This window comes from Leptospira borgpetersenii serovar Javanica, assembly GCF_003046425.1.
Classification (GTDB): domain Bacteria; phylum Spirochaetota; class Leptospiria; order Leptospirales; family Leptospiraceae; genus Leptospira; species Leptospira borgpetersenii.
The window spans coordinates 115,343-173,013 of record NZ_QAJG01000002.1; the positions used below are offsets into that span (position 1 = coordinate 115,343).

Here is a 57,671-nt window from a genome sequence, read left to right on the forward strand (position 1 = left end):
TTTTGGATTTAAAGCATGAGAACTAATAAAATACCTTCTCAACAGTTCGCCCCATTTATTTTCAAACCTTCAAAATCTGGTTTAATTTCAGCCGCTCTTAAAATCCCTTTCATAAGTCTTCTATACAGTTAATCTTTCAAAAAATTAGAATATTTTAATATACGAAAGCAGGAGTGCGATACAAATTAGAAAGTTTTTCGTTCGTAGTTCCTAAACGAATACTTTCGCCAGATTCGTCCACTTTAACCCAACTTTCTTTTTCATCCGCCACGTAAAATGCATTCAATAATTGTATAGTCGATTTTGCATCCTCATAACTTATAGAAAAATCTTCATTTTTTCGATAAAAGTTAACAATTTCTTGATACAGTTTTCCATGACCTTTTCCATAAACATTTCCTGAAAAATCTTCAGAATTCAAGGAACATGTAGAAGGATCAGGTGTATAAATTTGTAGTTCGTTTACTGCAATACCCCCGATTTGTGCTAAGCCATTTTCACAAACAATAGATAAACTAGCTTCAAAATCGATAGGCCTCGCAGCCGTCGTTACTTCAACGGAACCTAAGGTACCATTGTTAAAAAGCACAGAAGCCACAGCTACATCTTCCACTTCAATACTTGAGCCCATCGTTTTCATCTTGGAACATACTTCATTTACTTCTCCGCCAAAATAACGCATCAAATCTATATGATGAATTCCCTGATTTGTCAAACAGCCACCGTCCATAGAAAAAGTCCCTCGCCAAGCAGCAAGGTCATAGTAATTCTGAGGTCGGCACCAACGAACGCGTACGGAGACAATTCTAATTTTCCCCAATTCTCGGGACAATAATCCTTTTTTAACCCTTTGAACAGCCAAATTGTGGCGATTTTGAAAAACTGGAAAAATACTCAAACCTTTTCGTTTCACTACTTCAAAAACTTTGTCAAAATGAGAAGGTTTCATAAAAGTTGGTTTTTCAACTACTAAATTAACATTATACTTCTCTAATATTTCTAACGCATGTTCATAATGCATTCCCGAGGGTGTAATTAATGCTACTGTATTTACTTCAGGATTTTCCATTAGCATTTTATGATAATTTGTATATGCCTTTGTCTTATATTGATCCCTATAAACATTAGCCTTTCCCTCATCCAAATCACAAACAGCGATTAATTCAGCCCCCTCAGTTTCAAGAATGGATTTACAATGATGACCAGATATCCGACCGCATCCAATAATCGCAACGTTAGCTTTTTTTTGACTTGAATCATTAGCCTTATTCATCTTTCATCCCTTTACAAATTAATTCTATAATTGATTTAAAATTTTCAATTGTAGTGATCGAAAAACGACTGTAACCTCGCAAACAATCTTCTACAAAGTTTTCTCGATAAAGAACACGGTCTTTTAGTGTCTTATGAATTTTTTCAGCATATTCTCCAAATGCTACATGCTGAAAATTACCATTTGTATTGAGCACTTTAAATCCGAGAGATTTCATAGCATCACGAAAGTAACTCTTACCTTCGTTTAGTCTTTTTACGGAGGTGTACATCTCTCCCGAGTAGTCCATCATTCTTTCCATAAAAGCTACACTAATTGTGCTTACTTCATACATTGGCCTAAGTTTATGATAAAACTTGATTATTTCTGGATGTCCAACTGCATAACCAATTCTAAGCCCAGCCAGCCCCCATGCTTTTGCGAAAGTTCTCGCGACGATTAGATTTTTAAATTCTTTAGTAAATTCAACACAAGTATCTTCATGAAAAGGATGATATGCTTCATCTACAAGAATAACTATATTCAGCTTTTTGCAAAACTCGATTAGTTCTCGCAATGTTTTAAGTGAAAGCACTGTTCCAGTAGGACTATCTGGGTTAGGAATAGAAAATAACTTTGGTTTTATACGCTCAATATGTTCTAAAATTTTTTCAAAAGTTAAAACAGGACCCTCCTCTCCCTTTTCATAGAAAAGAGGATAAGCCTTAGCTCCAAACATCTTAGAATAAATAGAATACATGGCAAATGTAGGAGAGGTATGAATAAAACTATCTCCTTCATTCATAAAAGCTTCAAAAGTTAATCGAATCGCACCGTCACTCCCCGGAGTTAAAATAAGAGACTGAGGAGAAGTATTCGTCCACTTTGCCAACTTCCGATATAACTCTCCACATTCAGGATATGTGGACAATGTAAGAGGATTTAATTCTGAAAGTATTGAAGAGGTGATTTTTGCTAGTTGCGGATCTAAATTTTCATTTTTATCAAGCCAAAGTTTATAATTTGGACGCGGAGTTAATAACTGCCAATCCGGTCTTTCTAAACTTGGATCCAATAATGGTTTTCTTAAGTTGAAATTTATATTCATCAGTAATTTATAATATTATCTTTAGATTCAAGAAGTCATTGTACGTAGAATTTCGTCTGGAAGTAAAAATTCACGTTTGAAATGCGTATCTTCTTTTTTAGGTTTCTGAACCGCGAAAACTCCAAAACATAATTGGTCGTAAGGAGTTTTAGCCGTTTGGCTGGGTTTACCGTAATAACCATATGCAAAAATATTACCTGCGCCTAACTTTTCAAAATAAATCAGTAATTGTTTTGAATTTAAAACCACGTACGGGGCGACTTCACCTTCAGAAATACCCGCATAATTGATATACTGATATGATTTTTTGATATCATTCACAGTTGCAGAATTTGTAATTCGAAAACTTGCAATAAAAACTCCGTTTTCTTTTACCATTGACCAAGCTTTCTGCAAAAGTGATTCAAAATTCAACTGCCAATCGATACAACCTAGAGAAAAAACTATATCAAAACTATTCACTTGAACAGAAGGATGATCCAATAAGAGAAAATCTTCTTCCAAGATTAAAGCATCCGGGTAAATTTCTTCAGCAATTAAAGCAGCTTGAGAATTGATTTCGATTCCAATATAATTGTGATGACCAAAATGCTCCCGAAGCGCCAACCCCAATCCAGCACAACCACAACCAATATCCAATATTTTAGGATTTCCTCCTGGCCAAACTTTTTCTATAACCTCTTTTTCGGATTTATAGAATTGCCCCCACTTCACACGGTTCTCTCGAAAGTATCTGCCAATATCTTCATTATTGTATTTAATGCTTTGTTTCACTTAATACATACCTAAATTATTATTTTAATTTTGCTAATATTATTGCTGGGGAACCATCCGCCCTATCAAACAATAATGGGCATACAATTAATCGATCTATCGATGCTCCACTAATACCAGATAATTTCATATCTTCTATGAGTAAAATTGGATCACTTTCCACATTTAAACCATCTTGGTTTTTACAAAGAAAGGCGCGATGAGATTGTTTTCCCATATTTCTGTGAACCCTACTACTCATAGAAATATAATCGAAACCAAAAAACTTCAATCTTCGATTTTTTCTTAACCATAAACCTACATTAGGTTCTATTGCAGGATTTTGAAAACAATAATATTCTAAATTAGATTCTCTATATTTTTCAAATCCGGTTTTTAATATCAAGGCTTCCGTATTTTCGGGAACTTTTTTTAAAGAAGGAAGGAGTTTATCTAAATCAAACACCTCACCTGGATTCGCCAAGTATTCTATCACGTGCGATCTTTCACATACCCAAAAATTTGCAGGATACTCATCTAAAGTCATTCCCTCGTCATTAAAATGAAATGGCGCATCAATGTGAGTTCCTATGTGATTTGAGAAAAAAAGTTGAGATTCGTTTGAGGTATCACCGTTAATTATAGATCGAGTTCTATTAATTTCAAATTTACCTGTATTTGCATAAGAAGGTGTGTTTAAATTCAAAAGATGGTTTAGATAAATGTAATTCATTTTACAAAAGCGCTATTCGATTATTTCAAACTTTCATCAAATTGAATTTTTATTAAGAACCAAATTTTCAAGAAATAATTTCCATTCACTCTTCCATTCAGAAGAAGTTCGCCCATGATTCCATAAAAATTCCTGTCTAACTACCTGAATTTTCTTATCAAACCACCAATTTTCTATTCCAATTTCTAAAATTTCATCTAGCTTACGTGCTGCTAAAAGCGGATTATCAAAGAGAATACCAACATCTCTTAAAAGATTTAGACATTTATTAAAATTGGAACATTCTTTAAAATGTTTCGAATTCCAAAACAAAAGGGTTGGCGCATTCATCACTAAAGATTGTATATAGGTAGTACTCATATGATCAATGATACAAAGTGCGGAAATTTTCATTTTCTTCACAATATCAAAGTTATCAGAACTAAGCAGCTCAATTCCGTCAGGAAGATTATCTTGTAAATAATCACGATTAGACCAACTCATATTAGTTGTTTTAACTTTATATTTATAAGAATTATTTTTTTTAATGTACCTACAAAAGTCTATTAAATTATTAGTATAATCTAATACCATTTCAGGAAGCATAATACTTTGTAAACGTATCGAATATACAAAATAAGTATGCGTAATGATCAATATTTCATCATTTTTCCGACAATGAGTCCCTAGTTTAGAAAGGCTCGGTGAAGACAATGGATAAATACTGCCTTGATAACCAGAATGGTCATACTTCCATCCCCAAGAAATGAATCCGTTAGGAATAGAATATTCTATTTTTCCTAGAGGAAAATTATATATCTGGCCATATCCTCCACCGTGTTGTACTGAATACCAAGTACCGCCATTTTCAAGAGTATCAGCTAGAAGAAATCGATTTGAATTGTATACGTCCATACCTAACCAGATTTTATATGGATTTTTCTTTACAATTTTTAAAACTTTAAACTCTTCTGGAATATATCTAAAAAAATTCTCACTTAAAGTTTCTTCAAATTCTGATTGAACTTCAAAATTCAATACCCTCGTTGAAAATGACTTTATATCGGCATAAATTGTTTCTATCAAGATAGAACTTTCCGATTGTAAGGACGAAGTATTTTTAACTATTGGTAATAACTCCATTTTCTGTTTTTCAGACAAGCCGTATATCAAACCCATTCGAATAGAACTTATCTTGTTATATCTATATTTTAATAATTTAAAATATAAATTCTTTATTACATTTTTAGTTTTTTGTTTATTTTTTTTCCAAAAAGAATCGATGGCTTGCTTTTTCTCGAATGTATTTTTGACATCAAAAGTCAGAACTTCATTTCCAAAATTATTCTTTCTAATAAAATCGGATAACAAATTCAGATTATAATAATGAGAATCCGTCGATAAATCAAAAAAATCATTCTCATTCGAAATAAAAATTTCACTAGGATTTAAGATTTTTATTTGGAATTTAGCATAAGATTGTTTTTTAAGCTCATAGAGCCTTAAATATCGATCATAGTATATATGTATGAAACTATGTATGTATCTTATTAAAATGATTGACCAATAGTTTTCACTTTTATTAATTTTAAATACCTCATTCATAGTTCTACAAATTGAAGGAAGTATTTTATCATAGAGTGAATCTGTATATTTAGAGGCTATCTCAACATCATTCCAACTTTTATAGGGAGAATCTAGAAATTTATATTTTCTGTGTTCTTCAAATTTAATATTTGGATTATTTAAAAAACAGAAATTTGCAAGATAAACTGCATTTTCTCGACAATTTTCATCTGGAAAAAAAGGTTCATACCCCGTCAATACTAAATCTACCATTTTATATTAAGCAAATTAAAGGACGATGTAACTTACATTAGAATCAAAACTATTTCTATGTAAGAAATAATTTTTAACTCCAATGCTATCAAATAACGCAATCGCCTCACCGGGTGCCTTTGCGTCATTAATTTCATCAAATACAATAACCCCACCCTTAGGCATTCTCGATTTAAAACTTTCAAGTGCTATCTTTGTAGGAGTATAGATGTCAAAGTCAATATGCAACAAGGCTACTATCAAATGTTTATTTACATTTACATAATTTGGGATCGTAATTGTAGCATCACCAGCAATAAGCTCCATTTTTGGAATCATTGATAAGGTTCTATTTTCGTTATGGATTCTACAAGAATTTAGTATTTCTTCATGCGATTGTTTTCCTGCAAAGTCCTTCCAATTTTCCGTTTCAAAATAATCGCCTGATCGATCCTCTTCAGCAACGTTTTGAAATCCCTCAAAGGTATCAAATCCAATGATCCTCCGATTATGATTATATGGCTCAAATATTGTGCTGAAATGCAGCCAACTAAAAAATCCTGCGCCAAGATTCACCCCACACTCTACAATGGAACCATGCACATTTAATATTTTCTTAAAAATTTCATACCTATTCAGAAACTTCGCGACATCTCTTCTATTAACAAATCTGGGGAAATTGGAAAGCTTATCTTCTGTCGTTAATTTAGAACTATTATATAAGTCTGCAAGCTTAGATTGAAAAGGTAATTCGTCTAAATTACTCATTACTTTTTTTTCCTGTAAATTTTAACAATTTTTCTCTTTTAAGTTTTTCTTCCGGCCAATTTATTTTTGGCTTTTGTGAAAGAAACTTTCTAATTTTTGGAAGTATTTCTTCATTCAATCGTTTTAATGTAAACGGAGTAAATTCTTCATACTTAGTATTTCCAGAGAACAATGCATTTCCGGTGAGATTGTCATATCTGATTAAAACAGTCCACCGTGCGTTTATTTGATCTTCGAATTTAGGAGAAGAATGAAATACTAACCTATTTAACGCAATCAAGTCCCCATCAACAACCGAAGCTTTTGATATTTCAGGATATTTTTCTCGGTATTTTAGAGGCACGCAGACATTATATAAACCCCATTCTTCTTCTACTTGCTCCTCATGTTTAACTGGGCCTTCTCTATGAGAATTTTTCCAATAGCTTACGGCATTAGTTTCTTCAACTGGATGCAATGGTAACCAATATGTAACACTATTTTCGGAATCTAAAGAATTAATATCTTGATGACAGTCCTGAAAGAAAGATTTTTCCCAAGGTAAATACATTTGAATTTTTAATTCCCTAACGCTAGGTTTATCAATATTTATCCCTAAAGCAAAGTCACGTAGTATATCTAAACTAGCTAATTCATAGAAAGCTGGAATTCTCTGAATATACTGATATAATAAATTTCTCTTTTCCGGATTTTTACTAAGAATATCCCAAATCAAATCTGAAGTAATTTTATGAAACTCATTAGGATTATCTACATAGTCTATTCTCTCTCCTTTAATTTCCTCAATTACGTCTATAATACTATATCTAATTTTTGAAAGAATTGCTTTCGGAATTACTGATTTTATAATTACCAGTCCATCTTCCAAATATGTATATTTTCTATCTTCAAAATTCATAGATTTACCTCAATAGGAAAATAAGATAATTTTCTCTCGCGTAATAACCTGAAGAAACATTTTCTTACGATATGAGCGTCATATAAGGCATCGTGTTTTCTAAATGAAGCCTTATCCCCAACAAAATCCACCCTGTCAATATTATCAGGATCATAACCCGACATATAGAAAATTGTATCCAAATCAAAGTGCTTTCGATGATTTAAAAATTCGGGTAAATATCTCTCATAACTAAAATATTTTGATTCAGGATATAAAGTATGCCAGAGCTGAAATACAAGCAATAAATCGAGAGATTTGCCTGCGGAAATTAGACAAATTGGTTTTCCCTGAGAATACTCGGTAAAAAATTCATTTAAAATAGCTGATGCTTCAGAAGTAGAGATAGCTTTTCGCTCATCAATATGAACCAATACATTATCTTTTACCCAACTTGTAAGTTGATCTCTGTCATAGTCATTGAAAATTAAGTACAACTCTTTTCCTTCCAAAGTGACAAAACCAGCTGAAATCAAAGTCGTTCTAATATGGGAGCTTGTAAATTCACAATCTATAAATACAATTTTCATCTTTATTCCTTTTAGAACTTTTCGGAATAACCTGATGTTTTCCTCATAGAAAAATGCGCTTATAATAGACCCTTAGCCAATCGAGCCATCCAAATCATATCGTAAAATTGATTATCGAAACAGCGAGCTTTGCGCCATGTTCCTTCTATTTCGAAACCTGCAGCCAAAAAAGCTTTTACAGAGGCTGGATTTTCAGAAAAAGCTGCTGCTTGTAATCTTACTAAATTTAAACCATTTGGATTTAAAGCCCAATCCCCTACTTTTTCTAAACATTTTCTAGATATTCCTCTATTCCATATCTTTCTCTCTCCTAATAAAATTCCCACTGTCGCATGAAGATGAAATTTAGAAATAGAAGTTAAAGTTATATTGCCAACATGATTTCCTTGGAAGCGAATAGCTAGTAATAAATCTGTCTCAGATGATTCCATTTTTTGCCAATACTCATTTAAATCTTTTTGATTATATATATGCATTCGAGGACCTTCTAGCCACTTGATAATATTAAAATCCACTAACCAAGAAAGCCACGGCCCATCAAGATCTTTGAGTTGAACACAATCTAACCAAAGATCAGTATCCACATCCAATCGAAATGAAGAAGGAACTCTTTGACGAAATACCATATTAAGAGAACGTTAATATTCTACCTAGTTAACCGCAAAAGGCCATCGAACTTTCAGCATAACCTTAAAAACAACTTATTTATGATTTAAACTTCTTTTCTATTTTTTTAAAATTAAGAAATGATTCAAGATCAATCCGTCTAAACCCGAATTCATCAAAACATCTATTGCTTCCTGTGGAGAATTAACTATTGGAAACCCATGGAGATTAAAAGAGGTATTTAAAAGAGCGCCTCTTCCTGTTAAATGTTGAAATGCTTTTAGGAGAGAATATAATTCCGGATTATCTTGTTCCTTAAGTATTTGTGCCCTAGCAGTTCTATCAGCTGGGTGACATGCAGCGCTCATTGCATCATAACCTTCCTCCGTAGTATCAAAACTAAGAGTCATATGAGGCGATTCTAAACCTTTCGAATTAATAAGATATCGTTTAGCAAAAGTATCCATAATTACTGGCGCAAACGGCATCCAAAAATCCCTACTTTTAATCGCTGAGTTAATTTTTTCTTTTATTTTTAAATGAATTGGATCAGCTAGGATAGAGCGATTTCCTAAAGCCCGTTGACCAAATTCCATTTTCCCAACCGCTCTTGCTAAAATTTTTCCTTCAAAAAGTATTTTTGCAATATGTCGATTTTCCGGGTTTTCAATAATCTCGAACTTCATCTTATCAAGACCGCCTACTGCTCTCTCCTCTTCCTTTAAGGAAGCCGAAGGCCCTAGATATAAGCGTGTTAATGGCTCAACAGTATTTGAATTCCATTGCATAGACAATTCATTAGTCAAATCTTCCGCTAAACAAATACCAGAACTTATAGCCATCGATTCATCACTTGCAGACCCCCCAATAAAAAGACTTTTAACTACAGGTAAATCTGCAATCTTCCCCATCGCCTTAATATTCATCGCAACTCCGCCACTTACCACGATATCATGTATTTTATATTTATTAATTACATTCTTTACCCATTCAACTAGTAATTCTTCTGTCCATTTTTGTAAAGCAAATGCAATATTATCAAATCTAATACCTTCAAAACGCTCTTTGAACCAGAAATAGCTATCTTTAGGTCTTTCTTTCCACTTAAATTCTTCTCCGTCTACATATAATGTACTCCTCAAAATATCCAATGCCTTTTTGGCGTGAGTTTCCTTTCCGTAAGGAGCCAAACCCATTACTTTAAATTCATGTTCGTTTGGCTTCATACCTAGCATCAAAGTCATATAACGATAAATCCTACCGATAGCACATTGATCACTTTCATAAACTCGAGAATATTTACCTTTTTCGTCAAAAATTCCTATAGTTGCGTTTTTTCCGTCTCCCCAACCGTCAACGGTTAAGGCTAAAACCGGTTTATTACGATATTTCGATGCATAGTAAGAGTAAGCGGCATGGCACCTATGATGTTCTATTCTTCTTACTTTCGCTTTATCAATCGATAAAAACTCAGCAAGAATTTGCTCTCTATCAATATCATACTTGTTCTGTCTTTCTTCAAAAGAAAGACTCTCAAGATCCTTAAAATAATTACTAGCTGAACTTATTTGGGCTTTTTTCTTTTCAGGAAAAATTTCCAAAACAGATTTAAGAGTTTTTTCACCGTTCACCAAAAACGGCTTCCACCTTAAATGTTGCTCCTTCAAATAATCATCAATCGTCCATTGACTTTTAAATAACATAATGTCGTCTATAGGACCACTAAAACTGGCTATCGCTGCGCCATCTAATTCCGATGAACTGATCTTCGCAGCCTCCAAGCAATATTTAATCGACTGCGCCGGAAATGAATCGTCATTTTTAAATCGCGTAAATCTTTCTTCGTGAACCGAAGAGACAACTTTACCATCTATAAACAAAGATGCGCTAGAACAAATTCCCCAATAAATTGATAATATTTTCATTGACTCTGCTATATTCTTTTTAGCGGGAATTAATTAGAAAAAGATCCCACAATAACGAATTCTCCTTTAAATTTTTCATAACCTTAAAACTGCTCTAAAACCTATTAGAACTCGTCCGCTATCCATCCGTATAGAATCTTGCAGTTTGATTTTTCGAATAAGAGTCTGTCCCAAAACGTAGGAACAATTGCAGCGATCCGCGAGGATTCCGATAAGATCGAATGGTTTTGGGACACACTCTAAAGTAAAATTAAGTATTAGGCGCACTATCAGTATAAACAAATTTTATAAAAATCGCGAATAACATATCTTCTAAGATTTATTTACAGAAGCACTTACAATAATTGTATCGCACAGACCGAGCGAAGCAAGTTGAGATTCATAAGCCGGGTGAAGTTCTTTATTTTCAAGAAAGGACCAATTTATATGCCCGCCAGGTTTTCCTTTAGAAAGCCAATAAAGATGATTAGACAAGGGATATCTTTGAATTTGCCTAATCCAATTCAACTTCAAATCCAATTGCTTAATAAGTTTTGCCAAGGTATCATTATTAAATAAAAATAAATGTTGGCTCCAATACGTAAATTTAGAGAATGCGTCCGATTGATAAAGCACAAGCAAAGCGTCATTGGAACTAGGCACTTCAATAATCAGTTCTCCATGATCGGAAAGTAGAGAAGCCAACTGTAATATGGTTTTTCTTGGATCTGTTAAATGTTCAATTACATGAAATGCAGTAATGATATCAAACTTTCTATTCGTATTGATTACTTTTTCTAAATTTGTCCATACCTTTAATTCTTTTTCTCTATAATAGTCTTGAAGCCTTAACTCTAACTCAACACCCTCGGAAAGCGAGGTTTCTTTTAGAGTTTTCAAAAGAAACCCACCTGCGCCACAGCCAAAATCTAAAAGCCTCTTATTTATTAACTTTGATTTAAGAAAATTATATCTTCTTTCATCATCCGCGTCAGATTCTCGCAACCAATTTGGCACAGATACAACTTCAGAACCATGCATACCAGAATTTTCATAATGATGTTCAGTGATATGATTTAAACTTGATAAATACACAAGCCCACATTCGTTACACTCCAAAATCTCTAATTTCGGATTGTCTCGAACACGACCATCTCTCTTCGTGCTTGATACAGATTTACATAAATAACATTCCATTAATATAATACAACCTTTGTAAGTAACATCTTCAGTACGATTTATTTTACAATACAGCTTTTAAAACTTACAATAGTTATCAAAAGATTCTAAAAAATCGCTACTTTAGTCATGATATCAAACTATAAAACCTTTCCAAGGGTCTGTTCCAAAACCTCAGAATGCAGAAACTTTCACGAAAGTCCCCACAATAAAATCTATCTGAAAGCTCATAAAATACTAAAGGGCATTTGTGGGAGAATCCCTTCTTGTTTTATTACGAATTTACCAAATAATTATAACTGATTTTTTCTAAGGTTTTGGGACAGACTATACTCTAAGTTTTCTACGATATACTTTTTAAAACACTGCGATTTTTACGGAAATTCCTCTTATAAATATACTTTCTTTGCATCAACCCGACATTTTTGAGCATTTTAAACAAATAGGGTTTTCGTGATACCGACCCTCTTTGTGGATTTTTCGTAAATTCTTTGCCTCTTTACTATTCCATAAATCGACTAGATTTAATTTTGTCATATCTCCCAATTTTAAATAGCTACTAAACATAGCACAACAAGGAGTCACGTCACCATTTCCACGAATATATAATCTTTGCCATGGTTGATTACATCTAAAATTATAGTGATTTATTTTTTCCTTCCCGGCAAGATTTTCAAAATCTCCTTTTACATCCGGTGTCATAAAGTCCTGGATTACTACGAAATCAACTTTATCATTCCAGTATTTAATAAATTTATCTATTTCATTTTCATTCTCCTTCATTCGAACGAAATTTACACCTACAATAGGAAGTTCAGAGTTTAATTCTTTACGAATACGAAGAAAATTATCTATATTCTTCATCACCTGCTCGAACTTCCCTCCAATCCTAATTTTCTTATATGTATCCTCATTGATCGCATCCAAACTAAATCTAATTCTTGTTAAACCAGATTTGATAATCTTTTCAGCAAGTTCCTCAGTTACAAGAGATCCGTTTGTATTTACCATTACATCAAGATAACCAAACTCAATCGCGAGCTTAAACCAATCAGTAATTTCTTTATTTAAAAAAGGTTCATTATCGCCTTGGAAAGATACAGAAGGAGTATTATATTTTTTGCCTTCTAAAAGAATCTTCGTGATGCTTTCGGTAGTCATTTTATCTTTATAACCGAATTTTTCTTTTAATTCTGGTACACCTTGAACACACATAGGGCATCTAAAATTACATTTAAAACTAGTTTCGATATGGAGAAACATCGGAAATTCAGTTTCTAATTCAAAATTATTTACCAGGTCCCATCTTTTTCTATATTCTTCGAACTCAGGTCCCTTTATTCGCGTTAAGGTTTTGATTGCATCGGATTCTTTTTTATAATTTTCCATTTACATTCTCTCGTATAAACCAATAATCTTCGCTGGTGTCATTTTATCTTTCCAATTCTCCCCAAGTGCATTCGTAAGAGGTCTTTCCATTTTGAGGGTCATATTTACCATACGGTCCATTGCCGCACTATCAAGTGATTCACAAACATTTTTTGGTAATTCGATTTTGTGAATTTTTAGCATTTCTCGAAAGCGATCGACCCAAAGACCGTAATATTCCTCTAAAACATTGAACGCGACACAATTCGCAAAACCATGCCTATATCCCAATTCAAGACTAAGTCCGTAAGATAAAGCATGACAAACACCCACTTCAGAATTCACAATGGACACCCCTCCCATATAGGAAGCTGTAAGCAACATATCGTCATCGCCATCTGATAAAAAAACCTTCTCACAAAGCTCTAATGCCTTACTTGCATTACCTTTAGCAAGTTCGTTAATCATTGTTCCTTGCAAACTCTCTACACAATGAATATAACAATCCATACCAGAATAAAATTTTTGGGTGATTGGGACATTTTTTATTAAAGAGCTATCTAATATAATTGCATCGAACATACTATGATCACTATTGATCCCAAACTTACGTTCTTTACCCATCAAAACAGCCGTGCGGCTAGCTTCGGCCCCAGAACCTGCTACAGTTGGAATTCCAATCTTGAAAATCCCGGAATTTGGTACGAGATCCCATCCTTGGTACTGAGAGGCGGAACCTTCATTGCACATCATTACAGATAAAGCCTTAGCCACATCCATAGTACTACCACCGCCGATTCCCACGATTGCCTTCGGTAATTTATGATTTCGTGCTTGCATAAATTTATCTTTTAAATTATCGATTTGCAATGTTGAAGGCTCCTTTACACTCGCAGGAAACCATTCAATTATATCTTCACTTGCACACTTTAGTCGATTAAGTATGGTTCCCTTTTGATGAACATCATCTATTATAAAAATGTAATAATCTTCGTTATTTTTTTTAGGTAATAGCTCATTTATTCGGTCAATTGTATTTATGCCGAACAGCAAACGCGGTACTTGTTTAAAAATCCTAAGAGAGGTCATTTAATTATCCTTATCTATGTAATATAACTTTAAGATTTATTGATTATTTTAAAATTCCGGAACAAAGCATTAGTTAATTGTTCCGTATTTGTTTAATAAAGCTTCCAGTATTACAAAATCAATTTCGTCATCTATTTCAAAATTCTGATGTTTTGAAATAACATGGCGACAAATATGACTGCCAAACCATTGTCCTTCTGAAACCAGTTTTTTTGACAAAATATATACGTTTCCATCGTCATAAAAAAAACCATTATAGTCTTGGCGACGCATGTTATTATGTTTTCCAAACTCTTGGTATTTGCACCAAAATCCAGTAGCAAGATTCGAATAATTTCCTTGCTCATATATATCCATGCATTCATCAATTAAACCTATATCTCTAATTGGTGAGGTAGGTTGTAAAAGAATAAAATTTACGGCCTCCGGAATTTCTCTTGAGATTTGACTGAGCACAGAAATGGTTTTCGTTTCATCAGTTGCTAAATCATCAGGTCTTTTTAAAACCGGACAATCCCATTCCTTTGCTATGGCTGCAATTTCTTCGCTATCAGTTGAAACAATAAGTTTATCAACCCTTTTAGCTCTTTTTGCCGCTTCAATAGACCAAGCAATTAAAGGTTTACCACATAAGTTCTTTATATTTTTTCCTGGCAGTCCCTTACTACCTCCCCTGGCTGGAATTACTGCTAAATTCATACGATTAATTTCGCAATTCGATTAAAGCCTGTTTTATGGATGCGCCCATATAATCAAAATCATTTTCACTCATCCAAATATGAAATGGAAAGGAAACCATATTGTCAAAAAAATCATCACTCGCCGGACAAATAGCGTTAGCATGTCCCATCTTTTTAAATAAATCATATCTGTATAATGGATAGTATTGAACAATGACTTGAATCTTAAATTTTTTACTTAAAATAGAAATTAAATCGTCTCTGTTTTTCCCATTCTTTACAGCTTTGTATTTAGCTACTAAAAGATGATAACTATGAGCTTTAGAATCGTTTTGTTTTTGAAAAGACAACTCTTCAAATTCACTAAATGAATCTATAAATTTCTGCGCTCTTTTTCTCCTTTCTTCCGTTAATAAAGCAATTCGTTTTAATAAAACAGATCCTAAAGCAGCCTGAACTTCCGTTAGACTAAAATTATGAGGCCAAATTCCGTCCAAATCTACATCCACGTTAGACATAGCCGGCTTCCAATAATCAGTTTTATTTAAAAAGGGAGCATGTCCATTGTGCCTTAAGCCAGGAACTTTGCCAGCGAGAGATGTATTCTTTAAAGTAAGAATTCCACCTTCACCCATTGTTGTAATATTTTTTTGACCGTGAAAACTAAAGGCAGCAAAATCTCCAAAAGTACCGCAAGACTTTCCGTTTAATATTGCGCCTAATGATTGTGCACAATCTTCAATTAATAGAATATTTTTAGATTTTGCAAACTTGGCAATTTCAACTATATCTGGAATTATCATCCCATATAGATGCACTACTACAATAGCTTTCGTTTTATTTGTAACTAACTTTTGAATTGATTCAAAAGAGACTAAAAAAGTTTCAGGATCAATATCAGCCCATACTAACTTAGCTCCCGTTCTTCCAAATGGAATAGCGGATGCACAATAAGTATGACCTGGAATAATTATTTCATCGTCTGACTTTAAATCTGCTAAATCCGCAATTAACTCCAAAGCGTGCGTAGCATTGGTTACTCCAAAGCAAGGTTGGCCATCTAGATAGTTTGAAAAATCACTTTCGAATTGTTGCAAATACTTACCTTGGGTCTGAGGATCTGCAGTTTTCATAACTTCTACGACAGTATCAATTTCTTCTTGGGTATAATTGATCGATCTACCTGACCATTTTATTTTAAAATCCACTTTAAAAACCCCTAAAATTATTTCTATAAATGAAACTTTTCCAAACGAGTAAGAGAAATAAGAAAACCTTCTCCGTTATTTTTATGTCCCTGCCAAATTTCAGGTATAAACGATGCTTTCGGAGCTTTTTCCCTAAGTATGTTAGAAAGCATATGAAAATCTATTTCTCCTTCTCCTATTTGGAGCCCTTCGCCATCCACCCCTTTTGCATCTACAATATGTAAGTGTGCAACATATGGAGAAACTTGTTCTAGAAATTTACTAAACGGCCAGTGATAGTGATTGCAGGCTAACTTGGAATGAGAAACATCAAGGCAGATTCGAACAGAATATTGCTCACAAAATTCGACAATTTCTTCCGCAGATAAAAAAAGATTATGATATCTTTGCCCGCCAAAAAGCCAAGGAAAAGGAGGCATTGTTTGTGGAATAATTTCTACTCCCTCCGAATCCAAATCATTGAGAGATCGTACTAGATTTTCATATAATTTTCCACGAACAGTTATATTTAAAGGTTTATCCAAAGAAAAACCTCCGACATTTGTAACAATCAAAGGTCTTTTATTTGAATTCGGAAAAAAATCTTTTAATTTTCTGGTAATATCAATTACTTTCTGAATTTCCTTCACAGACCTTCTTCTATAATCTTCATCTTCTGTGCAAAGGTCCAACAAATGATCATTTTCAAAAAGTTCCGGGCAATGAACGACAAAATCGATATTTAATGGTTTCTTAATATACTCCGAAATATTAACGTTCAAATCTTTATAACTGAAATGAAATTCAACCAAATCCATTTCAACTTTAGATAAGATTTGCTCCAAATCATGATATCGAATTGGTAATCCCCAGGGACGTGAAAATATAAATTTCTTTTTAAACTCAATAATATCATCTACAATATCCGACTTATAAAAGAAATCCCCTTTTTTGAAATTTCTTTTCGCGGATTTTCCGATTAATTTTTCCTTCAAATAAGGAGGTAATCCCTTACCTGGACTTCTAATATCCACCATATCCGAAGTTATGATCTCTCCAAACTTTAAGTCTCTATTAATTAATAAACTTTTACCTAAGGTTTCACGGTTCATTAATTCTCCTTGAGTTATTTGGCGAAAATTTCCGTTACCTAAAGATTCTTCTATTTGTCGAATCCCATCTACCATTTCTCTAAACTCACTTGGCAAAAGACTAACCTTGTGATCATTCCCTTCCATTTCCCTATCCAAAGTGAAATGTTTCTCGATTACTTTAGCGCCCAAAGATACTGCCGCTAAGGCAACCAAATACCCTCTTTCATGCCCCGAATATCCAACCAAACAATTTCCTATCTTCTTTAAATGTTGAAGATATCTGAGATTTATATCCTTAAACGGCGCAGGATAAGTAGAGTTACAATGTAGTAAAATATACTGAGTTCCTAAATCCTGTAAAACTTGAATTGAATCTATAATTTCATCCTCAGTCGACATGCCGGTAGAACAAATTACGGGCTTACCTGATTTTGCAACTAAACGCATCAATTGATGATTTGTAAAATCCGCCGAAGCAATTTTGTATGCTGGGATTCCGTATTTCTCTAATTTAAAAAAACTTTCTTCATCCCAAGGAGTACATAAAGGTATCAAAGATTCTTCGCGACAATAATCAAAAATACGAAACAGTTCGTCGTCAGAAAGCTGAAATTTATTTAATAAATCGAGAGTGTACTGAGAGCCTAAATCTTCTTCCACGTCATTCGCATTTCCAGAATTCCTATATAAAGCGTTTAAATTTCGCATTTGAAACTTAGCGCAATCGGCTCCTGCAAGTTTAGCCTCTCGAACTAATTTTTTTGCCAATTCAAAACTTCCATTATGATTATTACCTATTTCCGCGATCACAAAAGCAGGCGAACTATGACTCAAAGAAATTCCTTCAATTAAGATTTCCTCAGAAGTTTCCTTTGCAATCGCCTCCAAAACTCCGTTTTCATTAATAAGCGGAATGATAGAAATTCTATTATTGAATGTGCTTCGAATTCTTTTAGAACTTTCAGTGATGTATAAATACTTAAAGCTTGTATTAACAATATTTTTCACCTCCTGGTCTAAACTTCGATTCGCTACATCATCATTCAATAGCCATCTACGGAAATCTCCGTCTGTGATAACCCCCATCAATTTGTTTCCTTCCGAAACAGCAAAAATGGTTTTAGACTTATTGGTTTCAATTTTTTTGAGAGCATTTTTGATGCTATCCTCCCAAAAAACAACGTACTGAGAAATATTTTTATCGATGATCATAAAGAAGTGGGATTAATTTACCGTTAACTCTCTTTTTAAGGGAACATTTAATTTTTTCATTAAAGATATAAATTGAGAATTACCTGGATCGTATTCCATTAAATCTTTTACATATTTTAAGCGAGCCGCTTCCCAATCTTCATCGCTCACTTGTGTTATATAATCCATAACTCGTTCAAATTCGGATACGTCCATTTTATTGGTCCAAAAAGGGCCGCTTTCAGGATAATCTGCCGGCCATGCAAATTTCCGAGAAGGGTCAAAAGCGCTTCTTAAAGTGAAAAAAGCCGTTCTATTCCCTCTTGCTATGGATTCGTAAACGAGAGTGGAGTCGATTCCTACAATGACCTGTGCTTGATCTACCACGTTATATCCGCTTAAACTTTTGTTCTGAGTTAAAAAATCAAAATTTCCACTTCCAATTTTTTCTTTGAAAAACTTATATTGGTCTTCGACGTCCTTAGAATTAGAAGCTTTGATTACAAATCGAAAACCGCTCCGATCACAATAAGCGCTTAACTTATTCAATAAAAATTCTTCCGTTAAATAAAATTCATCGTAAGAAATCGATCTACCGTTTACATAAAAAAAAACACCTGAATCATTTTTAGGTCTATATTGAGAAATAAAAAGAATAGACTTATCTTTATTTTGATTTGAAACCGAATGATAGTTATTCAAAAAACTACCGCTTCCAAATATCTTTCCCTTTAGATTCTTAGAATAGATTGCACCGATATTTTTGTTAAACAGAAACATAAAATCAACTAGAGAATCCTTAGAAATTTCCGAACCAAACTGTTCATCCAAATTTGCTCTCAATCCATTTTGTACAAGAACTGTCGTAATAGTCGGACACATTTTTTTTAGACTATAAAACGGCCAATTATTATCGATAAAAGTCATCACAACTTTTGGCCGGACTGAATTTATATAATAAGCGTAATAATGTTTTTTAGAAATTTGAAATGTTAAAAAGCATTTTAAAAGAATATAAAAATTAAAACTTTCCCCCCTTACGTCAAGAATCGAAACATATCGCTCATCAAGATAAAAAAAGAAATTATCCGATCCGCATCTATCAAATATGAGAACCGGCGCTCGTTTTGGTTTCACCCAAATTTTTCGCGCATTCCAAACAAAAAGGAACCTTCTAAGAAACGTTTTCATTTCAATTTTTTTCTTTTTTTATAGCTTAGGATGATTTCAAGAATTTTAAAATCACAGAGAATGTTCAATATCATCTTGCTATATAATAGAATCCATTTCTAAATTGATAAAATTTGACAGACATTTAATCTTTTTCCAAAAAAATCAAATCTTATCAATAAGCTTCAAAACTAGGTTATAAGAATCCTATTATATACTTAGAGCGTGTCCCAAAACCATTCGATCTTATCGGAATCCTCGCGGATTGCTGCAATTGTTCCTACGTTTTGGGACAGACTCTTAATTATAAGAATCTGTCCGTAAATCCACAGAGAGCGTTGTGCTGAGTGTTTGACTTTTTGACAAAGTAAACTGGAGTTTTAGGACAAACTGTAAATAATTTCATTAATTCGATGATGAAACATTTTCTTATTAAAGAAAATTTTGATAACTTCTTACTACTGCACGAGTATCGCTATCCTTCAGATAAAATCATTCGTTAAATAATTCTACCCAGTCTCCTTGAGCACGTTCAAACTCTTCCATTCTCCCAATATCTAACCAATATTCATGAATTGGAAAAATGTTTATTTGTTTAGAAGACTTCAATTCTTTCTCCACGAGACTAGGCATATCTATCATTTGCCCTTTTTTGACCGATTTTACGAAATCAGGATTTAATAGATAGATACCCGCATTGACATTGAAACGTTGTATAGGCTTTTCAATAATTTCAACCACACGATGACCATTGGATTGTATAACACCATAAGGAACTTGATAATCGAATTCTCGAACGCAAATCGTCGCAACCCCGCCTTCTTTTTCATGAAATTCCAATAAGGAAAGATAATTGAGATTAGTCAATAAATCCCCATTCATCATGAACATAGGCTGATCAATTTGATCGTGTGGCAGCAATCCGAGAGCGCCACCTGTGCCTAAAGGTTTTTCTTCATGAATGTATTCGATGCTGACATTCCAACGTTTCCCGTCTTGAAAATGATCCCTGATTACATCCGGCATAAAATGAGTAGAAATAAAAAAGCGATGAAAGCCAGCGGCTACAAACCCCTCTAAAATTAATTCTAATATTGGTTTATTTCCGACTTTCAACATCGGCTTGGGACAATTATTAGTCAATGGATACAATCGAGTTCCAAATCCTCCAGCCATTAGAAAAACAGGATTATCAAATTTAGGTTTTTCTAAAAGACCATGTACCGTTTCTAATCCAGTTACAATGCCGTATTCATTTACAATAGGCAAATGTAAAAGATCATACTTCTCCATTTCCAAGAGCATACGCTCTTTAGGCCAATTTATATGAGCGACCTTAGGTTTAGAAGACATAACTTCACTCACTGAAATTGTAAGCTCTTTATTCTGTAGCAACGCACGTCGAATATCACCGTCAGTAAGTGTACCTAAAAGTTTATTATTTTCATCAACGATTAAGACAATACGAAGCGCTTCTTTGTCTAAGATTTTAATAGCATCCTGTAAAGTTAAATTAGGACTAATGAAAGTATTTCTCCAGTTTTTCATATCAGTTTTATTAAAAATGATTTAAACGTAATAAAACAATAGTCATTAATCTAAAAAGAAATTTCTTTCCTAAGGATTTTATTTTTAATTGTCTTCGATAGGAGTTCTGTTTCAAAACCGAACACTTTAGAGTTTGCGACTTTACTTATATGTTTTAAAAGAAATAAACATTTAGGATTAAAGATCAAAAAATTTCTTCTTAAGAATTCCCTGTATTTCAATCGTTTCCAATACTTTAACAATTTTCTCACTAGCTCCGCCCTCACCGTAAGGATTGATGGTTGTAGAAAGATTTTTTTGAAAGTCAAAAGAATAAAGTTTTTTAAAGGCATTTGTGATCTCTCCCCGATTCGGCTCGCAATCGATGATACTCTTCGCTCTCAATCTGCCTTTTTGTCGATCGCCGATATTGATTGTGCCAATTTTGAAGCTTGGCGCCTCAATTATCCCGCTGGAAGAGTTGCCTATAACCGCATCTACAAATTGCAAGCAAGACAAATAGCGGGTTTGACCAAGAGAAGTAAAATGCCATGCATTTGGGTGGTCACTAGTAAATTCCTCAATAAGCTTAAAAATAATACGACCGTCAGTATCGGCGTTTGGCATTGTAAATATCAAACCAGTCTCTGAACTTAGAGTTTTCAAACTTGAAAGCAACTCGATCATTTGAACTTTCGCAGTAGATGCCTCCAAAGTTACCGGATGAAACGTAATTAGCAAATTATTCTTTTTTAATTTAATATTCAGGGAGGATTCTAATTCTTCCCTTTTTAAAAGATTCGACTTTTTAATTCCGTCGACTCCCATTCCTCCAACCAAAAAAACATTAGAAGAATCTTCGCCCAACTGAATTACTCTATTACGATATTCATTAGCTGCCACAAAGTGTAAGTGCGACATTTTTGTAATAGAATGCCTAATCCCTTCATCAAATGCTCCCTCGGTCGTTTCACCGCCGTGCAGATGAGCTATTGGAATTCGGGAAATCAACGCGGCTGAAACTGCTGAAAGAATTTCAAATCGATCTCCCAATACGAGCACAATGTCCGGATTAAGATCGGCGAAAGCTTCCGCAAAACCGATCAACCCCAAACCCATGGATTTTGATATTCCGATCGGAGTATCGGAACTCAAAAGAATTTCTATTTTTTTATCAATATGGAAACCATCAGTTTCTATTTCTTTGTAAGTTAATCCAAACTCCGGAGACAGATGCATCCCTGTAGCAATAATTTGTAAGGTAAGCTTAGAAGATTTCGAAATTTCTAAAATTAGCCAACGAAGCAAACCATAATCCGCACGAGTACCGGTAATAACACAGATTTTCCTTTTCATAACTCAATCAATTCATCAGCCTGAAAATCTTGTTTAGCTTGTTTTCCAATGATCATATCCCAATAAATAGGAGACAACCCATCACCTGGTCTCTTTGTTACAATATTTGACTCAGTAAAAATTTCACCTTTTGAAATTTTACAAGCAGCAACGATCGATTTCCTGGCTATTGGGATATTCTTTTTTTCACTTTTACTTGGTTTTTTAATTCCATCTCCCATTGATTTTTCAATATTGCGAATTGAAGAAATCATTTTTTTCAATTCATCTGGTTCGAGAGACGCTTTGTGATCCGGTCCTGGTAAATTTCGGTCCAGAGTAAAATGTTTTTCAATAATTGTCGCACCCATAGCAACAGCTGCAATCGCAACTTCTATCCCGGCTGTATGATCGGAGTATCCAACATTTACCTTAAAGGCAGATTGAATTGTAAGCATTGCAGTCAAATTTACGTCTTCATATGGGGTTGGATATTCAGTATTACAATGCAATACTGTAATCTTTTCCCTTGATGTTCCGCTTTCCTCTAAAATGGAAATTGCTTTTTCAATATCAGAAAGATTAGACATTCCAGTTGAAAGAATGATTTTTTGATTAAGGCTTCCTATTTTTTTTAAATAGGGAAGATTAGTTATTTCACCACTTGGGATTTTCCATAATGACATACCAAGTTCGATTAAAAGATCGACACTTTTCAAATCAAAAGCAGTTGAAAGAAATTGAATATTTTTCCTTTTGCAAATTTCAATCAATCGGGAGTGGTCTTGAACAGAAAGCTCCAACTTTTTTAACATTGAAACCTGCGTCCCATCTTCTTGCATATTAGATATCTGATAATCAGCTCTCTTCGCAAACTTCGAAGCTAATTCGGTTGCATTGAATGTCTGAAACTTTACGATATCCGCACCTGCATCAAACGCAATATTGATCAATTCCTCTGCTATACTCATATCTCCATTATGATTTACACCAGCTTCCGCGATAATTAAAGTATTCATAGTGGAATTATCACTTTGATATGATTTTTTCATTATCATCAATATTCTTTAATATTTTCGAGCCCATACCAACGAGACATTTTCTTCCGATATGAACTCCCTCACGAATAATAGTTCCACTCCCTATAAAAGATTCATCGCCTAATCGAACACCTCCATTTAAAATTGAAGCAGTTGCAATATGACAATGATTTCCTATTGAACAATCATGTTCAATAAGTGCTCTAGTGTTAATAATGGAATTAACACCTATATTGGCTCCTGAATTAACGATGGAATGATGCATTAAAACGCTGCCTTCTCCAATTTTTGCGTACTTCGATAGGTATCCTAAAGGTGATAAAATCATAGGCAGATTGAATTTTAGGAATTTGAGTTTATTATAAATTTCTTTACGAATTGCTAAATTTTTGATTTGTCCTACCGCAACAAATGCATTTTCTACGTTCTTCCGAATTTTGGGTAAATCAGAATCTTCACCTATAATTTCATAATCTAGCACACTCTTTCCTATTTCCTCTTTTATCCCAATAAGACCAATAATACGAAATTTATCTTGATATTCAATTACGTCAATACATGCCTTTGAGTGACCTCCAGCGCCAATTAAGACAATATCCTTTTTATTCATTTATTACAATTCCCAGGTCTTGGAATATTAATCAGTATTTTCTAACGATCGGACCAACAAATTTCATTTGAAGACAATTTTGACTTAAGTCTTAAAAACAATGTAAATGCGAGTCATTTTTAGTTTTGAAAAATGTCGATTTAAAACTTTTGACAAATTTCTAAAAATATTGAAACTCTTGCGGGTTATGTCGAATCAGTCGTTTTTAAGGTTTTATAATCCCGCTGTAAATTTTTTGCTTTTTAATTAAAAGTCTACGATCTTTCAACTTCAATTACGAAAAGATAGTTTCTGATTCTTCTAATTAATAATTACTTTAATTTTCATAATTTCAATCAAATCTTACGCTTCAACGTAAAACCTCTTGTACAGCCTTAATTACTGTATTTTGATCGTCTTCCGTCAAATTAGTCGAACAAGGGAGCATCAGTAACTTGTCCCAAATTTTTTCTGTATTTGATAAATCCTCTTTCGAAACGTTTGCATAAGGTAATTGTTTGTTTATAGGTTTCCAAAAAGGGCGAGCATCTATATTCAACTTTCTTAATTTTTCTCTAATTTCCTTTAACGACCCTAATTGACTCGTATCAACAATAATTCCAGAAAACCAAGAAGCGGACTGCCCGTATTTAGGCTCTGGAATCGCGGAAATACCTTTAATGTTTAGTAAATTTTCATTATATACTCTTTGAATTCTTCTTTTAGATGTTACAAATTTTTCTAACCTTTCTAACTGTGCACACCCAACGGCTGCCTGAATATTTGTCAGTCTATAATTAAAACCTACTCTATCATGGTCATAATCAGAACCAATTCTAGCCGTAGTAGTTAAATGCCTTACTAAATTTAACAATCCTTCATCATTTCCACTTACAGCACCTCCACCGCCAGCCGTGACGGTTTTATTACCGTTAAACGAAAAAACGGTTAAGTCAGAACCAACTGCGCCAATCGATTTACCCTTATAATAAGCTCCTAAAGCTGCTGCTCCATCCGCTATTACTGGTAAATCGAATTTTTTAGATATTTGAATTATAGGATCCATATCCGCTGGAATTCCTAAAACATGCACTGGCATAACAGCAGCGACTCTTTTTCCGCTAGGAATATGAATTAATCCTTTATTTGATTTTACCGTTTCTTTTTTAAGCGACGTCTCTAGTTGTTCAGGATTTAAAGTTAGGGAACTTAAGTTAATGTCCATCAACCAAGGTTCGGCACCACAATGTGATATAGAATTTGCACTTCCTATAAAAGTAAATGCGGGAAGTATTACTAAATCATTTTTACTAACTCCAAGAGCCGTAAGCGCAACGTGCAATCCCGTTGTACCTGCAGAGGTTGCTACTGAATATAAACAACCGGAAGCGGATGCGACCATATCTTCAAATCTAGTTACAAAAGGCCCTACCGACGATACAAATGTTGTTTGTATACACTCTTGTAGATAGTTTGATTCATTACCAGAAAGATCGGGTATTGCAAGAGGAATCATGATGCCGAAATTCCTCCAGGGTTAAAGACATTTTGCACATACCAGTGAACTGTTTTTTCTATTCCTTCTATAAGTCCAATCTTGGGAGTGTATCCCGTCGTTGAAATGGTTTTAGACATGTCAGGGCAACGTCGAGAAGGAGAATCGAAAGTTTCATCCCCAGGTATAATATGTAACTTTTTACCAAATAAATTTATTATAATTTCTGCAAGCTCACTTATCTTAATTTCTGTTTCTTGATTGCCTAGATTAAAAACACCATTAACAGAATCTTCGGAATTCATCAATCTTATCAATATTTCAATCGCGTCATCGACGTAGCACATAGCACGACTATGATTCAACGAGGCAACTTGTATATTGCTTCCGTCAACCGATTCATAAATTTTCTTAGATAACTCAGGAATTACATGAGCTAATCCCATTCTTGGACCATATATATTATGAGGACGAACTAAAGTATAAGGTAAACCAGAATGAATACATAATGCTTCTCCATATATTTTAGATAGCATATAAGATGTTCTAGGACTATTTAAATCCGTCAATGCTATAGGAAAGTCTTCTGGGGTAGGAAGAGGCATATTTAAGTGTAACAAAGATCCAGCCATTATTTCCGAACTAGAGGTAAAAAAGAATCGTTTGAGAAATTTTTGCTTTCTAGCAAAATTGACCGTGTTATTGAGTAGAACAACATTGTCATTTAAAACGGAATAAGGCTTTTCTAAAACGTGTTTCACTCCAATAATTGCTGCAAAGTGAAAAATATAATCGAAATCAAAACTTAAATCGTTAAAACTTTCTGCAAGAAGTAAATTTCTATTTAGTATTCTAACATTATCCGATTGCGTCAAATTTTTCAAAAAATCATCATCAACACCTCGAATAAAGTTATCCAGCAATACAAGTTCAATTTCTTTTTCGGCCAAAGCATTTGCTAAGTGGCCCCCAATAAAACCTGCACCACCAGTAATCAATACTTTCTGCATTTTATAAATCCCCTCTTCCTATTGCACCAATAGTATGGCCTAATTTTTTCAATTCATTAATTTGATCATTCGTCAATACATTATTTGCATCAAGTATTATAGGTCGATTCTTACCCAACCAAGACACAAAGTCAATCTTCCTGTATTCTTTGTGTCCTACCGCAAATACAATTGCATCGACTCCATCTGTATTAGGTAACTCCTTATCAGGTACGACTTGCATCTCTTCCCAAAAATTGACTAGAGGATCATGATAAACTAATTGAACTTTCTTACTTTGCAAATCTTTAGCAAATATTTCAGAAGGAGAGTAACGAGTATCACTAACGTCAGTTCGATAACTGACTCCAAACAAAATTACCTTTTTATTTTCAATTTGTCCATTTAACATAGATTCTAATTTTCTAACGCTTACTAAAGGCATAATATTATTGATTCGAATCGCTTCTTTAGAAAACGGAAAATCAATATCAGGTCTATTAAATATATATTTAGCAGACGAACGAGCGAACAATGGATCTTTAGTCAAACAATAACCGCCCACACCAAACCCTGGTTGTCGAATATTATTATGAGTTGGCCTAACACGTATTGCATTTAACACTTGAAAAAGATCGACTCCTACACCCTCCGCAAAACGACCCCATTCTTCAATAAATGCGATGTTCATCGCTCGATAGCTGTTTTCTAACACTTTTGCGGTCTCAGAAGCAGTCGTATTATCTAAACGAGTCAAAGCATAATCTGCTGTATTAATAATTTGTTTTAGAAATTTCTCGCATTCATTAGCGGCTTCTTCCGTATACCCAGAATAGACTCTCCAAAAATTTATAATAGATTGAAGATATTGATCTCCCGGCATTACTCTTTCATAGGAATGAGCAAGTAAAAAACCGTCTGCTGGCAAACCTCTGCGTTTAAAACATTCGGATAAACGAGGAGCGACTATATTTTTACAAGTACCAGGCGGCACAGTCGTTTCTAGAAGGACCAAACAATTGGGACGAATACTATTTCCTACTATATCAATTGCTTTTAAAAAACTTTCAAAGTTGACTGTTGGATCACCTTCCGCATCGGGTTGACCTAAATCCAGATTAATATCAACTATAACTACATCCGCAATTGTATATGCCGAAGTATCAGAAGTAGCCACCAAATTACCATTTTTGTTAGCCAAAGCCGTAGCGACCAACAACTCGTTATCATTTGTTGATATTGGAAATTCGCCTCGATTCAAGCTATCTATAACTTTTTGACCTTGTTCATTCGGTAAATCTACTCCTAAAACATTAAAGGCTAAATCTCCGCTTTCTGACCTTGCTTGCGAAATTGCAACCGCCATCGCAGCACCCACAAATCCCAAACCTTGTACACAAATAACGGAGCGATTCTTTCCATCAAAACTAACTTCAGCTCTATCCGCAAAAATAGAATAATTCATTTTTTCTTCTTTCATTGCACTTCTTATTTTTAATCTTTATGCATCGAAACGTTTAACAAAATTATGTTATCGATGTAACTATGTTAAAATTTCATTAATCTCTAAATTACTTTACACATCAAAAATAGAATTACTGAAAAAATTCACATCTATTATTAACATGACGGCTTTACTCATTCATTCTAATGAAAAAATGAAAGGAGGCTAATTTTTTAAACAATTCTAATATTTATATAAGGTTTTAAGTATTATAAGTATGCCCTGCATTTTTGAGGGAGTTTTTTACTTACAGCCGCACATATGGATCTCGAACATCTCCTGAAAAAATTTCAAATTGACCCTTGATGTCGTCTGGACACTGATCCAACCATCCCCAAGAATTAAAAGAATTATAAAGTACGAATGCTCTTACTTCGTGACCTTGCCGAACAAGAGTTTCCGTCAAATGAGAACCTATAAACCCGTCTGCACCGGTAATTAGAATCATATTTATATTTTATCCAAAAGTAAAATCTCTGCCAATTTCCAATCCATCATATCGTCAATATCGATTGAATTCTCCTTGTTCATCAAATAAGCGAGAGTATCTTCAGTGATGAATTTTTTTCTTTCACGAAAATAATTTACTTCTGACAAGTAAATTGATCCGTTCACTGAAAATATTTTAGGACTATCTTGTCTGCGCTTTACATCTTCCACATTCAACAGTTTAATCATCTTCAATGAATCATCCAAACGAAACATCCAGAACGGATTTTCCTGCGCTTCACAAACGGAAACGACGCTGTTCGTCTCTTTCTTCAGAGCAAATTCGATACAATCATCTATATCAGCACTTGTTCGAAGCGGGGAAGTAGGTTGTAAAAGCATGACATAATCAAACTCAGGTAGATTGTCCAATGCGTGTAGAACTGGATCGATTCCAGAAGAATAATCCGTCGCCAATTCGGACGGCCTAAAAAATGGAACGGAAGCTCCCGCCTGTTTTGCTACTTCTGCAATTTCAAGATCATCGGTAGAAACAACGACGGAAGTTAAATACTTGGATTGTAAAGCAGCTTCGATCGTCCAAACAATCAAAGGTTTTCCCGCCATCATTTTAATATTTTTTCTCGGAATACCTTTGGACCCACCTCGGGCAGGAATCAAGCCAAGAATTTTTTGATCAATCACTTTCTAAGGCTGGCTCCTGTCTGCATTTCAAACATAGATGCGAAATAACCGTTCGGCTTTTGTATGAGTTCAGAAAAATTTCCAGTTTCCAGAAGTTCCCCTGATTTTAAAACATAGATTCGATTTGCTTTTATAATTGTAGAAAGGCGGTGTGCAATAATGATGATAGTCGTCTCGCTCGAAATGGAATCGACGGATTGCTGAATCAATTGCTCAGATTCGGAGTCTAAAGAACTGGTTGCTTCGTCTAAGATTAAGATAGGCGGTTTTCTAAGTATAGCACGAGCCAAAGCAATTCTTTGTCTCTGCCCCCCTGAAAGTAAAACTCCTCTATCGCCAACGATCGTATCTAATCCATTAGGAAGCCTTTGAATAAATTGATCCGCATTTGCAATCTTGCAAGCCTCCCAAAGCTCTTCTTCCGTCGAGTCTTCTTTGGACCATAAAAGATTATCTCGAATTGAAGAATGAAACAAAATCGGATCTTGCGGAACATATCCAATTTTTTCTCGATAACTGTTTTTATTCCATTCATCGAATGCAACACCATCCAAAAAAATCGCTCCTCCAGTGGGAACTTGCAACCCTAAGATCAAATCCACTATAGTAGACTTTCCAGATCCAGACTCTCCAACAAAAGCAACCATCTCGCCCTTTAAAATTTGAATATTCAATTTTTTGAACAATTGATTTCTCTTAGGATAAGAAAAATCGACATCTACAAACTTAATTTCGTTTTCAAAACGGAAAAAAGTTCTATCTCCCATATGTTCTTTTTGATCTTTTGCATTTTTATACATATTTTGCAACTGTTCGTAACTTCCAACGAAGTTATCTAAATTCACCTTATTCACTAACATGGAATTTGCCAGAGGGATCGCTCTTTGCAAACTCCAAAGGGTAATTGCTACTTCAGAAAGAACACCTCCATAAGCAATCGCCACTCCCATACCAGCAAGAGCCGCAAAAATACCAATTACATAATGTAAATTTGATACTCCTGTTGTAAGCATCTGTGTCGTCAATGTTACTTGCACATGATCGTCATATGCTCTTAAATATCTGGACATAGAAACTTGTTGCCTACCATATCCTTGAACAATTTTTATTCCTTGAAAAGTTTCGTGCAACAATTCCATCATTCTATTAGCTGTAGATGTATTCAATGCACCTAACCTATTATTAACACGCTGCAACAACAAAAACGGAATCGTCAATACGGCAAGTGTAACGATACTAGTAACAACCATCAAAGGCATTAAAAATATGGGCAAAGATATGAGTATAATCAGCTGAAATAAAACTGCCAGCTGATTTGCGAGCGAAGTCATTGCATCGCCCACTTTGACAATCTCGTGCTGAAATGTATTTAAGATAGTTCCCTGGCTCAGAGAACCGAAAAAACCCCAACGAGCTTCAAGGAAATTTTGAAATCCGGTAACATTCAAATCACGAAGGACTGCATAACCAATTTTTCGATTGATAAAGAATATCAAAATCATAAAGAAAGAGTTCACTAAATTTCCAAGTGCAAATGCTGCTGAGAAGGCCAGAATTCCAGGTGTAATTTTTAAAAACTTAAGAATAGATATGAACTTCAAAGTGATATTGTTCACTTTGGTTAAGCTTGGATCCAATAAATAATCCGCAAGTGGAGCAACACTAACCGCTACCAATAACGACAATCCACCACTCATAAGAACGGCAAATATTAAGCCGAAAAATAAACTCGGATGCCTAATTAAGAAATCACGTAACAAAAATACCAATAAGCGATTTTTCATTTTCAATCGGCTTAAAAAGACATTCTTAATTTTCTAAAAATTTTTCGCAAAATTAAGAACGGCAAATTAAATATACCTAAAAATACGATCCAACAAGATTGCAAAAAAAATTGAGGGCAATCACACAATACGTTTTTAAGAGAAAGAATCACTGGCCATAGTTTATAGTTGGCGGTATTTTCACTTACAACAGTATATACAGTGGAAGAAATTTGGTGGTCTTTGAATTTTTTCACACGACTTAAAATCTCACGATCGTATCGACTTTCCCAAATTTCAAGGATTCTCGATTCCTCCCAACCCTTTATTAAAGATCGATAAAATATTTCTCCTTTTGCTTTAGAAAGTTTATTTGTCTGGCCAGCGTGACTACGCCAAAAAACTTGCGCATCCGGATCATAACCGCTTTCTCCGAAAATCGCATATTTTAATAACTGAGAAATATCTACGATTCGATCAAAACCACCTTCTTTTAGCAGCAAATCTTTACGTATAACCAAAACTTCTCCTGGTGCAGAAAAAAGTTTCTTTTCGTTTCCATTTAGTAAATCTAAAGCGAGCACAAATCCGTCAGAAAATCGCTTCCTCCGATTTGTATCTAAATTATTTCCCTTTATATTTCCAGAAATATCAATCGAAACAACAGAAGGAGCCGCAGTTACGCAATTAGGGTTTTCTAAGAACAAAGAAACCATCTTCTCCGCATAATTTTTACTCAGCAAATCGTCATAAGATAGATGAGAAACATAGTCCCCTTTACAGTAAAATAAACCGATATTCCAACAAACGCTCACACTAACGCAAGGATCTTTCCAATCAAATACGTTTCGATCGAACTTAACCAGAGATACGTTTTTTTTCTCTTCATAAATTTTTCTAAGATAAGAAGAAACTTCTTCAAGGGCTCCATTGTCGATTAACATCAATTCAACATTTTGATACGTTTGATTTAAAATCGATTCAATTGCCTGCATCACTAAAGACAAATTAAAATACGCATCATGAATAATCGTAAGAATCGGCTTAGTAGAATCATAACTTTCTCTTTTAGAAGGGAAAAAAGCGTATTTGTAATTTTTGTACTTATCCAATAACATTTAATAAAGTTAGTTCCTCTCGAATACTTGCACTTAAATCTGTGGACCATTCGATGTTTATCTTATCACGAATCTTTTTCGAATTCACCTCATAACTTAACTGATTCATAATCGGGCTATCGACAAACTCCACCTTCAGACTTGGTACATATTTCTGAATATTTTCAACAATCTGTCTTACGGTAGCATTCGTAGTAAGAACGTTATAGATCTCTCCATCGAAAATATCTTTTTTAATAAACTCGATAATCGTATTACAAGCATCATTGATTTCTAAATAAGGTCGCATTTGATCATACGCAGTTTTCCAAACTGTGATCGGTTTTCCAAAAGCGGCCTGCCAACAAAATTTATTTACTGCCGTATGGAATCGAATACCAGGAGAAACTCCTACAATAGTTCCAAATCTGAAAATAGCCACTTTTAAATTTTTCTCCAAAAACAAAGAACGAACTAATTTTTCTTCTTTCAATTTAGTAGTGGCGTAAGGGCTCTGAGGCTTCAATTCAAACTCAGAGCAGTTTTCATCGACTAAATTGTTTTGAGTTCCATAAACACTTGTCGAAGAAAATGTGATCAATTTTGTTCCTGTTTGCAAACAAGCTTCCGCCACTTTTTTCGTGGAATTAAAATTATTGTTTTCTACAACATCAGCTTTATCAAAACTTCCAGCCGCGTCTGTGACAGCGGCAAGATGAATGACTACGTCTGTATTAAAAAATAAATTCTCTAAATTCAACTTAGTAACATCCCCTTCAACAAAATGATATTTAACATTTTGCGGAAGGTTAAAAAGAGAACAATACCTCTGAGTCATCAAATTATCGATCATTATGATTTCCGCATCAGGGAACGATACCGGAAGGCGCCTAACAACCAAAGAACCAATATGTCCTAAGGCTCCCGTAACAATTATTTTCATTTTCGATTCTTTACCCATTCTAAAAATTCGTCATAACTACGAATATAATCTTCGATCTCATACCCTCTATCGCATAAAACAAGTAAAACAGAATTAATATCTAAATATTGCTGTGTCGCCCAAATTCCGGGTGGAATTAAAAGCCCCTCATTCATATTTTTAAGTAGATATTCGGTAACGGAATTCCCATTATCACAAGTAATTTTGATTTTTCCGTTCGTACATATTAGTAACTGAGAACATTTACGATGAGAATGCTCTCCTCGAATATCGTTTACGTTCGCAGTAACTGTAAATACTCTTCGGATTAAAAATGGGACTTGCTTACCGGATTCGTAAACGCTTAACGAACCATTTTCTTCCATAAAAGAAGGAAATCGAATAAAATTAGGCTCCATCATATACTTGTCCCATTTTTAAGAATATAAGAATGACGAAGACCAGATTCCAATAAAAAATTAGGTTTCCATCCAGTAGCCGATCTAAAAGAACTCGTATCATAAATAACGCTTCGACTGTCAATCGGCGAACCATTGATTGGCGGATCCATGTATTCAATTTTTGTTTTGAGTCCGCTGATTTCGAAAGCAATATTTACAGCGGTCTCAAATGCCTCTCTAATAGAATATGATTTTCCACTACCGATAATAAAATGTTTTCCGTTCGTATTTTCGATATGATCGGAAGCGCTTATGAAAGCAGAAACAACGTCATCAAGGTGAATGTAGTCTCTTAAAAACGTCCCATCACCGTAAATTTGAATCGTTTCGCCTTTTAACGCCCGATGAAACACTTTATCCAAAATTCCTCTATCCTTTTCCTGACCCGGTTTACTTCCGCCGTAAACATTAGCCAAACGTAAAATACATCCCAAAACCCAACCTTCACGGATGCATTGCTTTAGGTAATGCTCCGCGGAAAGTTTACTAATATCGTAAAAAGTGAGCGGTTCGTCTCTAACATCTTCATCGATCAACATTGATTGATGTAAGCCGGTTTCTGTAGTCGTTCCAGCAAAAATCACGATCGGTTTCTTTTTTTGTTTTTTTAAACATAGAATTAGATTCAAAAAACCAAATACATTAATTTGTAAGTCCGATACAGGATCCAATTTTGCTTGTGGAACGCTAGTCTGACCAGCCAAATGATAAACGACATCGAATTCAGGTAAATCCAGCTTTTCCAAATTTGGATCACTAAGATCAAACTGAATTGTATTTTTTTGTGGTCCTGCAATAACACTACGAGAATGATAGTAAATTTTTTTTCCAAAAAATTCTAATTTTGCGGCCAAAGCTGAGCCAATCAATCCAGAGGATCCAGTTATTAAAACGCTCATTGGACATTCTTATCATTATTCTTATAGAGAACATTATGATAATATGGAAATATTTCCTCCATTGGACATTCATTGACGAGAACAAAAGATTTAGATGGTTGATAGGCTTCTATATGTTGTCTTCGAGCAAGTCTAAGTTCTTTTTCATTAAAAATATCAATTATCTGAGTTGATAAACCAAGTGTCAAAACTTCCCTAATTTGATTAGGATTTCCCAATTTAATACCAATACTTTCCGGCGTATACTTACCGATTGGATTTTTTGAATAAAAATACTTTGCATTAGAGACCAAATTATCCATATAGAACTTTACTGTTTGTCTTGGCATTTCCTGAAAGGAATCTATATTGATTATCAAATCTATATTTTCGACTAAGTGAATATTTTCAGGAGAAATAAACGTTACCTTTTCAAATTCATCATTAGATAGAACTTTTTTCAGATAGGAAGAACTTAAAAGAAGCATTTCCGGCAAATCAACAACTGTATAAGACTTGACAGTACCAGACAATTTAATCAAACCTTGGCAAGTCCTTCCAAAACCAGCCCCTATTTCAAGAATATTCTGGCAAACTCTCAAAGGTAAATTTGCTTCTAGAAACTCATACTCTTCTACAGAAAAAAAATGATCGATATTAATTTCGGACAGGATCTTAGATTTTTCCCTATCAACAGTAATAAAAACCGGATTGCCTAAATTTACGTTACCTAATTTATTATATTTTATAAAAAATGAATCCGGCTTACGGCCGCATTCGTTCAACAAAAGAAATTTAAAAAACCTCATTGTAGGGTCAAATGGATCCCAAGCTGCCAAACGATTATTTGAATTGCCTGGCATCCTAAAAGAATTTAGAAAATGATCATCTATATTTTGAAATTTTGATACTAAGTCTTTCCAAAGATTTGAAATTTCCATTTAAATGATTCCTTAATGATAATCTATAATTTTCGAAAACGAGATATCTAATATAATTTCAATATATACAAATACTTTAATCAATTTATCTGGTAAGTTAGATATTCAAAGAACGAAACTTTAAAATCACTTCTAAATGTACTCTCATAAATAAACTCTATATAATAAAAAGATACTCCTTCAATCTTACCAAAATCAGTTTAGAACTTGCTGAAATATTTCCATGGGTTTTGGTAGAGGCTTTTAGATTAAATCCTTTAAGTAGGGATGAGTTTTATCCTTTTTAGAAACAATTGGATTTTGAATCGGCCAAGCAATTCCGACAATCGGATCAGCATAATTCAACCCTGCATCGTCGTTAGGATCGTATCTTTCGCTGACTTTATAGTGTAGGTCAACACAGTCCGACAATGTACAAAACCCATGTGCTAACCCAAAAGACATATAAACTTGCCGAATTTTATCGTCGCTCAATTCTATTCCAAACCATTTTCCGAAAGTTGAAGAGTTTTTTCGAATATCCACGACGACGTCAAAGATGGCTCCCTTCATTACTGTTAGAATTTGAGATTGAGGTCTTTTTTTTGTGAAATGCATTCCTCTGATTACATTCTTAACTGAATGAGAATGGTTGTCCTGCACAAATTCTTCTTTAATTCCTATTTCTTTATATCGTTCACTTTCGTATGTTTCTAAAAAAAATCCCCTTTCGTCTTCATAAACTTTTGGATAAAGAATAAGAAGACCTTCTATTGCTGTTTTTTCAAATTTCATAAATTACAGTTATATTAGGAGCTCGCCCAAAAACCTTAAAAAAAGGTTATTAAAAGAATCGTACAAATTCTAAAAAATGTAGGAATTCCTATAAATTTTGTCCTTCTGAAATGACTTACAACTTTTTGTATAAGTTTCTCGTAATTTTTAAAATTGTAAGAGTTCCTAAATTTTAAAAATTTGGAACAAACTATAAACCAAGATCCATTAGGTTACCTTTTTAAAAACTACAGATAAAGAATATCTCAATCTATACTTTTGCGGAAAGTGATCCATTGGCTTAGGTTGGTATTTGCCTAAAATCGGAGTATTGAAGGGTTGTTTTAAAATCAAACGATAACCTTCTTTACTCACCTCTTCTCTGAATTTTTTGAAATTTAAGAATCGATGAGGAATCTTTTTTTCATAAGAAATTTGATTCGAAAAAAATTCATCGTTATCTCCAGCATATAAGTCATCTACCAGAATATACTTAGGTTTTACTTGATCGATAATTTCAATAAGATATTCATTCGTAGGAAAATATTGAATTACACTGTTCGTATAAAGCAAATCACAGAAAGGAATTTTCTTAAAATCGGTATAAAATTGTACCTTTCTAGAATGATTGAATCTTTTAGATCTGGAAACAATACCAGGAATTTCTAAAATTGAATACTTTTTAATCTTACTCGGAAATTCAATAGAATCCAAATAATCATAAATCCAACCTGAAGAACCTCCGAAATCGACAATGATTTTCGAATTTGTCAAAGAAACTATCATCGGTAAATTTGTAGGTCTAGGCGGAACGGCAATTCCAAATTCTTTGATCTCCAGTCGAAACGAACTTAGCTGTTCTAAAATTCGCTCAAACCATTTTTCGTTAGAAAAACCTTTTTTTCCGTCAACGTCTCCCGCAGAACGAATCGCCTCTTCCCACGACGAAAAGACGCCATCCCAAACTAAAAACTGATTTGAAATTTGAGTCTCTTTTTTCTTCATAAAAGAATTCTTAAATTCATTTTAATGAAACGGAAGAAATAACCTTCTGCACATCATCCGAAGGTAATTCAGGATACATAGGAAGTGAAAGTACGGTTCTTGATAAATCCTCTGTTACTTTCATCGAAGAAGCCGTTTTAATTTTTCCCAAATATGCCGGTTGCAAATGAATCGGAATCGGGTAATGTACACCCGGAAAAATTTTTTCCGATTTAAGACGAAGGATCAATTCTTCTCTTTTATCAATCTGAATAACATAAAGATGATATACATGTTCCGAGTTAGGATTTTTTGCAGGAATCTTAAACGCTTTCGCTTGCAAACCTTGGTCGTATTTAGCCGCTATGGTTCTACGTTTTCCATTATCGGAATCCAGATTACGAAGTTTCACCCTCAAAATAGCCGCTTGCAATTCGTCTAATCTTGAATTTCGACCCGCAAACTCGCTGATATACCGATCCTTCCATCCGTATTCTCTAAGCATTCTCATCTTAGATGCAAGATGAGAATCATTTGTAGTAATCAAACCAGCGTCTCCCACCGCTCCCAAATTTTTCGTAGGATAACAGCTAAAACAACCAACGTGACCGATACTTCCCAGCTTTTTTCCTTTCCAAGTGGAACCGTGAGCTTGGGAAACATCCTCGATTAAATAAATCCCTTTTTCTTGGCAGAAGGTTTGGATTCTATCCAAATCAGCAGATTGACCATAAAGATGAACTGCAATTACAGCCTTTGTATGGACCGTAAATACCTCATCCAGCTGAGATGGATCTAATGTGAAAAAATTAGGATCAACATCAACTAAAACAGGAGTGGCACCTGCAGCTTCAATCGCGGCAACCGTTGCCACGGCAGTGTGAGAAACCGTAACAACTTCATCGCCGGGCCCAATTCCTAAGGATCGAAGCGCAATCTCAATTGCATCCGTTCCATTCGCAACCCCAATGGAATGTTTTACGCCGATAAAGGAAGCAAATTCTTCCTCCAAGGTCTCAACTTCAGGGCCTAAAATATAACGGTTACTTACGAGAACGGATGAAATCGCTTTTTGAATTTCATCCTTATAAGAATCATTTTGTGCTAATGGATTTGCACAAAGAATCATTTGATAACTCTTACAAAAGGGACGTGCGTAATCCACTTACCACCAGATTTCATAAACTCTTGTTCATTGGCCATAATTTCCTCTGAGTGATTCCAAGCCAAAAGAAAAGCATAGTCTGGATAAACCGATTTAAACTCCGAGTATGCTTTTACCGGAATATGAACTCCAGGAGAAAATTTACCCTGTTTGATCGGTGTTATATCAGAGATAAAATCGATCAGATCCGGTCCAATACCGCAATAATTGAATATAGTTGTACTTTTTGAAGTCGCAGCATAGCCTACAACTCGTTTGCCTTGTGACTTAATTTCCTTCAGAAGCGAAACTAGATCCGATTTGGATTTTTCAACATTCTCTCTAAACTTAATAAATGTTTCCAGTTTGTCAAGTCCTTGTCTCGTTTCCTTTTCGATGATTGTATGGACCGTTTCGCTCACCGGATATGCGCCTTTATGCGCCAAAACGTAACGCATAGATCCTCCGTGTGTTTTTTGAGGCAGCAAATCGATTAGTTCTAAACCGTAAAGATTAAATAAATATTGAATAGAAAGCCCCGAGAATAAAAATACATGCTCATCGTAAATCTGATCGTAAGAAGTTTTTTCAACAACATCCCCCAAATACGGATCTTCGAACATTACGACTCCGGTAGGTTTTAAAAGAGTTGCGATTCCCTTTACCACACTCTTGATATCCGGAATGTGGCACATTACATTTGCGGCAAAGAACGCATCCGCCTGACCGTGTTGATCTACAATTTTTTTTGCAACATCTGCATCAAAGAATTCTGATATGGTTTTTACACCATTTTGATTTGCAATCGCGGCCACGTTTCGAGAAGGTTCAATCCCTAAGTGATTGATACGTCTCTGTGCAAAGTTCTTAAGCATGATGCCATCATTACAACCAAGCTCGACTACAAACGGATTTTCCTTAGAAAGAAACTTCGATCCGAGGATTAAGTCTGCGAATTCTTTAAAATGTTTTTCCATATATTTAGAGGTACTGGAAAAGAAAGCATATTCTTCATGAAACATTTTCTCCGGCTCCGGCTGCTCTATTAGCTGTAGCATTTTACTCGTTTCAGAGAAACCTACTTCCATCTGAAAAAAATATTCATACTTAAATTTATCTTCCGTCAAAAATCCGTTTCCTAACGGTTGACGACCCAAATCCAATATCTTTTGCAACGATTCATTGCAAACTCTACAATTTGTTTGTTTCATCGAACTTCCCTTGATTACGCGTTAATGATAATTGAAAAGAATAAATTCTCAGTAGAGTTATCGAAAATTCCATAATTCAGATTAACAAAACTGCTTTAATCGACCGTTTCCATGAAACAGATGAAGAATTAATTTTTATTATCTTGAAATACCTAAACTCAATAAGAGTCCGTCTCAAAACCTTAGGAATGTAGGAGCTACTACAATCTTAAACGACAGGAAAAACTTTCAATACGACGATTTCTGTGAGAACTCTCACGTTTTTTAAAAACTTGCCGGATCGTTTAGAGATATTTTTCTTCAGGTTTTAAGACCGGCTCTAAGTAAATTTATATAAAGCCATTGTTGAATTTAACTCAAAAGTATATAGAAGGATAAAAAAGTTGAAGTTAAAAGAAAATCTTTTTTAAAGTGTTTATGTTTAGCTCAGTGTAACTTATTCGGTCTTTTCAAATCTGAACCTTGGAGTTGGTCGACCTATGGTGTATTTTTATCACAACTGTCTATAATTTTTTAAAAATTTATTTTTCTTACTTTAGTTAAAAAATTCAGAACCAACTTTATTCAAAAAATGAGACCCGACTCTAGCTTCAGGATGAAGCCAACCATGATATTTGGAAAAATTCTCCCATCCTTTAAGCTCTTTCCAAAATCGTTCCTGCAATTCTTTATCCTCATCCGTTTCAATCCATTTTCCACGCAGACGAGATTCCAATTCAAGAACTGCTTCGGAAATATCCTCAGAGGAAAGATTTTCTATCATGATCCCTGCTTCTTGATATTTTTCAGAGTGTTGATAGTTATTTTTCAAATATTCTTTAAAAGTTAAATATTTATTTGTCTTTTTCCATTTTAGATACTTGGGAACGGTAATTGCATATGCCCAAGAATTTATATTGCTTAAAGGTATTAAATTTAAATAAAGTGTTGGTCTTCGATATATATCTGCAACTGCATCTAAACCAGTTCCGGTAGAAATAACAAAATGAGAATGAGCCATTAACCAAACATCAAGTAAATCATTTTGGTCCCTTGAAAATGGGTAATCTACAAATCTTTCATGATTATAATCTAATCTTTCATTTGCTACCTTACCCATTCGAAAAACCCAATATCCCATCTCAACCAAGAGCTTTACGGAACTAAGGTAAGTATTGATTTGTGTATCTCTAAAATTATGATAAGAAAAGTCCCTACCACTCATATAGTTTTGAAGATAGGCTGAATCTCGTACCATTAAAGAAACAAAAGCTTCACCTTCTTTCCATCCTCTTTTCTTAAGCCAATTTTTACAAAAAATATTTTCATTCTTTGTAAAAGATATTAAATCAGTATTAGAATTTAAAACTCCGTTTTTGTCTCTTGAATTCAATCTTTCCGCTGGAGGAATAATTCTATGTAACGAATTCTTAAAGATTATTTTATCAATTCTATAAAATGCTTCTGCGATTTTAGCTACATTAAAATTTCTACATGTCATGTTATACCATTGCATATTGGATATAGGTTTTGGTATAAAATAGAAATCCAAATACCCCTTACTTTTTTTAGCTTCCACAAATGAGATACCAACATCCGCAACAAAATGTCCAATTCGGGAAGACACAAAATATCCAAATCGAATATGCTTCCATTTCCTTATTGCATGAATAAAAAATAATATCAATAGGATAATTGGAAATAAAATTAATGCGAATAAATATTCAAAAAGCCTATTAATTTTTTTATAAATCACAGTTTGCATTGCGGATTCTTTTTTTGATCTCTCTTTCTTTTTTAAAAAAGAAAAATAAACAAATACATTAATTAGTCGTCCCTGAAAAATTGAGATTTTTGACGAAATGAAAAGAAACAAGAATCAAATTGAAAATAAAAACGATGAAGAGATAAGATTTTCGAAATAACAAAAAAAAGCTCGAATGAGCTTAGAGAAATTAAACCCAGCAGCGGATAAAATCGCATTGATACGATCCCCTTCTTTACCTTTGAGAAAATTTCGAATCATATTGTGATCGTGTTTCAGATGAGAAATAACCGGTTCAATGGCAGATCTTCTATTCATCCACATTCTTTCCCAACGAGTCATTTTCTTTCTGCTTTTATTGGAAAGATAAACTTGAACATCTTCCGGATGATGATCTTTTCCTTTGTAACCCGTCGAGCGCCAATAGAAGCGAGACGCTTTAGTTTCAAGAATGATTGAGCTCATAAAAAGATCCTTCGAAAAACGTTTAGATCTGTTAAAAAAGGACATTTATGGGAACCCTACTTAAATTCAAACCGAGTCTTCGAAATTTTGAGGCGTCTACATAAACCTCCTTAAGACGAAGACCAACAATCTTTTCCATCTGATTGATGGCATCCTTCAAAGTATGACCATCATACGGATTGTCATGCAAGGCTTGAACTCCAACAATTTACTCGTGGTAACTAAACTCATATCTCTTATGAGATTTACCTTTAGAAATACATTCCACTTCCGGAGCATAAATACTATAGATTTTATTTTTACTATTTTTACTTTATGTTAAGATTCGTTCAGAGATTTCTAAGAGGGATTTAAGTCGCTTATTAGGATTTTCTACAGGATTCATAATTCAGGTCGACTGCTTTTATCGGCATAATATTTTCCGAGTTTTTTCTCAAATTTTTCCCAGTCTATCTTATTCGAGATTTGATACAACGGGTGTCTAGGATCCAAGATTTGGTCCAATCTATTTCGAAATAGTTCGCTTTGGTTCCTTTGTTTTGAGTTTTCTTCTGGTTTCATTTTCACCGACTTTTACGTGGTTTCTGGATGTTTTATGGGGATTTTGTTTTTAAGTTTTTCTCCTTGGATAGCATTTCATTTGCGTTATTCGCTATTTAGACTTTTTTCAGAAACAACTATTTTAGAAGAGTTTTTTGCACTTAACACAATAAGAATTTAAATGTAACTTTATTATTTAGAATTTACCGTAAAAGCTTAAACGCCAAAACTACTACAGATTTCAATCGTAGAAAACTTTTCAAAAATCCATAAATCAACAGAGTGTATAAAGATTAATAAAAAACACTTATTAGAAATTTATAAATCTCATTAACGCAAATAATAAGTCGGAGGATGTATTCTTTTGACATCTTTTAACACTTCTTCAGTCTGATTCATATAAAATAACCGAACTACAGAACCATCTACTTTTAAATCTAAAAAAGTGTTGGTTACATTAAGAATTTGCCCATGTTCTAAATTTTGCCAATTCGGAGGAAGTTCAGTTTCATCGATCTCTTCGGCGTGTTCAATTTTTATACATAGGTTTTGTTTACAGTATAAATTTGCATTAGGGTATGGCGAAGAAAATGAACGAACAATTCTTTTTATCATAGAAGCGGTCATTCTTGGATCTAAGATAATATCATCCTCCGTTCTTGTCCTCCAATAATTCCCTTCATTGTGATTTTGTAAAGAACCTGGAAAATCAGGATTTGTTTCCAATATTTTCGCTAATTTTACTACACCATCATAAATAGCTTTATTCATTCTAATTACAAGATCATGAATTCGTTCTAATCCAATTTGAAATGGAATCTGAAGTAAAATTTTTCCAGAATCAACCCCCTCATTCATTTCAAAAAAAGTAACAACCGAATTAGGAATACTTAAAACAATCATCCAGTGCAAAGGATGACGTCCTTTATTGAAAGGTAAAGGAGTAGGATGTGTCCCAATCAATTTTTTTGGAATTGAAATAATTTTTTTAGAAATAATTTTTGGCCAAGTAGAAATTATATAATCTGGATTTAATTTAGTAATGATTTCTTCAGATGAGGTAGCATTTAAGTCTTCAACTTCAAAATAAGGAATACCATATTCCTTCTGACAATAACTTAAATCTATAGAGTTGTTAGGTAATTTTTCCTTAGGAAGTGAAAATACTCCTACTATACTTTTTCTAGAATCCAAAAGTGCCTTAATACATTCACTAGTAGCTTGTGAAGTTCCAATAACAATATATCTTTCATCCATAAATCTTTTTAATTTGTTCAATAACAAATTTTATATTATCAATTTTCTGGGATGGGCCACTAGGTAAGTAAATTCCCTTAAGACCATATTTCCTAGAATTTGGAAAATCTCTATTTCCCTGTGGAAAATAAGAAGCTTTATCCAAATCAGGATAGAATGGTCTCGAATCAATTTCGGCTTTAGAGAGATTTTGAATGAAATCTTCCCTATCATTTGCAAGATATTCAATATATACTGGAACTTCTCCAGCCTCAATTTTGACAGGAATGCAGTTGATTGGAAGACCTTTTAAACCTTCTAAATAAACTTGGTATATCTCCTTAAGATATTCTATACGTTCTGGTAATATTTTAAGCTGTTCAATTCCAATAGAAGCAAGTATGTCAGTAAATCTAAAATTAAACCCTGGCATAGCCCATGTTTTAGGATCTTTAACATTCTCTACTCCATGCGTTCTAATAGCTCGAAGTTTAAAAGCAAGATCCGAATTATTTGTAACTGCAAAACCACCTTGCCCAGTAGCTATTGTCTTTGCTACAGAAAGAGAAAAACAACCTATATCCGATTGAGTCCCGAGATAGCCCAAAGAATTCTTAGAACCTATCGCTTGTGCTGCATCTTCTATGACAAATAGATTATTTTTTTTAGCAATTTTATTCAACTGTTCCATATGGACAGATCGACCGTTCATATGGACTGGAATAATCGCCTTAGTCTTAGAATTTATTTGCTCTTCTACTTTAGATAGATCCAATATAGGTCTATCTAATTCAACATCTACAAGGACAACCTTTGCACCTAACAAATAAGCTGCATGAGCCGTTGCTATCCAAGTACGATTTGGTATAATTACTTCATCACCTGGTTTAACTCCTATCGTCATTAATGAAAGAAGTAAAGCAGTACTCCCACTGGAAGTTGCAACTACATATTTAACTCCTAAATATTGAGAAATCTTATCTTCAAACTCAGATGTAACCTTACCTTGACTGATATTTTGATTCTTGAAAGATTCAATCACTCGATTGATTTCTTCTTCTCCAAAAGTAGTTTGCCACCAATGAATAGAATGAGTCATTTTACTTGGATCCTAAAACTTGCAAAATAGGAAGTGGAATTAGAAATTTTCCATTACAGAATTATAGTAATGTTTCTTCCCTAAACTCTGGCAGAGGACAAATCAAAATCAACTTTTGATTCTTTAATTTTGATTTGATTAAATCAAAATATCTCCAAGCAAGAACTATCAAAACAACATTATCTTCAAAATCTAAAATACTTGGGTCCTTAACAGGAATATGAAGCCCAGGACTATAAGTATCTATTTTCCCAGGATTATCATCTACGAGATAATCTAAAAATTTTTCCAATCCAAAATGATAAATTAAAGTGGTTGAGGTAGCAGATGCACCATATCCGACTATTTTTTTTTCTTTAAACTTTTCGAGTTCTTTTGTAAGAGTTGTTTTTACTTCAATAATCCTACTTTCATAATTCTTAAAATATGATTCGGTCATATTTTTTTCTTTTTCAATCCCTACAAATTTTTCCACATCTGAGGATACAACATGTAAAGAGTTTTTTCTTGCCCAATAATATCGAAAAGACCCTCCTTTGGTTTCTACGTGTTGCAAATGAATCAATCTCATATCAAACGAATCGAAAAATTTTATCAAAGGTAAAATTGAGAAATACGAAAGATGTTCATGATAAATAAAATCGAAAACCATATTATCCACCATATCACCCAAATATGAAGACTCAATGACCACAACTCCTTGTGGTGATAAAAGAAATTCCAAACCTTCCACAAAAGAATGTAAATCATCTATATTAGCAAATAGATTATTAATCGTAATCAAATCTACGCTTCCGAATTTTCCTTTTATTTTTTTTGCGAGATCTACATTAAAAAACTCAGGTAAGGTTTCAATCCCTCTTTGTGTAGCTTCTTCAGCGGTTTTTATAGAAGGTTCTACTCCAAGAACTTTTACATTCTTTCTTTTAAAGTAACTGAGCAAGGTACCGTCATTACTGCCAATGTCCATCACTAAGTTGTTTGATTTTAGGTTTAGGTTTAGGTTTTCGAAAACATCTTTTGCATAATTTTCGAAATGACTACTGAGTCCGGAAGAACTCGTAGTAACATAAATATAATCTCTGTATATAATTTCTGGATCAACTACACACTCTATCTGCACAAACCCACAATTTTTACATTGAAAAAGGTCTAGTGGATAAATTTCTTGATCCTTTTTGTTCTTTAAGTAAGCATCGCATAACGCAGTCGGGGTCAGGGGTAATATTTTGATCAACTCTGTTGATTTGCAAAGTCTACAATCTTTTTTTAAATAAAAATTATCCATTTTTTAATCTCTGTTCTATCTTATTCATAAATTCACGAACACCTTCTAGATCGTTCTCTCCAGGACTCCAAGATGCAAATATTGTATCTTCTTTACGAAAAGGTCCTTTCGTAATTTCTAAAAATACCAACCATTCCGATCGAATTAATAAAGTGTGATACATAGAAGAACGCATACTGTCATAGAAAATTTTCCCTGTATTATAAGAACCCATGTTTAAAACCTGTTCTATTTCCCCAGTTTCTTCAAAAGTAATAAAATCTACCTCACCTTCTAAAATCATCATCGACTCAGGCTTGTTTATATGTCTGTGAGGTCTTACATAAGTATCTTTTGGATGAACGATAAACATTTCTTGTAGGAGTTCGTTACCATTTAAATGTGAACAAATTCTCGCTCTTTGGCGCTTTGTTCCTTTCGCGATTTCTATTAATTTTTGAATATCACTTTTCTGAAGAGTAAAAAATTGATGAACAGAATGATATACTTCTTCAGAAATTTTAGTTTGATTGCTGTAATTAATCATAGACCATTTTTTTCCAAAAATCTGGCATAGTTTACTAGACGGAAGTATGGAATGATTTACACTTTAAAATCATTTTCATATTAAAACAAAGAAAATTTTTACTAATATCCCAATTAGTACCAACTTTCAGAAAACAATTTTTCAATTTTATGTTCATTGTGATTTCTAAATTAATAAACTTCCAATTATATTCAATCGAGTTCTGGAGAAATACATAAACCTAATAAATAATGAGCCATCGGATAAAAGCCAGTATGCACAACTTCATCATTCATTGAAAAAAGAAATACATGATTAAAATGCTTTTTCAATGATTCCTTAAAATTCTTCCCTGTTTTACAATTAATATGTCCTGCCTTACTACCCGCGGACGCATATTGCTGCGACTCCAAAGAAGGCATACCAATGATAGCGACACCATTTGCCGTTAAAGATTTTTTGATATTCGTTAGATATACATCTTCCAATTCAGGAGCAATGTGTTCCATAACATCTAGCGAATATAATGCATCAAAATTTTCTTTTATAGGATCTTTAAGAATATCATGAATTTTTGCAGTTATAGGCCACTTGTTCGATTGAATATCTGCAAACCTTTCAATAAACAATAGATCAAAATCCGTAATTGTTAGACGTTGAACTTCTTGCTTTACAATTCTGGAGCAAAATCCATCTCCACAGCCTATTTCAGCTACATTATTATACCCTGATAAAATTTTAGCAACGAATTTATATCTTGAAGCAGTAAACAAAAGTCTCTTTGGATCTTCATACCAAACAGCGTTATTCATTAGACCAAATTTGGACAAACCAATTTTTTCTTCCAATTCAATCAATGATTGATTCACAGGATCTTTAGTACGTTTCATTTTTTTCTCACAACATAATTAAAAATAAATTTACACTAAAATTTTCATAGAAAAACGAAATAATATAAGTTCAAAGTTTTATGCAATTTTCGTGATAAACTTTATTTTTCCTACCATTCAATTTCAACCTATCTTTTGACTTTCACATTGAATTACATGAAACCCAACTTCGTTTTTTTATAAAATTTAAAATTCTGTTGGTTTATAAACTTCGATTATTCAAAAAATATAAACTCATAATCCCCAGTATAACCGAATTCACGGTACAACCAGATCCATTCGGAAACTTCTAATAAAGATTCTGCGGTTAAAGCCCAACATTCTAGATTAAAAAGTTCTTTTTCATTTCTATAACTTTCTAACATTAAATAACCGTCTTTACCAACTCTTTCCATTTCTTTCAAAGCAGACTTAAGTTCAAATAACTTTAAGTTATGGAAGGTACCCAATGAAATGACTAAATCAAATTCATTATTTCCAAATGGATAAGGATCTTGAGCTTTATACTGGAATAAGTAAGGCTTTACTTCTTCTTTTGCATTTTCAAGACCATAAACTGAAGAATCAAAACCTATCACCTCAAGTCTAGGTTCGATTAATAGCATTTCATAGAGTAAAAAACCTTTTCCACATCCCACATCTAAAACCTTGGATCCAGGTTTAAGGTTGTAGTCTTCAATTAAAGTTTCTGCAACTGGCTTCCATCTGCCGGGAATATATTTGTATCCACCGTAGCCAAAACGACGATCTCCATCCCAATAATCAAAGCCGTATTCTTTCGCCTTGATCATACATTCTATTTTATGATCCTGCATACGAGCAAGATAATCTCTCTGAGTCGCTTTGTGAAGCGATGTAACTATACTCTTAAGCTTTCCCATTTTTAATCATCTATTGAGAAAAATTTTATCTAAGAAACTTTTAATTTTATAAAGATTTTCACTAACGCCTGGAACTAAAGGAAGTCTCTCATCCAATTCTTCCCATAAAAACCATTTCATTGCAAGACCTTCATTTAAAGTAAGAACATCTTCTTTCACTTCAAAATAAACTGGCAAACAATGATTACACGTAATTTGTTTGCCTCTCCATTCCCAATGAAACAGCTCTTCTCCAATACTTCCCGGAAGACATCCAAGTTCTTCTTCTAACTCACGACACAATGCATCTTTAAGATTTTCACCGGATTCAACCTGTCCGCCGAAAAAAGTCCAATAACCTTGAAATATGATTCCCGGAGTATAATCACGTTGCTGCAATAAAATACGTTGATCATCTCTATAAATTAAAGCTTTCACTGCATGGCCAATTGAAGAATACATAAATCAATAATTCAAACAATCAGGTAATATAAGTTTAATTTTCCAAAGATTTTCAATACGCTCCATCTCTTCTTGGTTACTTAGTTTTAAACCTTCTACTGCAAAATAGCAAATTTTGTTAGATGAAAGAATACGATCATAAAAACGTTTTCTATTTTCCAAATCAATAGGAAGCTGAAATAGACTATATAAAATAATTCCCTCTAAGTTTACTAGTTCGTCTAAAACTTGTTCCAAAATCAAATGACAGTTTTCCATCGCATACTCAGTTGCGCTTAATAAATAATGTAAATCATTTCTCTGGCAGAAATCTCTGATTACGATATTTTGAACGTGCTGTGGAACTCTTTCTCCTAAAAACGGTCGACTAAAAATGTATCCCCTAACCTTTTTCATTTTACTTTTGGAAACTGATATTCCATTCCAATTTTAGAAGTAGCGCGTAACGTAATCGGTTCAAAAAACTCTCCCAATTTTTTATCACCATAAGGAGTGAAAACTGATTTAAATCTACAGTTCATAGACCATCTTGTATCCGATTCCTCGTTCACTCTATTCCCATGAGGATAACCTTGATCAAATAAAAGTATTTCTCCATATTTAACTTCCAGCCATTGAACATCTTTGGAGATTGACTGAAATAAATCTTCACTACTTATTCCTGACTGATTTTTAAAATCAGAAATTAATTTTTTAGAAGAATTAGGTGGAAGTAAATACATAGATTTTGTTTTATAACAATCCACAATAGGCAACCAAACCACAATCTCATAAGGGGAATCTCCGGACCATGTATCCGAATGAACTGGGAGAAGAGAACTATCATCCTTTGGAAATTGAATACTTAAATTTACCCTTAGCTGCATGGACAATTCATTACCAACTAACGTTTCTAAATAAGGTTTAGCCACTTTATAGTAATGATAACGAAAATCTTTTAAGGAATTCATAGACTGAATTACTTTCAAACGAAAAGAATTCAAATCACTCACAGAAACCTTTTTATGAATTTGATTCAGAAGAATATTCGATGATTCTTTCGTAGATAAACCTAAAATATTTCTGATTATATCCGCTATACTTTCTTTGATCCAATCTAACGAATTGAGATCAGCTACCTTTTGAATGGTATAACCATTCCGAATATACTCATCTGTTATTTGCTGTTCATACTCAGATAAAAACATATTTTTTAATTCATTTTACCGATATATTTAAAATTTTCTAAATAATTCCTGTTTATTCTAGAACGATTTAATAAATGCGAAAACGATTATAAAGAAAATTCTAAATGAATTAGAACCTTATAACTTAATTTATCAAAAAAACATCGAATTTAAACTTGATTGTTAACAATTAAAACCATAAAATTACAAACAATTTACTGATTTTTTTTACACTAAACTCACATTAAATGTAAAATTCACTAAAATACTTGAGCAACGAACAAAAGTCATATAGATTTCAATAACTATAAATTATAATATTTTTAAATATCTATACTTAATTTAATAAAAAACTTTAAAAGTTGCCATGACTATACTTTCAAATCGAATTTGCAAAATCATAATTAATTAGAATTGTTGAAATTAGTAAAACCGCTTCAATTGCTGATCTCAACAAAACGGAAACAGATGAGAATTAACTTTTCAACAACTCTATTATAAATAGAAAGTAGAAATGTTATTATAAACGGACTTTAAATACAAAAATTGGTTTCAAATTTTGAAAATATAATTTGAAACCAAAAATGAACACTTTATTTTCTAATACGGATCGTATCTTTCATAGTTTTAACTAAACTATCTTTGTTAATTCCAAAATAATTTAGTAAAGATTCCTGACTCCCATACCTTTCTGAGAATCGATCTGGTAGACCGATTCTACGAATCTTTCCGGTCTCGTTCGGAATTTCATCATTGCAAAATTCAAGCACCGCACTTCCTAATCCACCAATTCGAGTGTGCTCTTCTACAGTAACAATAGCAGAAACTTTCGGAATCCATTTTTTAAGAATTTCTCCATCTAAAGGTTTTACTGTATGCATATGAATCACTCCACAATTTAGGCCTTCCGTTTCCAATTGCTGAACTGCTTCTAAAGCAAGTTGAGTCATAACTCCAGTAGTTATAAATAAACCATCCTTACCTTCTTTCATTACAATTGCTTTTCCAATTTCAAAGCCAAGTTCTGCTTTACTGATTACCTTATCTCCACCTTTTGCCAATCGTATATAAATCGGATGAGGCCAATCTAACGTTAAAGGCATTAACCTTTTCATTTCTTCAGCATCACAAGGAGCGATAATCGTCATATTCGGTAAAGCACGAAGAATTGCTATATCTTCAACAGCAAGATGGGTAGGTCCAAGAGGAGCATATACGATTCCTCCTCCACTTGCAATCAAACGAACAGGAAGATTATGTAAACATAAATCCAAAGCAACCTGTTCAAAACATCGTCTCGTTAAAAACGTCGCGATAGTATTAATGTAAGGTATAAATCCTTCCATTGCCATTCCTGCAGCCATTCCAATGATATGCTGTTCACTGACTCCTTCCATATAGAAACGATCAGGAATATTTTGTTTCATTTCATCCAAAACGCCCGGCCCAAGATCGGATCCAACGAAAACAACTCTATCGTCTTTCTGTGCAAGTTGATTTACAATTTTTAAACTAGTATTACGCATCTCAGTACCTTTTTATAAGCAAGCATACATTGCTTCTATTTCCTCTTTTGATAGTTTTGACTTGTGATGCCAATTAGCATTCCCTTCAGCAAAAGGAAATCCTTTTCCTTTAACGGTATGACAAATAATCGCAGAAGGTTTATCCGAATGAAAAGGAAGTCTATTTAAAGTAGATTTAATTTCTGCTATGTTATGACCGTCAATTTCCGTAGTTTCGAAACCAAAACTTTTCCACTTGTCCACAAGTGGCTCTAGATCCAATACCTCTTTAGTTAAACCGTATGACTGTAGCTTATTATAATCCACTAATACAGTTAAGTTGGAAAGTTTATGTTTAGCTGCAGACATGGCCGCTTCCCAGACGGAACCTTCGTTGATTTCGCCGTCTCCGGTAAGAACCACAACTTTATAATTTTTCTTTCTAATTTTCCCAGCAATAGCCATACCAACACCGATTGGAAGTCCATGCCCAAGAGCACCCGTTGATGCTTCAACTCCAGGAATCTTTCCTCTTTCTGGATGCCCTCCTAATCGTGAATCCAATTTACAAAAAGTTTTTAATTCTTCGGCAGGAATAAATCCTTTATCAGCCAAAACAGCGTATAATGCAAGACATCCATGTCCTTTACTGAGAATGAATCGATCTCGATCCGGAGAAGTAAAATTATCTTTGGAAATATTTAAGTATCCATCATATAAAACATGCAAAATTTCGATCATGGACATGGAAGAGCCCAGATGTCCCCTTCCGCCCCCTTCCAGGGCCTCTACCACAAGTCTTCTTAAACGTTTCGAAACGAGTTCCATAAGATTTTCCTTTACGCAATTTGCTTAATTCGACTTAACAACACTTTAGATTTGTTTAATTGAATATTCTGAATATCAATTAGTTTGTCTTTTCTTTCCGGAATAGCGTTAATTCGATTTTCTAATTTTGTTTTCAGAAACTCATTTAAAAGAATTAAACACCAGCGAATTCCGTAAAGTGGGAAATACATTAAAAATCTATTTTCAATTCCAAAATCTTGATCAAAAATTTTAATCGAATTTTTTAACCAGACTATTCTTTCGCTTTCCGTGAGATTCATTCCAGGATGCCAAAGAAAATCTGAAATTAATTTTACAGGATCATCCCATCCAAAATATTCTAAATCATAAATATATAATATTCCATTCAATCCAAGTTTAGAGTTATGAAAACCGAAATCAGAAGGACTTAATATCCAATATTGCCTTTTTAATTTTACAAAAAAATCTTCTTTATAAAAAGATTTCGCTCTTTCCAAGAAAAAATCCAAAGTAGGTTGTAGTTCATATACCAAAAACTGATTTAATTCAGAATTATCTAAATTCTGGAGAACGACCAATCGTCTTTGTATTTGTGATTCAAGTTCAGCACCAGATAAACAAGATTCAGATGCATATTTAAATGCTTCTTCTGGAACTTTGTCTTTTATTTCTTTTAATCTTTGTATAAACTTAATTAGCTGAAAGATTAGATCACTTTGTCGTTCATCTATCTCCTTTCCTTCAATCCAAAGATACAATCCCCAATTCAACGCATCATCCTTTTGAATTGGCTTCGGAACTGGTAAATTAAATTGATACAACACTGAACAACTGTGGTATTCAGTTTCTAATCTTTTTCGTGGATCTAATTGCAAATCCGGATAAATTTTTAACACGTAGAATTGGTCGTTGGAATCAACCCGATATACTCTACTATTCCCGTTCGCTTTTATCGTTTTTACTCCGGTTAAGTTTAAATCTTTCCACTTTTGAGTCAAAACGGAGAAAATTTCTTCCAATGAAAATTCGGAAAAAATAGATAACGAAATTTTTTTCCAGCTATCAAATTCTATTATGTTTTCAATACTTCCGATATTTGCTTCTAACTTACCGAAAAGAATCTTTTTAGTAAACGATGAAAATTCCTTCTCTTCAAAAACCTCAACCAAATCATCTATGAAATAAGAAAGTTCAAGTTCATTGATTTTTTTTATTTTTTCTAATCTTGTAGTAGAGAAAAAAACATTCTCTATAGAAATATCAAATTCATTGGGATCAAAAAATCCTTTTTGTTCCATCCATTGTAAGGCTGTGGTTCTAAGATTTATCTTTTCTTCGTCGAAATGACCATATTCAGTTTTATGACTAACAATAAAAACTTTTACCTGATTTAATTTACATTTCCATAAGAATTCAGCTACCCCCGGAAATAAAGTGGCTTGATCCATATATTTACCGTAAACTTTACCTTGGACTTTTTGCCATAATAATTCCCCTTTTTCTAAAGTTCTAAGAAAGTCCCTAAGTTCTTTCTTAGATCCTCTCCATTCATTTGAGATTAATTTTTGTTCTTTCGCTACAATCGCAAAAACTTCATCATAGCACGCGAGAGTATTATCAAAATCTAATCCGATCCTAAGTTTCATTTTAAACTTACAGATTGCATACGTTTTATATTAAAATATTTTTCATCTGTCAAAGAATTTGGAAGAAGACCAGAATCAAAAGCTTTCTTTAAATCCTCTACCGCCAACTTAATAGAACGATTTGCACGAAACCCCAATTGATTGTAAATCTTATCGGAAGAAATATGGTAGGATCGATTATCGTTTGTAGGAGTTGTAACTAACTTTACATCTTCTCCGACAACTTCTTTAACCATATTAGCAATTTCAGAAACCGTAAAGTTCAAGTAACCGGCGTTATATATTTCTCCGGCTATTTTTTCTTTTGGAGCGCGTAATAAAACCAAATAGACATCGACCATGTCGTCAATATGAATATTCGGGCGAAGTTGCGCTCCTCCAAATACGGAGATTTCACGTTTGTGATATGCTAGATTAGTCAAAATATTTACTACAACATCCAACCTTTGTCTAGGAGAATATCCACAGACAGTAGCAGGACGAATCGTAACGGTAGTAAAATGATCCGTCTGATATTCGTTTAATATTTTTTCGCAGTCCGCTTTGAACTTGGAATAATCGGTAAGAGGTTCTAACGAAAAATCTTCCGTAACATTCGGTTCATCTTTAATTCCATAAACGGAAGAAGAAGAAGCATAAATAAATCTTTTGACGGCGTGCTTTTTGCTAATTTCAACAAGAGGTCGAAATGCGTCTAAGTTGATTGATTTTCCTAAATTCGGATTTAACTCAAAACTTGGATCGTTGGAAATACATGCAAGATGAATAACCGAATCATGGCCCGGAATCGTTTGATTCAAGAGATTTTGATCTCGAATATCTCCTTTAACCTTCGTTAGGTTAGGATGTTCTTTAAGCACATCTTCTCCATAGATCATAAGATCAAGCACCGTTACTTTATAACCTTCCGAAAGAAGGCGAGGCACAAGCATGGCCCCGACATAGCCGGCACCGCCTGTTATATAAATACTTTTAATATTTTGATTCACATTTACCTCAAATTCTTAATATAGTTTTCCAGTTTCTGATGAGAAACAGGTATATTTCCAATTGTTTGAACAGCAAGCGCCGCCATACAAGCGCCAATCGCGGAAGCTTCCATCAAATTTGCACTGGAACACATGCTAACCGAAATAGCTGCCAATAATGAATCACCCGCTCCAGCTACATCTACTGGGTTGGAAACTAAAGCAGGAAAGTGTTCTCTTTTCTTAAAATTGCCTGGAATATCGTTCGAATACGCAATAAATCCTTCTGCGCCCAGCTTAATTAGTAAATTTTTGGAACGCGTTTTCTCCAAAAGAGTATTTGCAATCCATTCTACTCCGTCTTCATGATTTCCTAAAGCAATTCTAGCTTCTCTTTCAGTTGGGCATAATAAATTAAAATCTTCAAATTTAGCAATATTACCAACTTGACTACTACACTGTAAATCCCCAAAGAGCAAAATGTTGTTTTCCCTTGCTATTGATCGAATTTCAGTAAGGATTCTGTTAGTTATCACTCCATACACAAAATCACAAACTAGAATTCCGTCGTAGTTTTTCGCAATTTTTTTCAATTTTTCAATGAGTTGATCTTCAATTTTTTTTGAGAGAGAATGTTCCTTAAGACGGCTGACTCGAAATAGTTTTTGATTTTCAACCATATAACGAATTTTGAATGTAGTAGGACGACTACCATCGCCGATCAATTGCACGTCGATACCTTGTTCTTGTAAGTTATTGCTTACCAAATTTGCATTTTCATCTTCACCTACAACCGATAAAAAAGTACAATCTGCACCTAAAGCTTTTACGTGTGCGGCAACTACACCTGCTCCGCCAACAAATTCCCTAGTTTCTAATTCTTTAACTACAAGAACCGGGGCTTCGGCGCTAATCCCAATGGCATCACAAGCTACATACTGATCTACTATAGTATCTCCTATGACAAGGATTTTAGAATTGGAAAATTTCCCAATGTAAGTTATGAGCTTCGCGAGATCGATTCCTTGTCGTTTGTTTGCCTGAAGAAATAAATGTTTTCTTTCCGATTCAAGATCTTGTTGACTGCCATGAAGTAAATCAGCGCTTGCATAATGAACTTCTCCAGCATGAAAAATAACTTTCCCGTTTTGTTTTTCGATGCTATAAACCGCAGCTTTAATATCTTCACGATGTGTATTTTCAAGCTCTTTTCCCAAAACTAAAACAGAAGGTTTGATATGGAGTGATAAGTCTTCGAGCGAAATCTTATCCAATACGTAAACTAAGTCAACGAAATGTAAAGAAGCCACACCTTCCGCTCTTTCCATTTGATGAAAGTATTTGCTTCTTTGAGATTCCGCGATACTTTGATCTCCTAGAACCGCAACTTTTAATTTTTTTCCAAGACTTTTAGCATATTGTAAAAATCGAATATGTCCCGGATGTATAACGTTAAAATGTCCATAACAAAGAACTAAAGATTCTTCCAATGGGCTTTCACTTAGTTGTGAAACGTCCCCAAGAGATATAATTTTATGAGAATTCGGAATCATAATATTGACTGAATGGATTGATGAATCGAGTTCGATAAAAATTCGGTCTCCCATTCATCTAAATTATTGTTTTCTGGGAAAACAACTTCCTTTTGAGCCTTCGCCAAAGCCTCTGAATTTCCAATATCACGCATTATACCTTTGTTTTCCCAAGTGGCGATTTTACCTAAAAATTGAGGCAATACCTGATTGCTAAAATCATTTACATATTCTCTTTCTATAATCCAATCTAAAACTTCCGGTTCAATCAAGTAGATGGCGGCATTTGCCAGATTCCCCGGAGGATTCTCCACTTTTTCGTGGAACCTTTGAACGACTCCATCATCATCCAGTTCCACAATCCCGCAGCTTTTGGGAGAATCAGTTCGAAACGTCATCATCGTTATAAGAGAACCCTCAGGTCTTTTCAAAAAATGAAATTCAACAAAAGAATCAAAATCGCATAAACAAAGATTATCGCCGTGAACCAAAAGAATTGTTTTCCCTTTAAAAAAATCATAGTTCTTTTGAAGAGTTCCCGCAGTACCTAATAATTCCGGCTCGTAAATAGATTTGACCCAATCTTTATATTTCGGTCTTTTTAAAAAAGAAGAAACAACCTCGCTTAAATAATGAAGATTTACTAACACTTTAGAAATCTTTAATTGAGAGATTTGATCCAACCAAATTTCAAGTAAAGGTTTCCCGGAAATCGGCATCAAACATTTCGGCCAACGATCCGTAAGGGGCTTAAGTCTGGTTCCAAGCCCGGCCGCCAGAATCAAAACGGTAATTTCGTTTTTATGAATTGGTTCCACCAAGATACTTAAACCAATCGGATGTCGCCTTTTCTATTTTGTCAGGCGTCCATACTGGGGCTTCTCTCCAATAATCTATATTCTTTAATAATTCACCAATCCCCGTCTCTATTGAAATTTTAGGGGACCATTTTAAATTTTCTTTAATCTTAGTAATATCGGCAAAAGTGCTATCCGGTTCACCAGGTCGCTTCGGAATGTATGTAACTTCTCCTTTCAAAAGTTCTACAATTCGATTCACTGAAATCGTGGCACCACTTCCAACGTTATAAATTTCACCTACTTTATCACTTTGAGCGGCTGCAAAAACCGCTTCCACAACGTCTCTCACATAAGTAAAATCCCTAGTTTGTTTTCCATCCCCAACTACAGTGAAAGGTTTCCCAGCCAACTTTTGAGCTAAAAAAACTCCAAAGACTGCACCATAAGTTCCGGAAGTTCGAGATCTAGGTCCGTAAACATTAAAAAACCTTAATGATAAAGCGGGAAATTTATAAACTTGCGCCCAGTGCATGACCAATTCTTCCCCCATCCTTTTTGTAAGTGCGTATGGATATTGAGGTAGAATTGGTGAAGTTTCAGGAGTTGGATAAAGCTCCGGAATTCCATAACACGAAGAAGAGGCGGCATAAACAAACCGCTTCACTCCGTAATGTCTACTTGCTTGAAGAACATTCAGAGTACCAGTTACATTGGATTGAAAATAACCCTCTGGATTTTGAATACTAGGAACGATATCCGCGAGCGCCGCAAGATGAAATACATAATCGATCGATTGAAACTTTTTAATCCAGTCTTCTTGGATAGACAAATCACATTCAACTAAATCAATTTTCTCTTTTACGTGATTTAAATTAAATGCCCTTCCCGTGCTGAAATTATCCAGAACGGTAACCTCAAATTGATTTTCTAATAGAAGGTCTACAAGATGGCTTCCAATAAACCCCGCCCCACCAGTAACTAACGCTTTCATTCTAATTTACTTTACTCCACACAACCATTGCATACACATATGCCCTACAAT

General features: G+C 33.9%; 55 protein-coding genes and 2 pseudogenes (1 of these 57 cut by a window edge). All 57 read right to left on the reverse strand.

The genetic code is table 11. The features are described from left to right. Positions 1-154: 154 nt before the first annotated feature. Entirely contained in the window at positions 155-1,273 is a 1,119-nt protein-coding gene (locus CLV95_RS02165; protein ID WP_002733692.1) for a Gfo/Idh/MocA family protein, read from the reverse strand. Next, positions 1,266-2,327: a pyridoxal phosphate-dependent aminotransferase gene (locus CLV95_RS02170; protein WP_002733568.1), complete on the reverse strand. Its 1,062-nt coding sequence runs from the start codon at positions 2,325-2,327 to the stop codon at positions 1,266-1,268. The genes CLV95_RS02165 and CLV95_RS02170 overlap by 8 nt, the downstream gene beginning before the upstream one ends. Positions 2,328-2,387: 60 nt before the next feature. Then, positions 2,388-3,074, reverse strand: a complete 687-nt coding sequence (locus CLV95_RS02175; protein WP_002733704.1) for a class I SAM-dependent methyltransferase — start codon at positions 3,072-3,074, stop codon at positions 2,388-2,390. Between the two features lie 79 nt (positions 3,075-3,153). Beyond that, complete coding sequence (locus tag CLV95_RS02180; protein WP_002733668.1) at positions 3,154-3,846, reverse strand: cyclase family protein; 693 nt, start codon at positions 3,844-3,846, stop codon at positions 3,154-3,156. Positions 3,847-3,882: 36 nt separating this feature from the next. Beyond that, positions 3,883-5,664, reverse strand: coding sequence for an LIC12162 family transferase (locus CLV95_RS02185; RefSeq protein WP_002733728.1), 1,782 nt, complete (start codon positions 5,662-5,664; stop codon positions 3,883-3,885). Positions 5,665-5,679: 15 nt separating this feature from the next. Continuing rightward, a complete protein-coding gene (locus CLV95_RS02190) occupies positions 5,680-6,411 on the reverse strand; it encodes a class I SAM-dependent methyltransferase (protein WP_002733532.1) in 732 nt (243 codons plus the stop codon). Beyond that, positions 6,404-7,309: a hypothetical protein gene (locus CLV95_RS02195; RefSeq protein WP_002733677.1), complete on the reverse strand. Its 906-nt coding sequence runs from the start codon at positions 7,307-7,309 to the stop codon at positions 6,404-6,406. The genes CLV95_RS02190 and CLV95_RS02195 overlap by 8 nt, the downstream gene beginning before the upstream one ends. Continuing rightward, a complete protein-coding gene (locus CLV95_RS02200; protein ID WP_002733540.1) occupies positions 7,306-7,878 on the reverse strand; it encodes a hypothetical protein in 573 nt (190 codons plus the stop codon). The genes CLV95_RS02195 and CLV95_RS02200 overlap by 4 nt, the downstream gene beginning before the upstream one ends. A gap of 59 nt (positions 7,879-7,937) precedes the next feature. Continuing rightward, positions 7,938-8,504: a GNAT family N-acetyltransferase gene (locus CLV95_RS02205; RefSeq protein WP_002733634.1), complete on the reverse strand. Its 567-nt coding sequence runs from the start codon at positions 8,502-8,504 to the stop codon at positions 7,938-7,940. Positions 8,505-8,603: 99 nt separating this feature from the next. Continuing rightward, on the reverse strand, positions 8,604-10,409 hold the full coding sequence (locus CLV95_RS02210; protein WP_002733739.1) for a carbamoyltransferase C-terminal domain-containing protein: 1,806 nt from the start codon (positions 10,407-10,409) through the stop codon (positions 8,604-8,606). Positions 10,410-10,721: 312 nt separating this feature from the next. Further along, positions 10,722-11,585 (reverse strand): class I SAM-dependent methyltransferase, encoded by an 864-nt coding sequence (locus CLV95_RS02215; RefSeq protein ID WP_002733580.1) that lies wholly within the window; start codon positions 11,583-11,585, stop codon positions 10,722-10,724. Positions 11,586-11,978: 393 nt separating this feature from the next. After that, the gene (locus CLV95_RS02220; RefSeq protein ID WP_002733626.1) at positions 11,979-12,956 is read right to left on the reverse strand and encodes a radical SAM/SPASM domain-containing protein; all 978 of its coding nucleotides are present in this window, start codon (positions 12,954-12,956) and stop codon (positions 11,979-11,981) included. Then, positions 12,957-14,024 carry an iron-containing alcohol dehydrogenase family protein gene (locus CLV95_RS02225; protein ID WP_002733530.1) on the reverse strand — a complete coding sequence of 356 codons (1,068 nt, stop codon included), beginning with the start codon at positions 14,022-14,024 and terminating at the stop codon, positions 12,957-12,959. It lies immediately after the preceding gene. A gap of 69 nt (positions 14,025-14,093) precedes the next feature. After that, positions 14,094-14,723, reverse strand: coding sequence for an acylneuraminate cytidylyltransferase family protein (locus tag CLV95_RS02230; RefSeq protein WP_002733633.1), 630 nt, complete (start codon positions 14,721-14,723; stop codon positions 14,094-14,096). Positions 14,724-14,727: 4 nt separating this feature from the next. Continuing rightward, a complete protein-coding gene (locus CLV95_RS02235; protein ID WP_002733730.1) occupies positions 14,728-15,912 on the reverse strand; it encodes a DegT/DnrJ/EryC1/StrS aminotransferase family protein in 1,185 nt (394 codons plus the stop codon). 23 nt (positions 15,913-15,935) lie between these two features. Further along, entirely contained in the window at positions 15,936-18,197 is a 2,262-nt protein-coding gene (locus tag CLV95_RS02240) for an N-acetylneuraminate synthase family protein (protein ID WP_002733667.1), read from the reverse strand. A 12-nt stretch (positions 18,198-18,209) separates the two neighbouring features. Then, a complete protein-coding gene (locus tag CLV95_RS02245; RefSeq protein WP_002733563.1) occupies positions 18,210-19,367 on the reverse strand; it encodes an LA_1612 family putative O-antigen biosynthesis protein in 1,158 nt (385 codons plus the stop codon). Between the two features lie 471 nt (positions 19,368-19,838). Beyond that, positions 19,839-20,894, reverse strand: coding sequence for a nucleotidyltransferase family protein (locus CLV95_RS02250; protein ID WP_002733775.1), 1,056 nt, complete (start codon positions 20,892-20,894; stop codon positions 19,839-19,841). A 177-nt stretch (positions 20,895-21,071) separates the two neighbouring features. Then, complete coding sequence (gene neuC / locus CLV95_RS02255; RefSeq protein ID WP_002738280.1) at positions 21,072-22,229, reverse strand: UDP-N-acetylglucosamine 2-epimerase; 1,158 nt, start codon at positions 22,227-22,229, stop codon at positions 21,072-21,074. Beyond that, positions 22,226-23,260: an N-acetylneuraminate synthase gene (gene neuB / locus CLV95_RS02260; RefSeq protein WP_002733574.1), complete on the reverse strand. Its 1,035-nt coding sequence runs from the start codon at positions 23,258-23,260 to the stop codon at positions 22,226-22,228. Before neuB ends, neuC begins: the two co-directional genes overlap by 4 nt. Continuing rightward, the gene (locus tag CLV95_RS02265) at positions 23,238-23,858 is read right to left on the reverse strand and encodes an acetyltransferase (protein ID WP_002733696.1); all 621 of its coding nucleotides are present in this window, start codon (positions 23,856-23,858) and stop codon (positions 23,238-23,240) included. Before CLV95_RS02265 ends, neuB begins: the two co-directional genes overlap by 23 nt. Positions 23,859-24,207: 349 nt before the next feature. Beyond that, the gene (locus CLV95_RS02270) at positions 24,208-25,353 is read right to left on the reverse strand and encodes a DegT/DnrJ/EryC1/StrS family aminotransferase (RefSeq protein WP_002733599.1); all 1,146 of its coding nucleotides are present in this window, start codon (positions 25,351-25,353) and stop codon (positions 24,208-24,210) included. Next, complete coding sequence (locus tag CLV95_RS02275) at positions 25,350-26,342, reverse strand: NAD-dependent epimerase/dehydratase family protein (protein WP_002733638.1); 993 nt, start codon at positions 26,340-26,342, stop codon at positions 25,350-25,352. Before CLV95_RS02275 ends, CLV95_RS02270 begins: the two co-directional genes overlap by 4 nt. Position 26,343: 1 nt before the next feature. Next, positions 26,344-27,801 carry a nucleotide sugar dehydrogenase gene (locus CLV95_RS02280; RefSeq protein ID WP_002733548.1) on the reverse strand — a complete coding sequence of 486 codons (1,458 nt, stop codon included), beginning with the start codon at positions 27,799-27,801 and terminating at the stop codon, positions 26,344-26,346. Between the two features lie 286 nt (positions 27,802-28,087). After that, positions 28,088-28,273, reverse strand: a pseudogene (locus CLV95_RS02285) (GDP-mannose 4,6-dehydratase); the annotation flags it as partial. 2 nt (positions 28,274-28,275) lie between these two features. Continuing rightward, the gene (locus CLV95_RS02290) at positions 28,276-28,959 is read right to left on the reverse strand and encodes an acylneuraminate cytidylyltransferase family protein (protein ID WP_002733672.1); all 684 of its coding nucleotides are present in this window, start codon (positions 28,957-28,959) and stop codon (positions 28,276-28,278) included. Beyond that, complete coding sequence (locus CLV95_RS02295) at positions 28,956-30,743, reverse strand: ABC transporter ATP-binding protein (RefSeq protein WP_002733589.1); 1,788 nt, start codon at positions 30,741-30,743, stop codon at positions 28,956-28,958. The genes CLV95_RS02290 and CLV95_RS02295 overlap by 4 nt, the downstream gene beginning before the upstream one ends. Before the next feature lie 11 nt (positions 30,744-30,754). Continuing rightward, complete coding sequence (locus CLV95_RS02300; RefSeq protein WP_002733688.1) at positions 30,755-31,840, reverse strand: glycosyltransferase family A protein; 1,086 nt, start codon at positions 31,838-31,840, stop codon at positions 30,755-30,757. Next, positions 31,827-32,762 carry an SDR family oxidoreductase gene (locus tag CLV95_RS02305; protein WP_002744551.1) on the reverse strand — a complete coding sequence of 312 codons (936 nt, stop codon included), beginning with the start codon at positions 32,760-32,762 and terminating at the stop codon, positions 31,827-31,829. The genes CLV95_RS02300 and CLV95_RS02305 overlap by 14 nt, the downstream gene beginning before the upstream one ends. After that, on the reverse strand, positions 32,759-33,163 hold the full coding sequence (locus CLV95_RS02310) for a sugar 3,4-ketoisomerase (RefSeq protein WP_002738232.1): 405 nt from the start codon (positions 33,161-33,163) through the stop codon (positions 32,759-32,761). Before CLV95_RS02310 ends, CLV95_RS02305 begins: the two co-directional genes overlap by 4 nt. Then, the gene (locus CLV95_RS02315; protein WP_016749081.1) at positions 33,160-34,101 is read right to left on the reverse strand and encodes an NAD-dependent epimerase/dehydratase family protein; all 942 of its coding nucleotides are present in this window, start codon (positions 34,099-34,101) and stop codon (positions 33,160-33,162) included. Before CLV95_RS02315 ends, CLV95_RS02310 begins: the two co-directional genes overlap by 4 nt. Beyond that, positions 34,098-35,021: a putative sugar O-methyltransferase gene (locus CLV95_RS02320; RefSeq protein ID WP_002733732.1), complete on the reverse strand. Its 924-nt coding sequence runs from the start codon at positions 35,019-35,021 to the stop codon at positions 34,098-34,100. The genes CLV95_RS02315 and CLV95_RS02320 overlap by 4 nt, the downstream gene beginning before the upstream one ends. Positions 35,022-35,264: 243 nt before the next feature. Further along, positions 35,265-35,795: a dTDP-4-dehydrorhamnose 3,5-epimerase gene (rfbC, locus tag CLV95_RS02325; protein WP_002733611.1), complete on the reverse strand. Its 531-nt coding sequence runs from the start codon at positions 35,793-35,795 to the stop codon at positions 35,265-35,267. A 207-nt stretch (positions 35,796-36,002) separates the two neighbouring features. Next, positions 36,003-36,779: a methyltransferase, TIGR04325 family gene (locus tag CLV95_RS02330; RefSeq protein ID WP_002733741.1), complete on the reverse strand. Its 777-nt coding sequence runs from the start codon at positions 36,777-36,779 to the stop codon at positions 36,003-36,005. Between the two features lie 16 nt (positions 36,780-36,795). Then, positions 36,796-37,887, reverse strand: a complete 1,092-nt coding sequence (locus CLV95_RS02335) for a DegT/DnrJ/EryC1/StrS family aminotransferase (RefSeq protein WP_002733737.1) — start codon at positions 37,885-37,887, stop codon at positions 36,796-36,798. Continuing rightward, on the reverse strand, positions 37,884-39,113 hold the full coding sequence (locus CLV95_RS02340; protein ID WP_002733555.1) for a class I SAM-dependent methyltransferase: 1,230 nt from the start codon (positions 39,111-39,113) through the stop codon (positions 37,884-37,886). The genes CLV95_RS02335 and CLV95_RS02340 overlap by 4 nt, the downstream gene beginning before the upstream one ends. A 535-nt stretch (positions 39,114-39,648) precedes the next feature. Continuing rightward, positions 39,649-40,857: a TIGR04372 family glycosyltransferase gene (locus CLV95_RS02345; protein ID WP_016561424.1), complete on the reverse strand. Its 1,209-nt coding sequence runs from the start codon at positions 40,855-40,857 to the stop codon at positions 39,649-39,651. Positions 40,858-40,971: 114 nt separating this feature from the next. Beyond that, positions 40,972-41,172 (reverse strand): annotated as a pseudogene (locus CLV95_RS19995) (transposase); the annotation flags it as partial. 181 nt (positions 41,173-41,353) lie between these two features. Further along, positions 41,354-41,512 (reverse strand): hypothetical protein, encoded by a 159-nt coding sequence (locus CLV95_RS18705; protein WP_002733621.1) that lies wholly within the window; start codon positions 41,510-41,512, stop codon positions 41,354-41,356. Positions 41,513-41,703: 191 nt separating this feature from the next. Then, on the reverse strand, positions 41,704-41,883 hold the full coding sequence (locus CLV95_RS20220) for a transposase (protein WP_002733750.1): 180 nt from the start codon (positions 41,881-41,883) through the stop codon (positions 41,704-41,706). Between the two features lie 309 nt (positions 41,884-42,192). Further along, positions 42,193-43,119, reverse strand: coding sequence for a formyltransferase family protein (locus tag CLV95_RS02360; RefSeq protein ID WP_002733755.1), 927 nt, complete (start codon positions 43,117-43,119; stop codon positions 42,193-42,195). Next, on the reverse strand, positions 43,112-44,197 hold the full coding sequence (locus CLV95_RS02365) for a DegT/DnrJ/EryC1/StrS aminotransferase family protein (protein ID WP_002733587.1): 1,086 nt from the start codon (positions 44,195-44,197) through the stop codon (positions 43,112-43,114). The genes CLV95_RS02360 and CLV95_RS02365 overlap by 8 nt, the downstream gene beginning before the upstream one ends. A gap of 61 nt (positions 44,198-44,258) precedes the next feature. Then, positions 44,259-45,485 carry a class I SAM-dependent methyltransferase gene (locus tag CLV95_RS02370; protein ID WP_002738333.1) on the reverse strand — a complete coding sequence of 409 codons (1,227 nt, stop codon included), beginning with the start codon at positions 45,483-45,485 and terminating at the stop codon, positions 44,259-44,261. Continuing rightward, positions 45,478-46,011, reverse strand: coding sequence for a WbuC family cupin fold metalloprotein (locus CLV95_RS02375; RefSeq protein ID WP_002733615.1), 534 nt, complete (start codon positions 46,009-46,011; stop codon positions 45,478-45,480). The genes CLV95_RS02370 and CLV95_RS02375 overlap by 8 nt, the downstream gene beginning before the upstream one ends. Before the next feature lie 191 nt (positions 46,012-46,202). Continuing rightward, positions 46,203-46,880 (reverse strand): class I SAM-dependent methyltransferase, encoded by a 678-nt coding sequence (locus CLV95_RS02380; RefSeq protein WP_002733578.1) that lies wholly within the window; start codon positions 46,878-46,880, stop codon positions 46,203-46,205. Positions 46,881-47,095: 215 nt separating this feature from the next. Next, a complete protein-coding gene (locus CLV95_RS02385) occupies positions 47,096-47,761 on the reverse strand; it encodes a class I SAM-dependent methyltransferase (RefSeq protein ID WP_002733760.1) in 666 nt (221 codons plus the stop codon). 6 nt (positions 47,762-47,767) lie between these two features. Then, entirely contained in the window at positions 47,768-48,202 is a 435-nt protein-coding gene (locus CLV95_RS02390) for an NUDIX hydrolase (protein ID WP_017853480.1), read from the reverse strand. 3 nt (positions 48,203-48,205) lie between these two features. Continuing rightward, on the reverse strand, positions 48,206-48,598 hold the full coding sequence (locus CLV95_RS02395; protein WP_002733551.1) for an LIC12192 family sporadic carbohydrate cluster protein: 393 nt from the start codon (positions 48,596-48,598) through the stop codon (positions 48,206-48,208). Then, positions 48,595-49,389, reverse strand: coding sequence for a sporadic carbohydrate cluster 2OG-Fe(II) oxygenase (locus CLV95_RS02400; RefSeq protein WP_002733549.1), 795 nt, complete (start codon positions 49,387-49,389; stop codon positions 48,595-48,597). Before CLV95_RS02400 ends, CLV95_RS02395 begins: the two co-directional genes overlap by 4 nt. Positions 49,390-49,961: 572 nt before the next feature. Continuing rightward, on the reverse strand, positions 49,962-50,894 hold the full coding sequence (locus CLV95_RS02405; protein ID WP_002733687.1) for a transketolase family protein: 933 nt from the start codon (positions 50,892-50,894) through the stop codon (positions 49,962-49,964). Between the two features lie 12 nt (positions 50,895-50,906). Further along, entirely contained in the window at positions 50,907-51,701 is a 795-nt protein-coding gene (locus CLV95_RS02410) for a transketolase (protein WP_002733670.1), read from the reverse strand. An 11-nt stretch (positions 51,702-51,712) separates the two neighbouring features. Next, a complete protein-coding gene (locus tag CLV95_RS02415) occupies positions 51,713-53,329 on the reverse strand; it encodes a phosphotransferase (protein WP_002733528.1) in 1,617 nt (538 codons plus the stop codon). After that, positions 53,326-54,318 carry an NAD-dependent epimerase/dehydratase family protein gene (locus CLV95_RS02420; protein ID WP_016749079.1) on the reverse strand — a complete coding sequence of 331 codons (993 nt, stop codon included), beginning with the start codon at positions 54,316-54,318 and terminating at the stop codon, positions 53,326-53,328. The genes CLV95_RS02415 and CLV95_RS02420 overlap by 4 nt, the downstream gene beginning before the upstream one ends. A gap of 2 nt (positions 54,319-54,320) precedes the next feature. Beyond that, positions 54,321-55,850: a PfkB family carbohydrate kinase gene (locus tag CLV95_RS02425; protein WP_002738292.1), complete on the reverse strand. Its 1,530-nt coding sequence runs from the start codon at positions 55,848-55,850 to the stop codon at positions 54,321-54,323. Beyond that, positions 55,847-56,650: a nucleotidyltransferase family protein gene (locus tag CLV95_RS02430; protein WP_002733627.1), complete on the reverse strand. Its 804-nt coding sequence runs from the start codon at positions 56,648-56,650 to the stop codon at positions 55,847-55,849. The genes CLV95_RS02425 and CLV95_RS02430 overlap by 4 nt, the downstream gene beginning before the upstream one ends. After that, on the reverse strand, positions 56,631-57,620 hold the full coding sequence (locus CLV95_RS02435) for an SDR family oxidoreductase (protein WP_002733534.1): 990 nt from the start codon (positions 57,618-57,620) through the stop codon (positions 56,631-56,633). The genes CLV95_RS02430 and CLV95_RS02435 overlap by 20 nt, the downstream gene beginning before the upstream one ends. Positions 57,621-57,626: 6 nt before the next feature. Beyond that, positions 57,627-57,671: the end of an SIS domain-containing protein gene (locus CLV95_RS02440; protein WP_002733646.1), read on the reverse strand. It continues 513 nt past the right edge of the window; only the last 45 of its 558 coding nucleotides appear in the window; the start codon falls outside the window, past its right edge — the gene reads right to left on this strand; the stop codon is at positions 57,627-57,629.

What these genes read in the sequence shown, in the direction of transcription:
- CLV95_RS02165 (WP_002733692.1), bottom strand. Translation starts at nt 1,273, where the DNA reads ATGAATAAGGCTAATGATTCAAGTCAAAAAAAAGCTAACGTTGCGATT.
- CLV95_RS02180 (WP_002733668.1), bottom strand. Translation starts at nt 3,846, where the DNA reads ATGAATTACATTTATCTAAACCATCTTTTGAATTTAAACACACCTTCT.
- CLV95_RS02185 (WP_002733728.1), bottom strand. Translation starts at nt 5,664, where the DNA reads ATGGTAGATTTAGTATTGACGGGGTATGAACCTTTTTTTCCAGATGAA.
- CLV95_RS02190 (WP_002733532.1), bottom strand. Translation starts at nt 6,411, where the DNA reads ATGAGTAATTTAGACGAATTACCTTTTCAATCTAAGCTTGCAGACTTA.
- CLV95_RS02195 (WP_002733677.1), bottom strand. Translation starts at nt 7,309, where the DNA reads ATGAATTTTGAAGATAGAAAATATACATATTTGGAAGATGGACTGGTA.
- CLV95_RS02200 (WP_002733540.1), bottom strand. Translation starts at nt 7,878, where the DNA reads ATGAAAATTGTATTTATAGATTGTGAATTTACAAGCTCCCATATTAGA.
- CLV95_RS02205 (WP_002733634.1), bottom strand. Translation starts at nt 8,504, where the DNA reads ATGGTATTTCGTCAAAGAGTTCCTTCTTCATTTCGATTGGATGTGGAT.
- CLV95_RS02210 (WP_002733739.1), bottom strand. Translation starts at nt 10,409, where the DNA reads ATGAAAATATTATCAATTTATTGGGGAATTTGTTCTAGCGCATCTTTG.
- CLV95_RS02215 (WP_002733580.1), bottom strand. Translation starts at nt 11,585, where the DNA reads ATGGAATGTTATTTATGTAAATCTGTATCAAGCACGAAGAGAGATGGT.
- CLV95_RS02220 (WP_002733626.1), bottom strand. Translation starts at nt 12,956, where the DNA reads ATGGAAAATTATAAAAAAGAATCCGATGCAATCAAAACCTTAACGCGA.
- CLV95_RS02225 (WP_002733530.1), bottom strand. Translation starts at nt 14,024, where the DNA reads ATGACCTCTCTTAGGATTTTTAAACAAGTACCGCGTTTGCTGTTCGGC.
- CLV95_RS02230 (WP_002733633.1), bottom strand. Translation starts at nt 14,723, where the DNA reads ATGAATTTAGCAGTAATTCCAGCCAGGGGAGGTAGTAAGGGACTGCCA.
- CLV95_RS02240 (WP_002733667.1), bottom strand. Translation starts at nt 18,197, where the DNA reads ATGATCATCGATAAAAATATTTCTCAGTACGTTGTTTTTTGGGAGGAT.
- CLV95_RS02245 (WP_002733563.1), bottom strand. Translation starts at nt 19,367, where the DNA reads ATGAAAACGTTTCTTAGAAGGTTCCTTTTTGTTTGGAATGCGCGAAAA.
- CLV95_RS02250 (WP_002733775.1), bottom strand. Translation starts at nt 20,894, where the DNA reads ATGAAAAACTGGAGAAATACTTTCATTAGTCCTAATTTAACTTTACAG.
- neuC (WP_002738280.1), bottom strand. Translation starts at nt 22,229, where the DNA reads ATGAAAAGGAAAATCTGTGTTATTACCGGTACTCGTGCGGATTATGGT.
- neuB (WP_002733574.1), bottom strand. Translation starts at nt 23,260, where the DNA reads ATGAAAAAATCATATCAAAGTGATAATTCCACTATGAATACTTTAATT.
- CLV95_RS02265 (WP_002733696.1), bottom strand. Translation starts at nt 23,858, where the DNA reads ATGAATAAAAAGGATATTGTCTTAATTGGCGCTGGAGGTCACTCAAAG.
- CLV95_RS02270 (WP_002733599.1), bottom strand. Translation starts at nt 25,353, where the DNA reads ATGATTCCTCTTGCAATACCCGATCTTTCTGGTAATGAATCAAACTAT.
- CLV95_RS02275 (WP_002733638.1), bottom strand. Translation starts at nt 26,342, where the DNA reads ATGCAGAAAGTATTGATTACTGGTGGTGCAGGTTTTATTGGGGGCCAC.
- CLV95_RS02280 (WP_002733548.1), bottom strand. Translation starts at nt 27,801, where the DNA reads ATGAAAGAAGAAAAAATGAATTATTCTATTTTTGCGGATAGAGCTGAA.
- CLV95_RS02295 (WP_002733589.1), bottom strand. Translation starts at nt 30,743, where the DNA reads ATGAAAAATCGCTTATTGGTATTTTTGTTACGTGATTTCTTAATTAGG.
- CLV95_RS02300 (WP_002733688.1), bottom strand. Translation starts at nt 31,840, where the DNA reads ATGTTATTGGATAAGTACAAAAATTACAAATACGCTTTTTTCCCTTCT.
- CLV95_RS02305 (WP_002744551.1), bottom strand. Translation starts at nt 32,762, where the DNA reads ATGAAAATAATTGTTACGGGAGCCTTAGGACATATTGGTTCTTTGGTT.
- CLV95_RS02310 (WP_002738232.1), bottom strand. Translation starts at nt 33,163, where the DNA reads ATGATGGAGCCTAATTTTATTCGATTTCCTTCTTTTATGGAAGAAAAT.
- CLV95_RS02315 (WP_016749081.1), bottom strand. Translation starts at nt 34,101, where the DNA reads ATGAGCGTTTTAATAACTGGATCCTCTGGATTGATTGGCTCAGCTTTG.
- CLV95_RS02320 (WP_002733732.1), bottom strand. Translation starts at nt 35,021, where the DNA reads ATGGAAATTTCAAATCTTTGGAAAGACTTAGTATCAAAATTTCAAAAT.
- rfbC (WP_002733611.1), bottom strand. Translation starts at nt 35,795, where the DNA reads ATGAAATTTGAAAAAACAGCAATAGAAGGTCTTCTTATTCTTTATCCA.
- CLV95_RS02330 (WP_002733741.1), bottom strand. Translation starts at nt 36,779, where the DNA reads ATGAAGAAAAAAGAGACTCAAATTTCAAATCAGTTTTTAGTTTGGGAT.
- CLV95_RS02335 (WP_002733737.1), bottom strand. Translation starts at nt 37,887, where the DNA reads ATGATTCTTTGTGCAAATCCATTAGCACAAAATGATTCTTATAAGGAT.
- CLV95_RS02340 (WP_002733555.1), bottom strand. Translation starts at nt 39,113, where the DNA reads ATGAAACAAACAAATTGTAGAGTTTGCAATGAATCGTTGCAAAAGATA.
- CLV95_RS02345 (WP_016561424.1), bottom strand. Translation starts at nt 40,857, where the DNA reads ATGCAAACTGTGATTTATAAAAAAATTAATAGGCTTTTTGAATATTTA.
- CLV95_RS20220 (WP_002733750.1), bottom strand. Translation starts at nt 41,883, where the DNA reads ATGAAACCAGAAGAAAACTCAAAACAAAGGAACCAAAGCGAACTATTT.
- CLV95_RS02360 (WP_002733755.1), bottom strand. Translation starts at nt 43,119, where the DNA reads ATGGATGAAAGATATATTGTTATTGGAACTTCACAAGCTACTAGTGAA.
- CLV95_RS02365 (WP_002733587.1), bottom strand. Translation starts at nt 44,197, where the DNA reads ATGACTCATTCTATTCATTGGTGGCAAACTACTTTTGGAGAAGAAGAA.
- CLV95_RS02370 (WP_002738333.1), bottom strand. Translation starts at nt 45,485, where the DNA reads ATGGATAATTTTTATTTAAAAAAAGATTGTAGACTTTGCAAATCAACA.
- CLV95_RS02375 (WP_002733615.1), bottom strand. Translation starts at nt 46,011, where the DNA reads ATGATTAATTACAGCAATCAAACTAAAATTTCTGAAGAAGTATATCAT.
- CLV95_RS02380 (WP_002733578.1), bottom strand. Translation starts at nt 46,880, where the DNA reads ATGAAACGTACTAAAGATCCTGTGAATCAATCATTGATTGAATTGGAA.
- CLV95_RS02385 (WP_002733760.1), bottom strand. Translation starts at nt 47,761, where the DNA reads ATGGGAAAGCTTAAGAGTATAGTTACATCGCTTCACAAAGCGACTCAG.
- CLV95_RS02390 (WP_017853480.1), bottom strand. Translation starts at nt 48,202, where the DNA reads ATGTATTCTTCAATTGGCCATGCAGTGAAAGCTTTAATTTATAGAGAT.
- CLV95_RS02395 (WP_002733551.1), bottom strand. Translation starts at nt 48,598, where the DNA reads ATGAAAAAGGTTAGGGGATACATTTTTAGTCGACCGTTTTTAGGAGAA.
- CLV95_RS02400 (WP_002733549.1), bottom strand. Translation starts at nt 49,389, where the DNA reads ATGTTTTTATCTGAGTATGAACAGCAAATAACAGATGAGTATATTCGG.
- CLV95_RS02405 (WP_002733687.1), bottom strand. Translation starts at nt 50,894, where the DNA reads ATGCGTAATACTAGTTTAAAAATTGTAAATCAACTTGCACAGAAAGAC.
- CLV95_RS02410 (WP_002733670.1), bottom strand. Translation starts at nt 51,701, where the DNA reads ATGGAACTCGTTTCGAAACGTTTAAGAAGACTTGTGGTAGAGGCCCTG.
- CLV95_RS02415 (WP_002733528.1), bottom strand. Translation starts at nt 53,329, where the DNA reads ATGAAACTTAGGATCGGATTAGATTTTGATAATACTCTCGCGTGCTAT.
- CLV95_RS02425 (WP_002738292.1), bottom strand. Translation starts at nt 55,850, where the DNA reads ATGATTCCGAATTCTCATAAAATTATATCTCTTGGGGACGTTTCACAA.
- CLV95_RS02435 (WP_002733534.1), bottom strand. Translation starts at nt 57,620, where the DNA reads ATGAAAGCGTTAGTTACTGGTGGGGCGGGGTTTATTGGAAGCCATCTT.